Here is a 56,462-nt window from a genome sequence, read left to right as displayed (position 1 = left end):
CGACAGTAATCGAAGTGTCATGTTCCGCGCAGAGCTTGATGCTTTGCCCGTGGTTGAAGATACTGGCCTTCCCCATAGCTCTGAGGTCGATGGCGTGATGCACGCATGTGGCCACGATGCCCACACCGCGATGCTGCTCGGGGCCGCCAAAATGTTGAGTGAGCACCCAAACTTTGATGGAACGATCTACTTCGTCTTCCAGCCTGCCGAGGAGGTGTACGGCGGCGGGAAAAAGATGATCGCCGATGGGCTACTGGACCGCTTTCCCGCCGAAAAAGTCTTCTCTCAGCACAATTGGCCCGGCGTCAAGGAGGGCGCTGTCATTGCAACGCAGGGGCCGATCATGGCAGGTGTCGATGACTTTACCCTAACGTTCAAAGGCAGGGGTGCGCACGCGGCCATGCCGGAGCGTGGGGACGATCCTGTGCTTGCAGCGGCCGAGTTTCTTATGTCGGCACAACGCATTGCCAGTCGAACAGTCGATCCAAGGTCGGCCTTGGTTCTTTCCTTTACCCAAATTCACGGCGGCAGGATCAACAACATCGTCCCTGAGGAAGTGGCGGTACAGGGCACGGCGCGCTTTTTCGACCCAGCGATGTCGGAGCATGTCGAAACGCAGATTGGGCAGATCGCCGCTGGCATTTCACGCGCAAGCGGGATCGAGTTCGAACTGGACTATCGCAAAGGGTATCCTGCGGTGATTAACTCCATTGAGGGTGCAGCCATCGTGAAACAAGCCGCCAACAGCTTCTTGCCAAGCGAGGCCGTCGTCACAGATGAACCTCCATCCCTTGGCTGCGAGGATTTCTCATATCTTCTGAATGCTGTGGGAAGTGGGGCCTATATTTGGCTTGGGGCCGGTGAAGTCGGCCCGAGAGCCGGGCTCCACGGCAGCCGTTTTGTGTTCAACGAAAAGCTGCTCCCCGTTGGTCTCCGCATGTGGCTGGCGCTGGCCGAGACGACATTGCCAAAAGGCGTACGGTGATGGAGAAGAAAGGGGCTGCCGAAAGGGATCGGTGGGCCAGAGCCGCAATCTGTCCCGAAATGATGCGCGCTACAAACCGGCAGGAGTTCGCAAATTGATTGCCTACATCACAATTGGCGTTAATGATATCAAACGCGCAGAACACTTCTATTCCGCTTTTCTGCCAGCTCTAGGATACCAGCTAGAGATTTATCACGGGGATCTCAGCTACGCGCTGCCTGAACAGCCAGGACAGTTGCCAGGTCTGCCGGAGTTCTATGTCAAAACTCCATTTGATGGAGGGCCCGCTTCGGCTGGAAACGGGACGATGGTCGCTTTCAAAGCGTGTAATCAACAGCAGGTCCGTGATCTTCACGCGGCAGCACTTGCGGTGGGTGGCTCAAATGAAGGTGCGCCCGGCTTCCGGGACTCGTATGGCGCTAACTTCTTTGTTGGCTACCTTCGTGATCCTCAGGGCAACAAGATTGCGTTGTTCTCCAATGATCCGAACGAACCGGACCGAGACGGATAGAATGAGGTCGGGGATGGTGGAGCTGCCCAAGGATGGCCTTGGCTCCTCTCGCGCAGTTCGTCATAGGATAGCCAAGGTCGGCAGACATCGAAGCGTCGCTGCTCCCCCGGGAGAGCCAAACCTGCCAAGTCATATTAACAGCATTGCATCTACTCAAACCGATGAGAGCGCCGCATCATTGAGCCAGCGACCAATGGTGATCCACCGGCGATTTATGTGGAAAAGCCATGCCGAAAACGCCCCTTCAGCTGCGCGCCGACGACCTCACCGTGTTCGTGCGCGCCCTTTCCAAACAGTTGGGCGACGCAAGCCCTTCGCATCTGACCCTTATGACTATGGCGGCCAGAGCGGCGGGTTATCAGAACGTCCGACATATGCGTTCCAGGCACGCGGCCGCGACAAGGCTCGTGCGGGCTGCTGTTGACACGCAGGTCGATGCACGGACTTGTCGAGCGCGCATTACATCAGTTTGATGGCATGGTGTGCCTGAAGCAATGGCCGTCGTCGCGCAGTGTTCAGCCCCTCGCGCTCTGGGCACTTTAGGCGACGTTATTGAAGCGCTTGGATGCTCCGGTTGAAGGGTGTTCCTGATCGTGCCTGTTCTTGCGCGATCAACGCATTGAGGATGGCCATGGCTCGGGTCGATTGATTTTGAATCTGCCCTCCAATCTGGTCCATCGCATCCAGTTGCTGTGGAATCTGAGACATTCTCGACTGACGCATTGCAGGATCATCAACACGTGCCAAAAGTGCCCGACCAATACGTTCCATGACTATATCTTTGGCAGTTTGGCGTGCCAAAGCCGGATCACCGGCCATGCTCCGTGCTGCTGTTGCGATAGTACCGCTAACGCCTCTGTGGGAGCAGAACGTTTGCCAACCAGCGACATCGCTAAACGCTCACGGCGGCTTTTGACTTCATCAGCGGACATATCAGCGTAGTCAGGGTACATGTTAAATCTCATCATTTTCAAAATCCCTCGCTACGCGCCGCCAGCTACAAGCGCAGCTGTGCTGAACAAACCGCCCAGAGTACGTTGTTTTTGATTGTAAGCGTCTAATTCTGCTTGGTAATTGGCCTGGGTCAGACCGGCGATGTCAGGGGTGCTAATCCTGGATTGATTGGTGCTGACGTAGTTTGGTGACTGGAGTTGAGTGCCCGAAGCGATGGCCAAAATCTCGTTGATTGGCTGTTGGCGCTCTGTGATTGCCTCTTGGACAGCCTGCTGACGGCCCTGCAGGAAGAGCTGGTTATACGCAGAGGTTTCCGGCTTTTGCGTCCGCCGCCACCCAGTGCTTGCAAGTGTCCATCCAAGGCTGCATCAACCAGTTCTGCGCGATCACCAGCCTTCTGATGATGATATTTGGAAGCATCGACTACATCCCCGCCAGTCACCGTATTTCGGCTATTGGTGGCCATTGTTTGCAAAAACCTGGTCTAGAATGAAGTCGTTTGGTGATGATTTTCGGGCCGCGGGCTCGCCTAAGAGTCGGGCAGTGTAGATTTGTGAAACGAGACGCCACCGCTCCGCAGTTGAGAGATCTATACCGCGTTGTGCTGCTCTCTTCTCAAGCGCGATTCCGATGCTTCGAATACACGATGCCGAAGATAATTGAAAAGGCCCGTGGCCTGGTTGAAGCGACAAAGCGGGCGGTAGAAATCGCCACCAAAGACAGTGAGGCTGCTGCGCTGGCCTATCTCGACAGGTAGGGGGCTGCGTGATGCCGGGACTTGGTGACAACCTGAAACGCCAGTGCGATCAAGCCGAAGTCGATTGGTTCAGTCAGTTCATTAGCCATTCATGATCTTTTGTATTGAGCCGCAGTGGTCCTGCAGGCTTTTGAAGATGTTATACTTTTTGTCGTGGAACGGTCGCGCCTCAGATCGCGGGGCGAGTGCTTGACCGCCCTGTGACATCCCCTGCATCGCCTTCAGCGTTGTCGAAAACGCACCCGATGCGCGGGCGGCAAGCATCGCGGCGCCCAAGAGGACGGGTTCAGGTTGCTGCGGGATGACAACCTTGCACCCGGTGACGTCCGCCAGAGATTGGCAATAAATCCGGTTTCTCGCCATCTTGCCGCTCATGACGATTTGCGTGGTGAGAATGGATTCGCCGTCCAATTGCTCAATGATCTGCCGCGTACCGTAAGCCAGCGATTGCACGCCCGCGAGGTACTCAATCGCCAGATCCTCCATATCGGTCGCGGTGCCCTGCCCGACGGCCATGCCAAACCGCGTCGGGTCCGCCAGCGGCGACCTGCTCGCCTTGAAGTCGGGCACGATGTGGCGATGGCGGGCCTGTTGATCGTAGGGGCCCTGCCCGGCGCGGCCAAGCAACACAGTTTCGAGGTAGTCATGTGGGGTGACTTTTGCTTGCGAGGCGATGAACCGCAACTCAAACCCTGCGGCATGGCGGTTGATGATTGTGTCGAGGGCCGCCCCAGCCATGGACTGGGCCGCTTCATTGACCCACAGACCGGGCAGAACTGCGCCAAGATAAGGGCCCTCGACACCATGAACATACGCAGGCGCGCCCGAGAGGGTGATATGACAGGCAGATGTCCCGGCAATCAGGGCCATGGTCGCGCCCTCCCCCGCCGATCCGAATGTGCCCAAGGCACCGGCGTGCGCGTCGGTCAGGCCCATGGCCACGCGGGTCTTTCGCGCCAAGCCAAGGTCTTGGGCCGCATCCTCTGTCAGACCGCCGATCGGCTCTCCCGGCGCGACCATCTCCTGGCCGATGCGCCGATAGGTTTCGGTCACCAGATCGCCCAAGCCCACCTGTCGAAAGAAGGAACTGTCCCAGCCTTGGCCGCCCTGCCCCTGTTCCGATCGGTAGCTCCATCTGCACACCACCGTGCAGAGCGAACGCTTGAAGGATCCACTGGCTTTCCAGGCCAACCAGTCCGACAGGTCGAAGAAATGCGCAGCGTCATTCCAGGTGAACGGCAGATTTTCCTTCAGCCACACCAGTTTCGGGATCTGCATCTCGGGCGAGGCGATGCCACCTGTGACGCTCAGCCGTTCGTGCCCCGTCGCGTCGATCCGCTTCGCGACATCCGCTGCCCGGTGATCAGACCGGAGAATGACATCCTGCTCCGGTGCTGCATCGGGCGAAACGGAGACCGGAACGCCCTTGGGCCCCGCCACCACAAGCGACGAGGTCGCGGCAAAGCCGATGCCCGACACCAGTCGAACGTCTGTCCCGGTGCGGCGGATGACATCGTGCACGCAGTGGCAGGTCGCCGACCAGATATCCGCCGTGGACTGTTGCGCAAAGCCGGGCTGGGGATGCCAGGTGCGTATTTCATGCGCGCAGGCCCCCAGCATGTTGCCATGGATGTCGAACAGGCCTGCGCGGGCACTTGCCGTGCCCACATCCACTCCAATGAAATAGGTCATGCGGGCTAATCTATCTGCTCCAAATCGTCTTCGAGGTCCGTCATATCCTCACCCCCTGCCATGAGGTTCAGCACGTCTTCGCGGCTTTTCTCATCGCGTTTGAACCGGGCCGCCACCTCACCCTGAATGAGCACGCAGAAATCATCTCCCACGCTCATGGCGTGGCGCGCGTTGTGCGTTATGAAGACGATGCCCGCCCCGTTCTGACGCGCGATCCGCATCATCTTGAGCACGATGGACGCCTCCTTGACGCCCAAGGCCGAGGTGGGCTCATCCAGGATCAGCATCTTTGCCCCGAAATACATCGCCCGCCCGATGGCCAGCACCTGACGCTCCCCGCCTGACATGGTGCCCACCAGCTGATCGCCATCAGTCACTCGGGTGAGGCCAAACTTCTGCATCTGCTCAACCGCAATGGCGTTGGCTTTCTGCGTATCGATGCTGCGGAACGGCCAGCGGCCCCTGACCGGTTCAGCCCCCAGAAAGAAGTTGCGCCCCACACTCATCAACGGGATAGAGCCCACGTTCTGGTGTACCGTCGCAATCCCTCTCTGCCGCGCTTCCCGCGGGCCTGAGAACCGGATCTCCTGGCCTTCAAACAGGATCTGGCCGCCGGTGGGCTGGTGATAACCCGACAGCACCTTGATCAGGGTCGACTTGCCAGCGCCATTGTCGCCCAGCAGACACAGGATCTTGCCAGGCTGCACCGCCATCGACACATCCTTGAGCGCCTTGGTCGAGCCAAAGAACTTGTCGACATTGCGCAGTTCCATCAGCGGGGGGGACATGTCGTTCATATCCTAATGCGCGCTCAGCGCGAGGCGCCGGACGTAGTTGTTGGCCAGGACAGCAAGGGCGAGCAACAGACCCAGGAACAGTTGAATCCAGTCCGTGTTCCAGCCTGTGTAGAAGATGCCGCTGGAAATCACGCCAAAGAGTGCTGTGCCAAAGACGATCCCCAGAACCGAGCCATAGCCGCCGGTCAGCAGCATCCCTCCGATCACCACGACAATCGGCGCCTGAAAGACGTAGCCCATGCCATAAGTCGAATTGCCTGAGTTCCACTGAATGCCCTGAAGAACACCGACCAAGGCTGCGCAGACGCCGGTGGCGACGAAGAGGACGATCTTGACCCGCTCCACCGGCACGCCTGCGGCGCGGGCGGCGTCTTCATTGCCGCCCGTGGCGTAAATCCAGTTGCCAAAACTGCTTTTGGCGAGGATCCGGTAACCGATATAGGCCACAAGCACCCACCACAGGATCGAGATATTGGCCTGCCCGAACCGCGCCGCAAAGGCCAGTTTTGCGCTGTCTGAGGCAAAGATCGACGACGACGTAACATTCGCAATCAGGCGCGACAGACCCATGGTGGCGCCGATCACGATGAAGTTGGTCGCCAGGGTGACAATGAAGCTGGGCAGCTTGGTCTTTACAACAGCCAGCCCGTTGGCCAGCCCAATCACCGCCCCGGCCAGCAGCGCCAGCCCGATCATCGGCCAGGTCGGCGCGCTAAACTGATTTGTCCCAAGCGCGAGGATCATGGAGGCCGCGCCAACGGTCGAGCCAATCGAGAGATCAAACTCCCCCGAAATCATCAAGAGGCCGACGGGGATGGCGACAATGCCCAGCTCTGCCGCCAGGTTCAACCAACCGGCGGTGCCGTTGAGCGAGACAAACCCCGTCCCCGGCGTTGCCAGCGCAAAGAAGAGATAGGTCAGGAAGAAGGCCGCGAAGGCCCCTGTTTCCGGACGTCGCAAAAGATGTGTCAAATCGAGCCTCTTTGACGGTTCAGCAGGGTCTGGGGGCGGCGCTTAGGACGCGCCGCGCACGCCTGCATGTTTGCGGTTCACGTCAAGCGTCGCATCCACATTGGATTGGTCGATCACCAGCGGCCCGGTTTTCACGTGCCCGATGGGCTGCAGCCCGTAGTTCAGATACTGAAACGCCACCTGCATCGACATGAAGCCCTGCAGATAGGGTTGCTGATCCATCGCAAAGGCCAGATCACCGGACTGGATCGCCAGCAGCGCCTCGTTTGACAGATCTGCGGTGCCGACCATCACGTTGCCCTTGCGCCCGACCTCGTCAACAGCGCGCAACGCCGACATCGCAGGCACCGCGTTCAGCGTGTAAATCCCGTCGATGCCGGGATTGGCCTGCAACGTGCCCTTGATGGCCTGCGTCATCGCCTGCGGGTTGGTGGCATCGCCTGTGCCAATGGTCTGATAGATGGTCTCAACGCCAGCCTCCTCCATCGCTGCGACGTAGCCATTGCACCGCTCCTCCACGGTCGGGTTGCCAGGCACCTGGTTGAAGCAGAGCCCGAGTGTCACGCCAGCCTCGGCCTGAATTTCACCGGCTTTGAAGCCCATCTGAAAAGGGTCCTCGCCGATAAACCCGATGGAGCCGTTCTGCTTCCACAGCGTCTGCCCGGAGTTATGGATGAGCACGGGAATGCCGGACGCGGTGGCCTCTTTGATCAGCGGGTCCATACCGTCAGGGAAGAACTCGCCCACCAGCAACATGCGCGGGTTGCGGCTGATCGCCTGTTGCAGCAGGCGGGGGTAGTCACTTGTCATGTTCGATGTGTCGGTCACGGCGATAAATTGGTAGTCGAGCCCGAAGGTCTCAGCCCCGTCATCAAAGCCCTGCTTCACGGCTGCAAAGAACGGCCAGGACAGCGGGCCGCTGATCACGAGGATCGGGCCCTCATCATCGGCCAGCACGGACGATACGCCACCAAACCCCAGCACAACTGCTGCGATGGCGGCTTTGATCTTTCCGATAAGTTTCATCTGTTCCTCCCCTGTTTTCGCCCGTCGTCCTGCGGCCAATTCACGTGGGTCAGGACGCGGCTTACATCATAAGCAGCCTGAATTCAGATATGATGTCAATAATAATAATTCAGAATGAATGATTATTGACGGATTGCCCCCAGCACCCTAGCCTCAAACCAGAAGCGCTCTGGCGCCAAAAAAGAAAACCATTTTAATTGAGTGCCTTATATAGGCTCGGAGTGATCGATGAGGACAGTGCTCTGCTACGGAGACTCGAACACTTACGGGCAAACAACAGCAAGTCTACCCGACGACAGATACCCGCATGACGTCCGTTGGCCGGGCGTGCTCAGACGTGAATTGGGCGAGGAGTGGATGGTGATCGAAGAGGGTTTGAGCGGGCGCACCACCGTCAGCGACGACCCCATCGAAGGGGCCGAGAAGAACGGGCGCACCTATCTGCGCCCCTGTATCATGAGCCACAAGCCGCTGGATCTTGTGATCCTCATGCTGGGCACAAATGACCTCAAGATCCGCTTTAACAAGACGCCGGGCGAGATTGCTATGGGGATCGGCGCTCTGATTTCCGACATCAAATCCATGCCAGCGGGCCTCAATGGCCGGGTGCCCGAGATGCTCGTCGTCGCCCCGCCGCCAACGGCCATGGATCTGAAGGACTGGTCCGGTGTCTTTCAGGACGCGCAGGAGAAGTCGCGCGCCTTGGCGGCCGAATACGAGCGCATCGCGGACATGCACGAGGTGCATTTTTTTGACGCCGCCCTGGTGGTGCGCTCCAGCGACGATGATGGGTTTCACCTCGATGTCGCGGCGCATCTCGCGCTGGGGCAGGCCATCGCGGAAGAGGTCGCGGCCATTGGCTGGCTGCCGCAGGCGCAGCCCGGTGCATAACACGCAGATAAGCATCGGAGACTGACCATGCCCGACATGAGATTTGCCCCCCCACCCGCCGTGCGCGTCTCAAGCACCGCCAGCGGCATGAATCAGGTGCTGGCGCGCACGCTGAACGAACGGTTGATCACCTCGCTTTTGCTACGCAACGACGGCATGACCCGGCTGCAGCTCGGGCAAGAAAGCGGTCTCTCAGCGCAAACGATATCGGTCATTGTCCGCGCGCTTGAGGCGGATAATCTGATCGTGAAAGGCGAGGCCGTGCGCGGGCGCGTCGGCCCGCCGACCGTCCCGATCATTCTGAACCCGGACGGAGCGTTTTCGCTGGGCATCAACGTCGGGCCGGATCAGTTGAGCGGCGCCATTGTCAATTTCACCGGGCAGATCGTGCAGACGCAACAGGCCCCCCTGCCTGATCATGCCCCCCTTGGTACGGCACTGACCGACATGGTGGATCAGCTGATGGACAGCTGCGCGCCCAAGACGCGCAAGCTGATCGCGGGTGTAGGCGTGACGCTATCAGATGATTTCGACGATCAGGAAGACGTAGTGCGGGATATCGAGGCGCTGTTGGAATGCCACACGCAGTTGGAGACCTTCATTCAGAACGATGTCACAGCGCTGGCCAGTGCAGAGACACTGTTTGGCGCCACGCGGCGGACGGGGGATTTCCTCTATTGCTATCTCGACACCTGCCTGCACCCGCGGCTTTGCCTGAGCGGGCGGATTCATTCTGGTCAGACCCCGCCGCCCTTTCACATCACCCCACCAAGCCCCGATCATCCCGATGCCGACTGGATCACCGCCGCCTCACAAGCGGTGGTGGGGATGATCAGCGCCGCCTCCTTTCTGGCGCGCATTCCCACGGTTGTGCTGGCCTCCCATGTGCCGGAGCAGCACATCTCCGCTCTAATTGAGGCAACCAGCGAGGCTCTTTCGCCAGACGTTACGCTGCTCCCAAGCTGCTTTGGCCAGGATGCCCTCGCGGCCGGGGCGGCCGCCTTGCCCCTGCACCCTAAATTCATGTCGCAGTCGGACACCGCGATGTAACCCCGCAAAGCCATCTGCAGAAAAAAGCGGCCCCGCATCGGGAGGCCGCTCTTGCCTTTGGGGCGACCGAAGCCGCCCCAAATCTGAACCACAAGCTTAAATGTTGTCGAAGTTCAGCGTATAGGTCTCATTGCCGATCTTCGCCTGCACACAGAAGCTCTGCGTCTCACATCCCGGAAGGGTTTTTGAGACAATCACGCTCTGCGGTTTCAGCGCGTCCTTGGGGTCTGGATGATCCAGCGCGCCTTGGAAGAGGAACGCCCGCGTGTCTTCGCTGACAGGCTCCGGCGGCTCAAACCGCAGCAGACGGCGCACGTCGGTTCCGCGCTTGCGGTTGACCTGCGTGATCGTGTCCTCGTTCACGAACCGGCGGAAGTACGGATCATCGGCCATGAAGGACGGCGGCCCGAATTTCAGCTCCACATTGCCCGCCAGCGACGCCGCACTCATGCGCCCTTTTGCTTCGGCCTGCACATTGCCGCCCCGGAAGAGAATCATGCAACGCGGGGTGAAATCCACCGTGTTCACACCCGAGTATGTGACATCCACATGGTGACTTGTCCCGCCGTTGCGCGGCAGCGCGCAGGTCTGCACGTTGTCATACGGCGTGTACCAGAACTGCTGGATCTGCGAGGTTTTGCGCGGCCCGGTATCGCCATTCACATGTCGCGTCCGGAAATCATCGACAATGATGAAGTTGCCGTTGGGAAGCGCGACCTTGTAGCGGATCGCCTTGTCCATCCAGCCGCCCTCGATGCTCTTGCCATAGACTTCAGACGCATCGAAGTAGACACCCTGCAGGCCGGTGGCCCCTTCCAGCGTGCTGATCTCAAAGGTGTCGCCCGTGGCGTGCTTACCAAAGATCTGGCCCATATGGGTCTGTCCGGGGCGCGCGAACCAATTGTCGGTGAACTGCGCATCCGGCACGATCAGCGAATTCGCCCCAACCGCAAAACCATCGTAGTAGTTCTGCACGATCCGGTCCTCGGCGACATCCCGATAGAAGCTGACAACCGGGCCGGTGGCCTTGATGTTGGTGCCAATCTCCAGCCACCCGTCGGTGCCATTGGCCCCGTTGCCCGACCGCTCTTCAACAAAGAGACGGTGCCTGCTGTACTGCAGCGCATCCCCTTCGACGGAAGCCGTCCGGTCATCGCCGTACCACAGCAGGTCGCCGCCACCCCTTTGCGTGAAGCGGATCTCGTCAATGCCAAAGCTCGCCTCCCGGAAGAGATGCAGCCCGCTACCCTGCAGGAAAGTGATCGAACCCACACCCTTGCCGCCGTTCACAACGCGGTTCCAGTGATGCGGCTTGATATCACCAAAGGCTGTCAGCGGGATCTTGATGTGATGCCAACCGTTTGCATCGGGTGTGGTGTTTTTCATCCACGCCCCAATGGACATGCGCTGGGTCTTCCCGGCGACGTTCAGCACAATGAAGGCCTTGTCCATATTGACGTTTTTCACCGGCTTGGCAAAGAACTCCAACGTGTCTGCGGCGCTGGTCAGCGGCACATGCCCCTTGGACCCTCTCACCTGATAGTAGTTGTACCCTTTGGTGAAATCGCCATAGCCCGTGTCATCGATGAAGCGGCTGCCATGCACCGACCATTTGACATCAAAGCAATCCAGCTCCCGATGCGGGAAATTGTTGGGCACACAGCTCATCGCCATCATGCTCTGGTTCGACTGCCGCACATGTGGCGTCGGGTTTTCACCACCCGCAGCCCAGGTTTGGCGGCCCGTGTCCACCCGGAACACGGATTCGTTGAAGGGGAAATCCGCCGCATAGCTATCAGCCAGCAGACCATCGCCGCAGGCTTCCACGTCGGAATACCAATCCCGCGCCAGATGCGCCCCCATCAACATCGGGGTCGACAGGCCATCGTCAAAATAGTGGTTGGCAAAGAACCGCGCCGCGACGCATTGCTGCGCTGTCGTCAACTCGGTCGTACCGGGCGCATCAAGGCCGATCATTTCCCGCCAGAGCATCAGATCAAGCGGAATGGCGTTGCGAATGCCCTGACTTTTCCAGGCATCGCCAAAGTTCACCGTGTGCCCGTCGGGCGCGGTGGCATTCACATACCATTCCGCCGTGTCCGACCCGATGCCCCATTTCATGGCATGCATCGGCTCGCCAATCGTGCGCATGTAGAAGTGGTTGATCGCACCGGTCGAGGCATAGTCGGTCGCCATATACCCTCCGCCCTCCTGATACATGCCCTCATCCATGTAGATCCGGCGGTGATTCCACGAAAACTTCAGAACATTCCCCAAAAGCTCTTTGGCCATCTGCTCATAGCCCGGCTCGTCATAAACCAGTGTGGCAAAGCGCAGCGCGGATTCGCCTAAGATAGAATTCCAGTTGTTCTGGAGCGAGACCGTCCAATGGATCTTGTTCGCCGGATCAGACTGATCAAGATACATCTTGGCGTAGCTTGTCATGAAATCGAGCACTTCGGCCTTGTCGTCGGGCGTGGCCCAGAACTGGTTTTCATCCCAGTAGTAGTCCATGATCGCGGTCCACGGCCGGAACATGCGGATGACACCGAGGTCGAAGTAACACCCGTTGCCACCGTGATGCCACGCGTAGGGGCGCGGCACCGACTTGCCGTCAATCGCCGGGCAATTGTTCCGCGAATACGCCGGCGTGAGCTGGCGTTGGAAGTCACGGAATTCATAGCGGATGAACTTGCGTTTCAGCGCCCAGAGCTCACCTTCCACATGCATCGGCGTGTCGCTGTTGGCCTGTGAGAAGCGGCAGTTCGGATCGAACTGCAGACACCCATCAATCATGCGGATTAGGTGCAAGACCTGCATCGCACGGGTGCCGTTGCCCTTGGGCAGATCCTTGTCGCTCGCGTTCAGATTGACATCCAGATAGAAGCGCGCGGCGGGAATGTTGCGCAGCGTGTGCGGATAGGCCCAGCCCGCTTTCTTCATCCCGTAAGTGCGGTGATTGTAGATCGAGAAGACATTCTTGGTCGTCGCATAGCTGTAGTTTTCGCCGCGATAATCCGCTGCATTCACTGTCTCAAAGGGGTGGAAGTACGACCAATACTGCGCCTCATCCCCGTGCAGACGCGGGTGCGCGCGCGGCAGGTTTTCCTCGAACCGGTTCAACACCTGCGCGTTCAACTCAGTAATGCGGGCCTGAAAGGCCGGGTCAGCTTCGCCTTTCGGGAAATCGGCGTCCTGCAAGGGAAAGAAGTGCCGCGTGTCGACCTCGGGCCGATCTTCAGAGCCATAGACTTCGATCTCGCGGATTTTCGAGGCACCCCAGCGTTCAAGGCTTTCAAACCGGATGAACCGGGCTTTGACCGGCTGAGCGAGCGAGATCTCCTGCTTGATATGGGAATATTCAAGACCCCGACGCGTCGCGCCGAGGACATTCAGAAAGGTCTCGCCATCCTCCGAATACCACACCCGGAATTTGCGAATCGCCTGCGCGCGGTAGGCGCTGCCGGTGTGGATGCCAAGGCGGGTCACATAGGCCTCGCGGCCCAGATCAATGGTCACGGTCCGGTCCGTCGTTGCCTGATTGTCAAAGACAAAGGGGGCGTCATTGCTCATGTCGCCGTCGGTGATGCTGGCGAGCGTGCCAACAGTGGCTGCAACGTCGCTTGTCACAGGTTTTTGTGCCGACAGCAGCGTCTCCGCGGACAGGCCGCTGAGGGAGCTGCCACAGAATAGCGCGGCCATAGCCGTTAAAACGGTCTTGCGCATAGGGGTCTCCAGATTTTGATTTTGATGAGGGAGGGGGGTATCTTGAAAAGGTATTTTGACGTGAGAGTACGTCATCGATATCAGCGTGACCGCGCGCCGAAGCCGCAGACACGAGGTGTGTCGCTGACATGCCATAAGGCAACCGTCATGCCGCTTGGGGTACAAGCGCATAGATCACGTCAGCACTGGGCAAAATCTCCCCAGACTATTGGGGAAAACAAACTCCGGCCGGAATATTTCCGTGCCATGATGCCGAAGCTTGGCATTTGGTCAAACGCCATCCTCTGGCCCATGACCGCAGTCTTTCCCAAAATCCGACCCCGCGCCGGGCGCAGTCAAACCTCGGTTCTGTCAGCGTATCGACCATCTCAGCGAAATTCAACCAAAAGTTGAATTCCTGATCCATCAAAGCATATCTATTTTGACGGATCACAAAGCAACGCTGTGAGCACAGACTGCCCGGAGTCAAACCGGTCTGGCAACCCGGAAGCGCGCTGAAAATAAAGAAGATTTCATTAAAAATCAGATCTTTACTCTCGCGCGTCTGATCTGATACCCCCAATGATCTGCGACAGTTGCTGAGGCGCGGCCACCGCGCGAAACACCGGATCAGACGCGCGCTGTGCCATGCTGACAAAGCCATTTGCCTCGGCACAGCGGCGCAAGTCCGCAAGCGGCTGCGCGTCCGATATCGCCGCTGTCAGCTCTGGCGACATCTCCAACAGCTCCGCCAGAACCGTCCGCCCGGCCTGCCCCGTGTCCGCGCAAACCTCGCACCCCACCCCGCGACAGGCCGCACATGTCGTGGCCACCAACCGCTGCGACAGCACACCGCGCAATGTGGCGCTCAACAGATAGGAGGGCACGCCCAGATCGATCAGACGAGAGACGGCGGACGGCGCATCATTTGTGTGGATCGTCGACAACACCATCCGCCCAACCAGCGCGGCCCGCACGGCGATCTCGGCTGTCTCCGCATCCCGGATCTCCCCGACCATCACCACATCCGGGTCCTGCCGCAGAATGGCCCGCAGCGCGCGGGCAAATGTCATGTCAATCGCACTGTCGACCGGCACTTGCACCACACCCTTCAGCGCATATTCGATCGGATCCTCCACGCTGACAATCTTGCGGCTGCCGTCGTGAATATCCGTGAGCGCGGTATAGAGCGTCGTGGTTTTCCCGCTGCCCGTTGGACCGGCCACGAGGAACAGGCCGTTGGGTTGCCGCAGGATCGCCCGCAGCTGATCCACCATGCCCGCGTCATAGCCCAGCTGCGCCCAGTCCAGCTGCACCCGCGACCGGTCGAGAATCCGCAAGACGATGCTTTCGCCGAACTGACTCGGCAAGGTCGAGATCCGCAGGTCAATTGCACGACCCCGCACCGAGACCTGCGCCCGGCCGTCCTGCGGGCGACGCCGTTCGGAGATGTTCAGCCCGCCCATGATCTTGAGCCGCGAGACCGCCGCCGCGCGGCTGGCCTGCGGAATGGTGCCGCCGTCGCGCAACACCCCGTCGATGCGAAAGCGAATCGCAAAAGCACTCTCGCCTTCCTCGAAATGGATGTCCGACGCCCCGGCCCCCACCGCACGGCTGATGATGTCATTGACCAGCCGGATCACCGGCCCGCCATTCGCCAGCGCATTGAGCTTTTCGACATCCATGTCCGACGCGCTCATCGCAGCCTGATCGACCTCCGGCCACGTGAGGCCGTCTATCGCCGCCGCCAGAACCGCCGGAGGCACCAACGTCATCCGCACCTCCGCCTTGTGCCGAAAGGCCAGCGCCGCCAGCGCATCCTGCGCCCGTGGGTTCGCGCTGGCTACCTCCAGCACGCCGTCTTTCAGCTGCAGCGGCACCAGATCCGCCGACTTCAGAAACTCCCGACCAAGATCCAACTGCATCGCCAGATCAGCCTCCGGCGCAATGGTTGTTGAAAACGGCACGTCAATCTGTGTCGCGATGTCGCGGAACAGCAGCTCCTCTTCGATCAGCCCGAACTCCAGCAGGCTGCGCTCGACCGGAAGCCCAGTTTCGCGGCTCGCCGACAGGCACCGCTCGGCATCAGCCTCTGTCAGAGCATCCTTTGATATCAGCGATGCCACCAACGCGGCATCATCCATGGCCACAAGTGGGGTCAAGACGGGGTTCCGTAAAGGGGTTCCGTAAACATGTGAGAAGAATCAGCTTTGCGCTTTGAAAAGCATGGCCTAAAGTGGGGCCAATCACCAAGTATATTCCAATACTTCGAGCCACTTTTCCATGTCAAATCGTGAACCGTCCCGCTTTTTGCGGTGGTATCTCTCCGCTATGGGGAGCGTGCTGCCGCAATGGGTCAAAGCCGTCTTCCTGGGCCACCCAATGGCCCGCACTTGCAGTTTTACAGATGGCCGGGGTGATACCCCTGCGGGCAGTTTGCCCCTCGCCCTCCTGACCGGAGAGGCAGCCCCAGCGCGCGCGCCAACCCGCCGCGTGACGGATGCGGTTGTGCCGGGCCATCTGGTCCTGACCCGCCGCGTCAGCCTGCCCCGAAAGGCCGCAAGGCGCATGCACCAGATCGGCGCGCTGGACCTTCTGCAGAAAACACCGTTTCAAATGCATGAAATTCGTTGGGCCATCGGGCCGGTGCGGCGCGACAAAGAGCAGATCCACGTGACGCAGGTGATTGCGCTGCAGTCGGATCTGACCACGTGGCGCGCACGGATGCAGACCGCAAATCACCCCCTGAGGCGGCTCTATGCAACCGTCGACGGGCAGGACGTCCTGATCGCGGATTACAGCAAAGAGCTGCGCGGGTCTGGGCGCTTTTGGCCCGCGCTCAACGCGGCAGGCGCATTTGTCGCCGGCCTCTGCGCGCTCTATCTCTGGGCCTTAGCCGGTCTGCAGGCAAACGAAAAACTGGCAACTCTCACCCTCGAAATCACCCGACTGCAAGCCGAAGCTCTGAGGCTGCGGGAGGAGGTGGACCGCCTGCAAGCCGATCAGGACCAGCAGCAGGGTCTGCTGACCGGCATCACAACCGCGCCCCGATTGCTGGATGCTCTTACGGCTGCCACAGCCGCGCTGCCGGATCAGGTCTGGGTGTCGCAATATGTCTTCGACCCGGGTGGCACGCGCATGTTCGTGCAGGTGGACGGGTCTGCCGTTGACCTGCTCTATACCCTCGCGGATCAGGGGCATCTGCCAAACGCGCTGATGCAGGGCGAGGTTGACCGCACCCCGTCCGGTGCCGAAGAATTCTGGCTGCGGCATGATCCGGTCCCGCGCCCATGATCCAAGCCGCGCCCCGATATCTGGCCCCGGCCCTGACGGTTGCTCTGATCGCCCTTGTCTGGGCCGCATTGGCCACGCCTGCGCTGGAGTGGAAACGGCAAACCCTGCGCGACGCCACCCGTTCGGAGGCGACCTATCTGCGCCTGATCAGCGGGATCCGGGCGTTGCAGCAGGACCGCGCCGCGATCCAATCTGCTCCGGTCGAGGGGGCGATTTGGCGCCCAACCGACGGGCGCGCGGTCACGCTGGAGATGCAAGCCGCACTTGGAGAGTTGGCGCAGGAGGCCGGGCTGGCCTTCTCGGCCATCTCCCCAGCGCACTCCGACCTCACACTCGGGGCTGAGACCGTAACCCTCACCGTCGAGCTGCGCGCGCCTCTCGACGCGGTGCTCAGCTTCGTCAGTGCCGTCGAAACGCACATGCCGCCGTTGATCATCGACGCCGCAACCCTGAAACGGGCGCAGAGCGCGGGCGTCGAGACGGACCAGCCCGTGCTGCAGGCCGCTTTCCGCATCGTGGCCGCAACCGTGCAGGCCCCCGATGAGGCCCCAGAATGATGTCGCGCGGTCTCCCTCTGCTGGGCAGCCTCACCATCTGGGCACTGGCTGCCGCACTTGGTTGGCAGGTGTTGCAAGCCCGCCAAAGCCCGCTGCCCGACCCGCTGCGCCCTGCCCCAACAGCGCAACGCTCACCTGCGGGCACAGACCTGCAAGCCCCCGCACCAGCCCAAACACGGGATCTGTCAGAGCTGCTCGCCCGCCCGCTCTTCGCCCCGAACCGACGCCCATTGGCCACAGAACCGATGATTGAATCGACGCAGGAATTTCAACCTATTGCAGAAAATTCCACGTCTGATACGCTGCCCGCAGTTATAGTCTACGGTGTTGCCCTGAACGGTCAGCACAATAAAGCATTGTTATCAATCAATGACTCCGTGCCGGATTGGTACAGAGAAAAAGATATTATTGCAGGTTGGACGCTCTCCAAAATCGAAAATAACGGCGTCCTGTTGCAGTCCGACACATCGGAACTGCGGATCGAGCTTTATTGACGAAAGCGACGGACACTCATGGACATCGCATCCCGCAGGCTTGCTGCGGCAGTCACCCTTGTTGTGCTGAGCGCCTGCGCGCCCACCGACACAGGCACCCCATCGGCCAAGGCCCCGCTGCTGGCCAACGGATCCGGAACGCCGGGCGCGCGCGCAAATCGTGGCCCCCGACTGCCCTGGTTCGGACGCCGAAACGCAGACCGCCGCGTTATCGGCTCTGACACCTTCGTCAGCGACGCCGCACGCGGATCACAACCGCTGGTCGACGTGCAGGCCACCGGCGAGATTGTCCTGAACCTTGTCGATGTGCCCATCCCGCAGGCCGCCAAAGCGGTGCTGGCAGACGCTTTGGGCAAGAACTATTCGATTGACCCGGCCGTATCCGGCACGGTCACGCTGCAAACCACCCGGCCCCTGACCCGACGCGCCTTGCTCGACACGTTCCAGACCGTGCTCGAACTCAACGGCGCCACACTGCAAACAGCTGGTGACCTGATCACCATCGTGCCCGCTGAAGGGGCCACGCGCCGGATCTCCAGCGCCTCGGCGATTTCGGGCGCGGGCTCGCGCATCGTGGCGGTGCCGCTGCGCTACATCGGCACCGAAGAGATGATCCGCCTGCTGACCCCCATTGCCGGGCGACAGGTGCAATTGCAGTCTATCCCCAAGCGCAATGTCGTGCTGATCTCCGGCACCCGGGGCGACATCAACGCCGCCATCGAGGCCGTGAACCTCTTCGATGTGGATGTGCTCAAAGGCAAATCGGTTGGGCTCTTCACCGTAAAATCCACAACGCCCGAAGCCATGGTCGAAGAGTTGAACCTGATCTTCGAGACCGGCGAAGGCGGCAGCCTCGAAAATGTCGTCTCCTTTCTGCCGTCACAGCAGTTGGGCGCGGTGATCGTCGTCTCGACCCGCTCCAAGTACCTCGCGCAGGCCGAACGCTGGATCCGCGACCTTGACCGTGCCGCCGAAGGCGCGCAGCGGCAACCGTCGGTTTTCCCTCTGCAACACCGCAACGCCGAGGAACTGGCGCCCATTCTCATCGAGATGATGGCCCAGGCCTCCGGCGGTGAGGACAGTGAGACCGAAGCCGCCGCCCGCATCGTGGCCGACACCGGCCGCAATGCCCTGCTGGTGATGGGCACAAGGTCCGAACAGGAGGCGGTCGCGCGGCTGATCCAGACGCTTGATACAACACCCGTGCAGGTGCTGCTGGAGGCCACAATTGCCGAGGTCACCCTGAACGACGAACTGGATTTCGGCCTGCGCTGGTTCTTCCAGCAGGGCGATTTTTCCGCCACCTTCTCCAATCTGGAAAACGGCGCTGTGACGGGCAGTTTCCCCGGTCTCTCGGTGCTGTTTGAGGGTGGCACGTCCACGAAGGTGGCGCTCTCCGCCATCAGCGCCGTGACGGATGTGGAGGTTGTCTCCTCCCCCAGCCTGCTGGTCCTCGACAATCAGGAAGCGCGGCTGCAGATCGGCGATCAGGTGCCCATCGCCACCCGCGAGGTGCGCGACACCGATGACCCGGATGGGCCGGTGATCAACTCGATTTCCCTGCGCGATACCGGGGTCATCCTGTCGGTCAAACCCCGGACTTCGAACAGCGGTCTCGTCACGCTTGAGATCGAGCAGGAGGTCTCGGGTGTGTCCACCACCTCTTCCTCGGGGATCGATTCTCCCACCATTTCCACCCGTCAGCTGCAAACCTCCGTAGTGGTCGGCGATGGGGAGACCATCGCCATGGGCGGGCTCATTCAGGAAGACCGCGAGGTCGGGCGCACCAAAGTGCCGGGCGCGGGTGATCTACCGATCATCGGCACGCTGTTCCGCAGCAAGTCGGACAAGGTGCGCAAGACCGAGCTGCTGATCCTGATCACACCCCGGATCGTGAACAATGGCCATGACGCCCGCAGCGTGACCAATGAGCTGCGCAGGCGCATCCGGGGCGCGGAAAACCTTGTGCAAACCGGCATCCGCACCCCAAAGGTCGGGCACCGGATTGTCGAGTGATGCCGCGGTTTTCATACGAGGCATTTGACGCCTCCGGCCAAATCTCCAAAGGCGATCTGGAGGCCGCCTCCGAGGCCGCAGCCCTCTCGGCCCTTGCAAGCCGGGGGGTCACCCCCATTAGCCTGAAAAGCGGCGCGGCACAAGAACCGTGGTGGGCGCGCGAAATCTCCCTGACGGGCACCGCGCACACTCACAAAAGCGCCGAGGTGGAGCGTTTCTTCGCCAGTTTCGCCGCGCTGATGGCAGCCAAACTGCCGCTGGTGGACAGCCTGAGGTTCTGCGCCAAGCAATCGGGTGACCTACGCATGCGGCGCAGCCTGACCCGCGTTGCGCAATCGGTTGAAAACGGTGCCACATTGCGGACCGCGCTGCAGGACGAAAACGGCTTGTTCGCCGACCGTCTCGTCACGCTTGTGGACATTGGCGAGGCCTCCAACACCCTGCCCGACATCGCGCAGCGCATCGCCGAACTGCTGCAGGCCGAGGCCGTGTTCTATCGCGAGATCCGCGGCGTCATGGTCTACCCGGTGATCCTATTGATCACCGCGGCGGTGGTGATGGGGGTACTGGTCTTCTATCTGGTGCCCACACTTGCGCCGGTCTTCGCCAGTGCGGGGGCGACGCTCCCCCTACCCCTAAAGATGATGCTCGCCATCCGATCAGCGCTGCTGGACCACTGGCTGATCACTCTGGCCATCCCGATCATGGCGGGTGCGGTGCTGCTTCTCTGCCGCAAGGCGCTTGTCGCCGGTCTGGCCCCCCTGTTGAGGCGCCTGCCCTTTGTGGGCCCGATGATGGTGCAGCACACAACGCTCGAGGTCTGCCGCAACCTGCACCTGATGCTAAGCAGCGGGGCCACCCTGACCACCGCCATCGCCACCACGCGGGACGCCGCCCACGCCCCCCGCACCGCCGAGATGATGCGCCGCGCGCTGCAGGATGTGCAATCCGGCGCGTCTTTGTCGGATCACCTGAGCGCCGCGCAGGAGTTTGACCCCATCGCCGCCGCGATGATCCGCGCAGGCGAGCAGTCCGATCAGCTCAGCGCGGTTTTGGGTCGGATCTCCACCGATCTGACCCAGCGCGCGACACGCCTGCTGAAACAGGTGGTGCAGCTGATCACGCCGGTGATGACCCTGCTGATCGGCGGTGGCATCGGCATGGTCGTGCTGTCGACCATCTCCGCCATCATGGATCTCAATGACCTCGCCTTCTGACGCCCGCCTCGGCCTGTCGCTGCTGGAGGTGCTGGTCGTGCTGGCCATCACGGGCCTGATCATCGGCATCGCGGCTCCAGCGATGCGCGCGCCCCCACGCCATCTGGCCCTGCAAGAGCAGATCGCCCTGCTGGAGCAAGAGGCGCTTGCCATCCGTCTGGCAGCCATTCGCAACGGACAAGCGGAGCCTTGGCATCCGGATGGTCCGACATGCTCCGGCGCGCCCACCCTCGCCATCCTCTACCTGCCGGATGGGTCAGCCCTGGGCGCGCCCTTCTGCCTACGCCGAGACGACCAGGATTTTTGGCTGACCGTGGCCCCTCTGACCGGGCGCGTGCGGCCAGCGGAGGCTGAGCCGCAATGAGACGGGGCAGACGCGGGTTTAGCCTGCTCGAAGTGCTCTTGGCCTTTGTGATAATGGCGCTGGTCTTTGCCGTGCTCTTGCCCGGGCAAGGCGACCTTCTGGCGCGCGCGCAACGCTCCAACGATCAGTTGCTGGCGGCGGACCTTCTCAGCTCCCTGACGGCCCTTGAGCGCGTCGAGGGCATGGCAGATACATCGCTTGCACTGCCACCGGGCTGGGAGACCCAACGCACAGCCCAACCGACCATCCTCCACGGGGTGTCTGGAACCACGGTGAGCTTCCGTGTCTATGGCCCCTATGGCCGACTTTTGGCAGACCGCACGCTTTGGAGGCCCGCGCGATGATGCGACGGCGTCTCGGCCTCACACTGCTTGAGCTGCTGATCTCCCTTCTGCTCCTGGCGATGATCTCGACCGCTATGGCCTCCGTCACCGGCTATGCCGTCCGTCTCTTTGACCGCAGCGAGGGCCTCCGCGACCGGTCCGAACAGATGCACCATCGGACCCTGCTGCGCGGCTGGATTGTCCGGGCGGCAGCCTCCGAGTTCACAGGCACGCCCGATGCGCTGACCTTCCGCACACGCAGCGACACCGCACTAGCCTGGACGACGGGCCTGCTGCATGTCCGACTGATACCCACCGAAGCTGGTGCAGAGTTGCTGGTTGGCGATGTCCCCGACACAGCCCAACACCGCTTGCATCTGTCCGACACCAACCTGCGCCTCAGCTACTTTGGAAAGAAGGAAGGCGAGACAGGCTGGCATGAGACATGGACCGGGCAAGACACCCTGCCGCTCCTTATCCGCATCTCGGGCACAGACCCCGCGCTGCGGGCGGGTTTCATCGCCATGCCGCGCCTCTCGGCCGAGTGATCAATTCGGCAAATCCGCGTCTTCGCCGCTGCCACCGGCCACGCCGTCCCGCCCCAGACTGGTGATCTGGAAATCTCGCGCGTCTGACGGCGCCTCATAGATGTAGTCCCGCCCCCAGGGGTCGATCAACGCCGTGATCGTCTCCAAATACGGGCCGTTCCACCGGCTGAGGCCTGCAGGCGCCTGAAACAGCACCGACAGCCCTTCGGCACCAGAAGGGTAGCGGCCTGCGTCGATGTAGAACAGCTGCACGGCGTTGCGCAGCTGATCGATCTGCAGCGCTGCAGTTTCAGTCTTCGCCTGCCCAAGATACCCGATCAACCGCGGCCCAACGACAGCCGCGATCATCGCGATAATGGACAGGACAATAAGCACCTCAAGTATGGTCGCGCCAGCACGACGACCCCATCGGCGCCGATAAACGGTCCGGGTCACATGTCACCTGTAATCTTGTGGAATATCTATGGGTTGATCCTTGCGCAAAGCGCGTGGCGGATCAAGCGAAATCAGGCAATTGGGTTGAGGATCTGTTTATCCCGACCCCCTCAAGGCGCCCAGAGCCAGGCGCCACTCCGATCATCGGCGAGCCGGACCTCACCGGCAAGCCATCGCATCCCATCGCGGGTGATCCAGACTTGCCGGAGCGTGCGTCGCGGCTGGCTGACAAAGCCTGCAGGAACGTGACCGTCTGCCCCCTCTGCGATCAAGTCCAAGACCGCGCGGGGGGCATGCCGCGGCGAAACCCCGGGGCGGCCCGACCGCAGCGTTGCAATCTGTGACAGCAGGGCCAGCTGATCCGGTGTGCCCCCGATCGCGCGCAGGACGGCGGACAGATCCCCCTCTCCCCCGGGGTCTCGCTGCCAGTTCCGGAACCGCCGTTCCTGATCGGCGGTCAAATCCAAACGCTCCATCACCTTTGCTGACAGAGCCGACCGCGCGGTTTTGAGGTCGATCAGCCCGCCCAGATCCACCAGCTCGACCCAAACGCCCTCCTGTCCCGGCAGGAGTATCCGCGCGGGCGTCTGCGCGCCAAGCGCCAGATCCAGCACGTGATCTACCGCATCGATGGACAGCGCCTGACGCGCTTGCAGCTCAAGTGTCGCACGGCTGTTCTGATGTTCTGCAAGCAGCGTTTTGCTGCTAAAGGACGCAAGAAATGCCAGAATCATCAACGCCCCCAGAACAACAATCAGGGCATAGCCGTGCCGGCGCGCATGCGGCGCGCGCGCAAGTGATCCACGCACAGCTTGTTGCATCAGGTCATCGCCCCCTTTCCGTTGCCTGCGCCAGTCTTGTCCTGCATGTCCTGGTCTATGCAAGCGGTTTGGCTCTGCTCGGGCCGTGGCCGGGCCTCTGGCTGATCTGGGGCATTGGCGCCCTGCTGGTCTGGGCCAGCTGTGTCGACGTCCAACGCTTCGAGATTCCGGATTGGGCCACCGTGGGCCTCACCGGTGCTGCGCTCTACTGGATCGCCACCGATCCGGGCATTTTGTGGCTGGAGCATGCGATTGGGGCAATCTTCTGGGCTGGCAGCTTCGAGATCATCCGCCGTGTCTTTATCTGGCGGAGCGGATTCGATGGGCTCGGTTTTGGGGACGTGAAACTCATGGCGCCACTTGCCCTGCTCTGCGGACCCGTTGGCTCAGCGCAAATGGTGTTTCTGGCGGCGACCGCAGCGGTCGCCGTTATGCTCAGTGTTGCAGTTCTGCGGCGGCAAGCCGTAGCAAACATCGCCCTGCCCTTCGGGCCGTTCTTATGTTTCGCCACATGGATCGTTTGGATTTCAGGGCTGTGACCCTGACGCGGCCCTGTTTCACAAGGCATGTGAGGGATTCATCCGGTAAATCCAGCTTGTTGGCTGGAATGCGTGACCAGACCCACCCCTCCGACCTACAGGACGAGGAATTGACCAGCCTAAAATGACGCGCTCAGAGGAGATGTCTACAGCGACATCTTACTCGCGCAGATCGAGCTCTTGGCTCCCGATGTCCACAGCCGCCCAGATCGCAGGCCCATAACCTTGCATCGCGTTGAGAACACGCCAAAACAACATACTTTCGGATCCGATCCAGTGAGTTCGGGTGACAATAGCCGAGAATTATTGTGCGTGCCCGCTTGAAGACCCAGCATTGGACCTAGCCCCGTGTCAAAATACATTACCATTCCGGTTAGACTTGGTATCAAAGGATATGGATGGTTGCCTGAGCAGCCGGACAAAAAACGCCGATCCCGAGAAGCCGATAATTGTGTGCGGCAACAGTCAGTCAAATAGGCGACCAACAATAAACCCAGCATGGTTTGCGACCCACACCAAGAGCTTCCACGGTCACGGGCTTACGCACAAGATCTGCGACCTTCGCACGCTTCACCACGGAACATCAGCTCTTCGAAAGGACAAGTTTGCCTGCGTCGTAAATCTTTGCTTCAAGCTCTCCGCTGCTCGCCGCGTTCAGCATTTCGCCCAAGTTTTCTGCGCTCGCGCCGCTCGCGGGCAGGATTAGAGGCCAAGCGCTTTGCACGTCGAAACGCTCGGCGGTCGCTGGCGATGTGATGAGCAAAAGGGCGGCTGAAACGAATTTGAAGTTGACTGCCATTGGTTTGATCTCCCCTTGAAATGTCGCAACGCGTCTGGTTTTTCGCCACGTTCCGGCATCTCCAAAGAGGTTCAACAATGCGTGCTCCGGAATCATGCGATACCTGCCAATCTGGCGGATCGACTGGCGTGGCTCATGCTCACATTTGAGACGGCAGAAAAAGCGCGATGACAGGGAACAAGAGCAGTAACGCCACGCGAATGACATCTATTCCGACAAAGGGCAGCAGACCGTAGAAAATGGTGTTGAGTTTGACATCCTTGGCCACGCTGCGCAGCACAAAGGCGTTCATTCCGACCGGCGGCGTGATGTAGCTGATCTCCGTTGCCAGCACGACGAATATGCCAAACCAGATCAGATCAAAGCCTTGTGCGGCAACGATCGGGTAGAAGATCGGAACGGTCAGCATCATCATTGACAGCCCTTCGAGCATGCACCCCAGCACAAGATAAATGAGGAAGATGACAAGGATCACGCCGTATGGGCTATCACCAAAGAACCCAAGGGCGGCCTGCAGATCCTGGGTCATGCCGGACAGGTTCACATAATTGGTGAAGGTCAAGGCGCCGAACAGGATGAAGAACATCATCGTCGTCGTCTTGGCCGTGTCGTATAAGGTATCCGAAAGCATCTTCGGGTTCATCTTTCCCATGCCCAGCGTCAGAAGAAACGCGCCCGCAGCGCCCACGCCAGCGCTTTCGGTGGGTGTAAAGACACCTGTGTAAATCCCGCCCATGACCAGAACGACAAGGATCAAAGCGCCCGCCGTGCGCTTTAGCGATCTGATCCGGTCTCGCAGCGGAAGCTTGGGTTCAACGGGCATGTCCATATTCTGGAATCGTATCGAAAACCGCACTGCAAGGATGTACCCGGCAATGCCGATCAGCCCCGGAACGACACCCGCCAGAAACAGCTGGCCGATATCCTGCCGGGTCAGGATTCCATAAAAGACAAGAATGACAGACGGCGGGATCAGGATGCCAATCGTACCGCCTGCAGCGATGGAGGCCGTGGACAGGCTGTCGGGATACCCGAACTTGCGCATCGACGGCAGCGCCAGCTTTGACATCGTGGCCGCCGTTGCCAATGACGATCCGCAAACCGAAGAGAAACCGCCGCAGGCGATTACCGTGGCGATCGCCAGACCGCCCTTGCGGTGCCTGACCCAGGCATAAGCGGTATCGTAGAGGTCCCGCGCGATCCCGGACTGAACCACAAGGTTACCCATCAGCAGGAACAAGGGGAGGATCGACAGGGAATAGGCGCGACCATTGTCAAAGAACACCTGTCCCACAAGGGAAAGCGCCGGGGTGACCCCGATAATCGAGAGCGTTCCAATCGTTCCGACCAAGGCAAGGCTGATCGAAATCGGCACCCCGGTAACCAGCAAGACGAACAGGACGGCAGCGCCGACAGGCCACTCACTCATCGACTTGCCCCTTTCTTAGCGCGTCGGCGGCGACCCCTGCCATGACCAGAGCGCCGACAAGGGTCGTTGCCGCACAAAGGTAGGCAACAGGAGCAATCGGCACGTCCAGGGTACTTGTCTTGCCGCCATAGGACGCAAATTGCTGTCCATAGACCAGAAGCCGCCAAGCGATCACGCCAAGCACAACAGCGGAAATCGACCCGGCCAGAGCCGCGCGGAGCGGCTGCCATCTTATCGGCACCATCCCCGTAAACAGGTCGACAACAACATGGTCCTTGTCCAAGCAAACTGCTGGCAAACAAACGAAAATAAGACACACCAGCAGCAGTTCGGTGACTTCCGTCGCGCCGCGCAAGGGGGCGTTCATTGCATAACGACCGATGACATCGACAACTGTAATGCCCATCATGAGGAGAAGAATGGCACCGCAAATCAGGGTCGTCACCCGGCGCAGGTTCTCTGCCGCCCGGTCTGTGTTTGGGCGCTGAACGAAAGTCACCTGTTCCATGCTATTGCGCCGCGATTTCGGCTTTGAGCATGTCAAGCGCCGCGCTGGCGTCCACGCCTGCAGCTTCGATCTCGCTCATACGCTCTGCAACAACGGGCGCGACCGCCGCTTCAATGGACGCGAGCTGCTGTGTCGACGCGGCTGAGATCGTGACAGCCCCTTTCATCGCGGTCTTGCCGGCAGCGTCGGCCCGGTCCCACATTTGACCGGCCATGCGCGCAAAGACTTCGCCAGAGATGGAGTCAATTGCGGCTTGGTCCTCGGTCGAGAGCCCTTCCCATTTCGCCTTGTTCATCACGACAAAGAACGACGTGTTGTAAAGACCGCCGGGCACTTCGAACCCGGACTGCATGAGGCCCGAGAGATTGAAGAAAGCAATGGATTCAAAGGGAAACATGATCCCATCCGCAACGCCTTGCGACAGCATCTCGTAGGCTTGTGACGACGGCCCTTCGATTGGAACTGCGCCGAGGCTTGTTGCAACGTCATGGGCAATGCCACCGCCAACACGCAACTTTGCACCGGCGATGTCGCCAGCGGCTTCGAGGGTACGATCAGCGACAAAGATCTGGCCCGGTCCATGCGTGAACACGGACAAGACCTTCACCTGATCATACTCACCGGCATCTCTGAGAAAGGCATCGAATGTCCGCCAATAGGCAACGGAAATTGCTTCTGCGGTGTCTCCCAGAAGCGGCAATTCAGCCAGGTTGGAGGTCGCGAAACGGCCGGGCGTGTAGGCCTGAACCCCAAAGGTAATATCGGCCACGCCACTTACGGCAAAGTCATAATGCGCGGGAGGCGGCCCCAGTGGTGCAGGCATCACATTGACCGTCACACGGCCTTCCGTCGCTTCCGATATCTGTTCGGCATAGGGGATCATGACCTCTGCCACCAGCGGGTGCGATGGCGGCAGCCAGTTGGCCATGTTCAGCCGGGTTTCGGCGAAGGCGACGCCACTGCATACCATTGAGATCGCCACGGCAACTGTCGAGAACCTGATCATTTTTCTGTCTCCTGTTGGTTCATTTTTTAGGTAAGTTGCTGAATTTTAGTCGAATCCTTCATCGCATTCCGCTAAAAGGAATGAAGAACGCCGAAGGACACCGAAGATGACTGATGCCGCACCCAGCGAGATGCCCCGCAGCGAGTTTCACATGCGCGAATGGCCGTTCTATTGGATCATCCGGGTCAACTCGCGTTACTTTCAGGCGATGGAAAAGGCGCTGAAACCCTTGGGTCTGGATTTGCCAAACTGGCGCGTCGTGATGGCGCTGTACGAAGGCAAGCATCTCAGTGTCTCGGAAATCGCAGATCTTTGCGTCATCCGTCTGAACACGACGACGAAGATCATACAGCGCATGAGGACAGATGGATTGGTGACAACCCGGCCCCGCAAGAGTGACGGGCGGGTGACGGAGGTCACCCTGACGGCAAACGGCGAACAGTTGCGCCACAAAGGGTGGGCCGTTGCCGAAAAGATGCTGGAACGTGCCTTTGGCGGTATTCCGCAGTCGGAACGTCAGGCACTCAACGCCACACTTGAGAAAGTGTTTGATCGGCTGGCCGATTGACGCTCGGGTCATCCTGTGGCCTGAAGATTGTGATAACTCCGATCAAACCAGATCAGGGTTTCGGCAGGCGCATCGCGCACCAGGACCTCGGCCACACGCGCATAGAACACCGAATGACTGCCCATGGAGCGGCGTTCGAGGATACGGCAGTCAAAGGCGACGACCGCATCTGCGAGCACCGGAGCCCCAGTCGCCAGCGAGGTCCAGTTGCCGGTCCCGAAACGGTCCTTTCCGCCGCGTTGAGCGAAGATCGCTGACAGCTCCTCATGCTGCCCCCCCAAAACATTCACGCAGAGATTGCCGTTGCCGTTGAAGACGCCGTGAGAGTGGTTTTCCTGATGCACGCAGACCAGCAGTGTCGGCGGGCTGTCGGTGATCGAGCAGACGGCAGAGGCGGTCATGCCGTGCTTTCCCTCTGGCCCGTCAGAAGTGATGATATTGACCGCCGCCCCAAGGCGGCTCATCCCTTCGCGGAATTTCAGTGCGGCGTCGTCCATGGTGATCTCCCTCAGATATCCAGCACCAGACGCGCGGATTTTGCGCGCGAGCAGCAGGTGGTCATTTCGGTGTTCTCGGCTTTCTCGTCGTCGGTGAGGAAATGGTCGCGGTGATCGGGCGTGCCTTCCAGCACATCCAGAATGCAGGTGCCGCAGACGCCTTCCTCGCATCTCACTTCGACCTCAATCCCTTCGCGGGCGAGCGCTGCGACAATGGTCTCTTCCGGGCCGACGGTCACCGTCACACCGGATGCCCGGGCCTCCACCTCGAAGCTGTCGCCTGTCACATCGACGTCGGCGTTGAAATATTCCCGGTGAATGTGGTCTTCGGCATGGCCCTGCGCCCTTGCGCCTTCGATGATCCATTCCATGAAACCCGTCGGCCCGCAGACATAGATGCGCACGCCGTCATCAGGCTTTGGCAGGGTGGTGAGATCATATTGCGTGCCGTCGTCATCATGATGCAGCGTGATCGCCTCGCGAAACGGCAGATCGGCCAGAATGTCGAGGAAGGCGGTCAAGCCTTTGGACCGAGTGCAGTAATGCAGTTCAAAACGACGGCCAAGATGGTGCAACCGGTGGGCCATAGCGAGGATCGGGGTAATGCCAATCCCTCCCCCCAGCAGGACGGAATGGTTGGCAGTCTCATCCAGCGGGAAGTGGTTGCGCGGGGAGGAGATGCGCAGTTCCGCCCCCTGCTGTGCGACCTCGTGCAAGGCCACTGATCCACCGCGGCTGTTTTGATCCTTCAGGATTCCAAGCTGGTAGGCGCCGTGCTCTGACGGATCACCGCACAGGGAATACTGGCGCCAAAGGTCGGTGCCATTGTGCGCAACCTGAATGTCCAGATGTGCACCGGCCTCGAACGGCGGCAGGGGAGTGTCTTCCTTCCCGACGAGTTTTAACCGTAAGATGTTGCCGCGATCTTCCAAGCGCTCTGCCACTTTCACTTCCAGAAGGTTTTCCATTGTTTCCGCCTCCTAGCGCATCCACAGACCGCCGTTGAAATCCCAACAGGCCCCGGTCACATAACCTGCGTCAGGACCGGCCAACCGGGCGACCATCTCGGCCACGAAATCCGGGTCACCGATGTGACCAACCGGGATATTGCTCAAAAGGCCCGGCATTTTTTCTTCCGGGATCAGCGCGTGCACCATGGGCGTGTCCATGGGCCCGGGTGCGATGGTGTTCACGGTCACACCCCGCGGCGCCAATTCACGCGCAAAGATCTTGGTCAGCGTACCGATCGCGCCTTTCGAGGCCGCATAATGGGCCCCGGTCGCCGTACCGCCGTTCTGCCCGGCGAGCGAGCCCATGTTGATGATCCGGCCATAGCCGCGTTCCGCGAAATGACGGCCAAAGATTTGGCACCCGGCAAAAGTGCCTCCGGCGTTTGCGGTCAGTACAGTGTTGAAATCCTCCGGACTGATCTCCATCACCGGCGCTGCCTGCGTAACTGCCGCGTTGTTCACCAGCACCTCAACCGATCCCCAGCGGGCGACGGTTTTGTCGAGCACGCGCTTGAAATCTTCGGGCTTGGTGATGTCGAGCTCTGCCGTCACGGCTGTTTCGGATGCCAGATCCAATTCTTCCGCCAGCGGATTTGCCGCCGCCTCGTCGATATCGCTCAAGATCACACGAAACCCGGCCTTGTGCAGCGCGCGCGAGACGACTGCGCCAAAGCCCGAGGCGGCCCCGGTCACCACTGCCGTTTGGATTTGATCTGGCAACGGCACCCCCATCAGAACAGATAGCTGATCGAGGTCAGCACGCCGTCTGAATTGACCAGACGCACGATCTTGTCGCGGATTTTTAAGCCGCTTTCCGTTCGCACGAGGCGATGTTCGACATTGGCGGCGAACGTACGTTGGCGTCCGAACTTGTCTTCGGTCAGATGCATGGCGGACCGCACCAGCGCGTGCCCCTCTGCCTGCTCCAGCAGGACGAAACGCGCATTCAACCGGACCGTCTTTGCGGCCGGGGCCGCCGAGATCGCGAAACCACCCGCCAACCGCCCAACCCGCATCTTGCGCATCCCGGCATCGTCATAGGCGATGTTGAGATCGTTGGGGTAGTCATCAGAGTCCGGGTTGATCGGAATGACATAAAGGCCATCACCGGTCCATAAATCCAGCCAGGCGTCATAGTCACCTCGGTCCAGAATATCCGCTTCATGCCATATGAAAGTGGCAGCGTCCTGCAGCGTGATCTCTGCGGTCATCTTTGCAACCTTGTTCATTGGGCCATCATCCTTTTCCACATCTGGTAGGCGGATCGCATGCCGGTTTCGGCGCTGACATCGCCGACGGGCAGACCGTTTTCGCTGGTTTTTTCCAGCCCGTCGCCACGGTTCACCATGATGTCGAGGTCTGGGCCGCCGTCGGCACCGCGCTGCACCCGTTCCCACACTTCGGCGTCATCAGGGCTGCCAAAGCCCATGGGACCCTGGAAATGCTCATGCATCCGCAGGCGCATCTGGTTGCCCGCAACCGGACCGCCATCCATGGCAAGCGCGATGTGGCGAATGGCGGTTTCGGTCACGCTGACCGGGCGCAGAATCCGGAAGAAAGAGATTGAACATGCCGCATTTGGAAAGAGGTTCAGGTTGAAACCCGTTCCGCCCACAGCCCGCACGATCCGGCGCACCTGATCTTCGTCGTAGTCCTTGCGCAGCGTCTCGGCGAGCGCTGCAAACCGTTCAGGGATATCGCGATCCAGATCGTCTTCCAGATCCACCAGTTCGGGCATCATCACCATGACGGAATGGCCGTTGCCCAGATCCTCGACATAGCCGTCACCCTCCAGGAAATCGAACTGCTCTGCCCCTTCGGCATCCAGCGACTGCAGGAACGGCTTGTGAACGACAGGGAAGTGGTAGGCGTCGGTTGTATTCTCCAACTGGATTTTCCAATTGCCGGGGAACTTGAACTGATGCTCGCCTGCAGTTTTGACAGGAAAGCCCCCACCCTGCTTCATGAAGAGATCGATCCAGACCTTGGCGTTGCCCAGAAAATCCTCCAGGGGCTCCACATCCGTATCGAAACTGGCAAAGATCATGCCGTTGTAGACATCCACCTTCAGCTTTTTCAATCCCATCTGGCTTTTGTCGAAATCGGCTGAATAGCCCTCGGTATACGGCACGCCGCGTAGTGACCCGTCCAAGGCATAGCCCCAGCCGTGGTAGGGGCACTGGAAGGAACTGGTCTTGCCCTTGGCAATCTCGCAGACCGTGGCGGACCGGTGGCGGCAACGATTCACCAGCACGTGCAGCACGCCCTTGCGGTCGCGCGAGATGATAACGGGCTGCAGTCCGACCCATGAGGTCTTGAACGATCCTTTGTCGGGCACCTCGGAGGTATGGCCGACCCAGACCCAGGTCTTGCCAAAGATCTTTTCCATCTCGGCGTCAAATATGGCGGGATCCTTGTACATCGACGTACGCACCCGGTCATCATCGACCAAAGCCGCCCAATCGCGATCCGTTGCAGGGGTGTCGAGTGTCATGGTGAGCCTCTCATGTCGTGGCGCTTGGCGCGGGAACCTGGGCGTTCTGAGCCCAGTCGCCGACGGCGCGCGTGTAAAGGTTGGTTGTCTCAAAGACGGAGATGCGCCAGGCGTCGTCCTCATGTGCGAATGTGACGTGCAGTTCCGCCGCCATCAGCAGGCTTTGGCCGTCGTGAAACGTGGGCGTTTGCAGCATCAGCCAGCGGCCCCGTGCGGTCTTGTCGTCCGCCACGTCGATCCGTTCAGACGACAGGAAATGCGCGTTCATCGCAAAATGCGGTGGGTCGGTGCAAAAGGTACCAAGCCAATCCACGATGGCCTTGCGCCCCTTGCGTTCGCCGAAATCCCTTGCATATCGATCACCCCGCCCGCGCCAGACGGCGTCTTTGGTGAAGAGCGCGCCAAGGGCGGCGAGGTCCGTGTCCCAGTCGAGGCGATCACAGATATACATATACTCCGAGAGTGCCGCGCGGATCTGGCGTTCGGCTTCCAGCCGCGCCACACGCGTCGAAAGGGATTTTCCAGCGTCAGACATCAGATATCCGCCGGAACTTCCAGGGAGCGGCCCATGCGTGCCTCAACCGTGCAGTATTTCCACAGGCGATAATCCGTCTCCCCGATGGGGATCGTGCGGAACAGATTGCAGGCGGCCTGCACGGTCTCGCGGTCAGGCACATCGGCCATGATATAGGCGGTATAGGGGCTACCGGTACTCACCGCGCCAACCATGGTTTCGTCGTCGTCCAGCATGCCAAGGATGGTCACACCGGGTAGTTCGTCGATCCCCTTCATCATTGCACCAAAAGCTTTCCAGACCGGGCCGATCTCGGCGAACGGCAGATCAAAGAAGGTCTGCTGGACATTGATGCAGAACAGAACGCGCATGGGTTTCTTGTCGGACATAGTCTTCTCCACTGTCGGGTTTTTAGGGGTAGCCGGGGGCCGTTGGCTGATCGAGCATCGCAGCCCCGCCAGCGGTCCAGGTGCCCTCGCCCAGGAAGGCGTGTTGGGCGACAGCAGAGGCATCAATCATGCAGCGGGATAACAGGTGCCCGGTGCGGATCGCACTTGTACCGCCCATGAAGTACGCCATGCGGGCCGCTTCTGCGCCCTTGTAGGCCGCATTGGTGGCGCAGAGGCGCAGGCGAATATGCATATCGCGCGAGACCTCGCCATTCTTGACAACCTGCGCGTAACCTTCGTTGATCGTGTCGTAAAAGAACGACCGCGCACCGCGCAGTTCGGCTTCGGCCTTGGCCAGCTCAGATTGGATGTGCGGGCGGGCACCGATGGAGGGCGCTCCGGTGATGGACGGCTTTTCGAGCGCTTCACGATGCAGCCAATCGAGCGCCTCGCGCGCGGTACCAAGCGCCACGACAGCCAGCACCTGGGCGGCCAGTGCAAGCGATGGATAGCGAAAGACAGCATCTTCATGCTGGGTCTTTGCGCCGCGCACAAAGGTCCAGTCCTCCGGCACGACCACATCCTTGACCTCTATGTCGTGGCTGCCCGTAGCCCTCAAGCCCACGGTGTCCCATGTGTGCTTGATCGATACAGCGTCGCGCGGCATGACCGCCATGCGCGGCAGACCAGAAGTCGTGCCGCCTTCGACCTTGATGCCGGCGCCGATCAAGGACGCGCCCATGCAGCCAGAGCAATAGGGCCAGCGGCCATTCACCTCGAAACCGCCATCAACAATTTGTGCCGTTTGGGGCGGAAAGATCGCTCCCGCGAAAACGGTATTCGGGTCCTCGCCATAGATCTTGGTGAAGGTTTCAGGCGGCAAGGCGGATAGATACGTCGTCGAAACGCCAAAACTCGCCACCCATCCGGTGGACGCATCTGCAGCCGAGATCTTCTCGATCAGTTCGAGAAACTCCGTCGGTGTCTTTGCATCACCGCCCAAGTCCTTGGGCACAAAGGCGCGGTAGACGCCGATGGATTTCATTTGGTCGACCATGTCCATCGGCACGTAAGTCAGCCGTTCAAATTCATCGCGGCGGGCGCGGATCTCCGTGAGCATGCCATCCAGCGTGACTGCCTCAATTTTGGTCGCCTTGTTCATGGTCTCTTCTCCTGAATCTGGTGAAGCTGGGCCGCAAACCACTCGGCCACGGCGCAGAGCTGCGCATCGTTTCCCCTGGCTGCGACGATTTGAAGACCAGCGGGCAGGCCACCGGCGGTGAGAATTGGGAGCGTGATGGCCGGGTGGCCGGACAGGTTGAACGGTCGGACGAAGCGTGTCAGTGGGACGACCGCCTGCATATTCCGTGCCTCTTCCAGGGTCGGTGGGACGGCAGGCAAAGTGGGCAGGATCAGCACATCGACGTCTTCAAGAACCGCGTCCAGATCAGCCGTGAACGCCCGCCTTACCGTTTCAGCCCGTGCGACCTCTTCAGCAGTGACGCGGCCTGCGTCCAGAATGCGGGCCCGAACAGCGCCGTCTATTGCATCAGTCTCCGCGGCAAGCGCGCCAAATGCTGCGAAATGTTCCGCGTTGATGATCGTCAAGGCGGCATCATAGGCGGCGTCGAACAACGGGAGTGTCGTGGTGTCATGCTCAATGTCGGAAAAACAATCGTCACATGCTGTCAGAACCTCATCACGCGCGTCGACCATCAGGCGGCGAATGCGCGGCGCGTTGGTTTGACTGACCGCTTGGAAAGCAGGCGCAATAACCCCCATTGCCTGCGTGATCATTCTGGCGCTCCGGGCGAGAGGCCCGATGCAATCAAGACTGCTTTGCGCTGGCGTCGCTCCTTGACGGCTCACCAGACCAAAGGTCGGCTTCATCCCAAAAAGCCCGCAACAGGCGGCGGGCATCCGCACCGACCCGCCCGTATCCGTGCCAAGCGCAAAATCGCAGTCCCCGCGCGACCAGCACGGCGGAGCCGGACGATGACCCACCGGGGATGCGGTCTGGCCAATTCGGATTGACGGGGGTGCCCAGGTAAACGTTGATCCCGGTTACGCCAAAAGCAAGCTCGTGCATGTTTGCGGTGCCGATGATCCTGCAGTCTGCGTCAAGCAGACGAGTGACTACCTGCGCATGTTTTTCGACGGGAGGCATATCTGCCAATGCCGCCGAGCCGCAGCGTGTCGTAAGGCCAGCGATGTCCAGACATTCCTTCACCGCGACCGACAGCCCACCGCTTCCCAGCGCCAAGGTGCGGGTCATGGCCGGATCCGATTTTGGGACGTATATCGCGGTCATTCAGACACACCTTCAAATTACATGAATGTTACCGTATTTATGGCGATGAAGATGCGCCCTGACCATGATTGAAAGAGTATTGGCTCATACCCAGCGCGCACTGACAGGTTAGTTTTGCGGTTGTTCCAGCCCAAGAATCGCCCGCGCTTGCTGCCACGTCGCGACTGGACGATCATGCTCTGCGCAGATCGCAACTGTTCTTTCCACAAGGGCCGCGTTTGACGGGGCAAGCACATCCCTGTTCAGACGCACATTGTCTTCCAACCCGGTACGCGTATGCCCGCCCTTGGCGATCGCCCATTCGTTGACGACGATCTGCTCTTTCCCGATCCCTGCGGCACACCACTGCGCATCGGGAGCGAAGCGCTTCAACGTTTCAATATAGAAATCAAGAACGCGCTCATCTGCCGGCATTGCGTTCTGCACGCCCATCACGAACTGGACATACAACGGCGCCCTCAGCCGCTTGTCATCTGCCATCTTGCAGGCCTGGACCACATGGGACAGATCAAACGCTTCGATCTCGGGCTTCACCCGGTGGATCTTCATCTGCGACGCCAGCCAGTCAACGAGGTGCGGCGCATTTTCGTAGACTCGGGTTGGGAAGTTGTTCGAGCCGACGGAAAGCGATGCCATATCCGGTGAGAGAGGCAGCATCCCGCCCCGCTCGCGACCTGCCCCGGATCGGCCGCCGGTCGAAAACTGCACGATCATGCCACGGCAATGGGTCCGCAGCCCTTCCATCAGCTGAGCGAACCGTTCGGGATCTGAGGTGGGTTGCCCAGCATCGTCACGTACATGGCAATGCGCAATGCTCGCACCGGCTTCAAAGGCCTGCTGCGTACTCTCGATTTGTTCTGCGATGCTGATCGGAACCGCCGGATTGTTCGCTTTGGTCGGGAGAGATCCCGTAATCGCGACACAAATGATGCAAGGAGATTTCATTGAGGCATCCGATCCAAGGCATCCACAAAGAAGGGTCGGAAACCATCAGGATGCTCGCTCATCGGGAAGTGACCCAGTTCATCCATCACCGTAAGGGTTGCCCCATCTATCGCATCTGCTGTGCGCTTTGCGTCTTCCGGTGTGCAGGTCAGATCATAGGCCCCCACGATCAGATGCACCGGCGTCTTCTGCGTGTCGATGTCCCCCAACCGCCCAATGAGGCTGTCGTCGCGTGTATAGAAGCTGAGATCGCCGCGAAATACACCGGGGCCAGACTGCATGAACATCCATAGCGTATTCCAGCGTTCGGCATGGGGCGCGTGGGGTGAGATATTGGCCGAAACCAGCGCCGCCCCCATTTCGCCACCATGGGCATCGGGCCGGTCGAACCAGTCGATATCATACCACGCGGGTTGAAAATCGGATGCCTCAATGGCGACGAAGCCGCTAAAGTGGTCCGCATGCAGTGCGGCGAGTTGCAATGCAATCCGCCCGCCCATCGAACAGCCCGCCAGAACAGGGCGCTCCAATTCAAGAGCCGTGCACACTGCGAGGACCGTTTCGATATAGGCCTCTGTGGTAAGCAGGTACTCTTCGGTCTCGAACCCTTCGGGCGGCAAGGACTTGCCATGGCGCGGCATGTCAAAGGCGATCAGACGGTTCGCAGCGGTGATCCCGGCATCGTTCATCAAGTGACGCCACTGCCGTGTATCGGCTCCGGCCGTGTGCAGGCAGAGGACAGGGCGCCCCTGCCCCGCCTCCTCAAAATAGATACGGTGCGCGACCCCATTCAGATCCACTGTCACATAGCGGCCGACAATCGGTTCAATCGCGCTCATGTGGTTTGCTCCATCTGCCGGGCGAGCGCCATGAACTCCTTGAAGAAGCGCAAATTCTTGACCAGCAAGAGGATATCTCCCTCGACGGTGGCGCGTCCGATTTTGACCAGGCCAAAGATGTCGTGAAATCCGGGCGCGGGATGCGGCTCCCAGAACTTCTGGAGCGCGTTTGCGTCGAGGGTCAGCGAGAACTGCCAAGGCGTCTTGCGGCTCGGTCCCTCAAAAAGCGAAGTGAGCTGGCCTTTCTCAAAGGTCAGATAGAACTCCGCGTCATCAATCTTCAAAAGCACGGTACAGGAAAAGAGCCGACCCAGTCTGTTCAGATGCGGCAAACCATTCACGCGCGCCTGCATTTCCCGCAGTGTTTCGAGCATTTTTTACCCCCGTTTCGTATTGGTCTTTGAGCTTACTTGCGGTCTACCAATACGCCTCAGCAATGGCTGTGGAGGTATCTATTGATACCAATGCCGCGGAGGTACGCCTCTTATTGGCGTCCCGAGTATCGCGCGATACCGTAGCAAGCATTGGACCGGGCAGACGCATCAGAAATGATCGGCGCAAGTTTGCGACAGATTAGGGAGATCGAGAATATGAGCAAAGTCACAATCGACAATATCACCGACACGGTTATCGCATCGCTTGGCCAGAACGGCGACGTCACCGAGCGGCAACGGGACATCATGACGGCGCTGCTGAAGCACTTGCACGGGTTCTGCAAAGACGTGAACCTGCAGCACAATGAGTTCATCGACGCCTGCATGTTTCTCGCCCGTGCCGGTGCTGTTTGTGACGACAAGCGTCAGGAATTCATCCTTCTTGGCGATATTCTGGGCGTCGAAGTCCTCGTCGACATGCTGTCGAATCCCATTGAGGGCACGGAAAGCGAATCTACTGTTCTGGGCCCGTTTTATCGTGAGAATCCACCCGTGCTGCCCAAAGGCGCGTCGACGGTTCAGACCCATTTCGACAACGAGGAATCCGTCCACTTCGAAGGGCACGTCCGCGATGCATCTGGCGCGCCGATCTCCGGTGTGACCATCGACGTCTGGGAGGATGCACCGAACGGGCTCTATGAGAATCATGACAACGACCAGGCCGACTACAACCTGCGCGGGCGTTTCGAAACCGATGAGAATGGGCACTATGCCTTCCGTGCCGTGCGTCCGGTCCCTTACCCGATCCCGGATAACGAAACGGCCGGCGAATTGCTGCGATTCATGGGGCACCACCCCAATCGCCCCGGCCATATGCACTTCATCCTGTCCAAGGACGGCTACCGCACGCTGGTCAGCCAGATCTACGACGCTGATAGCGCCTATCTCGACAACGACAGCGTGTTCGCGGTGAAAGAAAGCCTCGTTGCCAAATTCAACAAAGCGCCGGACGGCATTGATACTGACCTTCATGTCGATTTCGACTTTGTGTTGAAGGCGCAGGCGGCGGATCAATCTATCGCGGCGGAATAGCGGCTCTCCCAAAACAAATAACTCCCGCTTCGGCGGGGGTTTTTTTGTGGTATCAGACACGTAACGGCATCAACTGGGCACCGACGTGAACATCAAGCAACTGACCTATTTCATGGCCGTCGCGGAGGAGCTGCATTTTGGCCGCGCCGCCGAACGCCTGAACATCGCTCAGCCTCCCCTGTCGCGGCAGATCAAGCAAATAGAAGAGGCGTTGGGGGCCACCTTGTTCAACCGTGGTCGCAATGCGATCACCCTGACCCAGGCTGGCGAAAAGCTGCGGGAGCGCGGCGCGGCTGTGTTACGAGAACTTGAAGACATCAAGTTGGAGATAAAGCGGATCGGACAAGGGGCCGAAGGGCGCCTGCGCATCGGGTTTGTGGGCTCCGCCACCTTCGGGATAATGCCGAATATCATCAAGTCTTTCCGGGCCAACTACAAGGATGTGAACCTCAGCCTCATCCCGATGAACAACGCACAATTGCACCGTGCCTTGGTGTCGCGCCAGATTGACGCGGCCTTTGCACGGCCCGCCTTGAAAGACAGCGAATTCGTGACGCGCTCGCTTGGCTCAGAACCACTTGTCCTTGCGGCGCCGGACACACTGCTGGCAACGGGCAACGCAAGCGTTCGGCTGGCAGATGTCGAACATCAGAATTTCATCCTCTATCCGGAATTTCCCCGCCCAAGCTTTGCGGATTTCGTGCTCAAGAGTTGTGAGGCACAGGGGGTCTCGATCAGCAACCGCGTTTTCACAATGGACCTGCAAACCGCGCTGAGCCTTGTCGCAATTGGCGAAGGTGTGTGCGTGGTGCCGGCGTCTGTCGGCTCCGCGCAGCGCAACGGCGTGCGCTTTCACAGAATTGCACCGGAGCTTGCCCAGACTGAGCTGTCCGTGAACTACCGGATTGATGAGCAGGGCATCCATGTGCGCAACCTTGTCACCCTGGCGCAATCGGTAGCGCGCAAGACGATCTGATCTGCGTGAGCTTTGGGTATTACGTCAGACCGCCGGCATCATCGACACACGTCCGTACAAAAGGCATCTGTCGGACAGTTCCTATTAATAACAAGGTGAAGTCGTGCCGAAGATTGACCGTGTCGAAACGTTCCTGATTGATATTCCCACGATACGGGGACACGTGCTGTCCATGACGACGATGACCGTACAATCCATCGTGCTTGTCCGCCTTCGATTTGAGGATGGATCAGACGGTTGGGGCGAAGGAACGACCATCGGCGGCATGCGCTACTGCGCGGAGAGCCCCGAAAGCATCAGACTTGCCATCGACAGCTACATCGCGCCCGCGATTTCGGGACTTGAGGGCGACAACATCAACGCGGCTTTGGCCGTGATCGAGACGACCGTGCGCGGCAACCCCATCGCGCGGGCGGCCGTTGAAATGGCTCTGTGGGACGGCTTGGCGCGGCGACTGGATCAACCGATTGCGCAGCTTTTCGGGGGTGCCCTGCACGACAGCCTGCCTGTGGCATGGACCTTGGCCAGCGGCAACTCGCAGACCGATATCACTGAAGCACAGCAGATGATTGAGACCGGCCGCCACAACATCTTCAAACTCAAGATCGGCAAGCGACCGGTGCGTGATGACGTGGCCCATGTGGCGGCAATCAAGGCATCTCTCGGTGACAAGGCCAGCGTTCGTGTGGACGTGAACCAGTCGTGGTCCTTGTCCGACGCCAGGTGGGGCCTTGCGGGGCTGCAGGACGTTGGCTGCGATCTTGTGGAACAGCCGATCCCAGCAGATCAGATTTCCAACCTGAAAGCGCTGACCGACAGTATCAATATTGCCGTTATGGCAGATGAGGCGCTGCAGGGACCCAAAGACGCGCTGCGTCTGGCCGCGGACCGGTCGGCAGATGTCTTCGCGGTGAAGATCGCACAGTCGGGCGGCCTGAAGCGTGCAGCCGAGGTTGTGGCCATCGCCCGCTCGGCCGATATTGGCCTTTACGCCGGGACGATGCTGGAGTCCGGCGTCAGTACAGCCACCGCGCTCCAGCTCTTTGCGACGGTTCGGCATTTGGCGTGGGGAACGGAGCTGTTTGGCCCGCTTCTGTTCAGAGATGAAATTCTTCAGACCCCCCTCACCTACCAAAACTTCAGCGTCACGATACCCGAAGGACCGGGCAGCGGCGTAGAGGTTGACATCAGCAAGATTGAATTCTACCGCCGAGACCGGACAGCCAGCCTGCACGCGGTCCAAATCTGACTTCTACAAAACAGTAAGAGGGAGCCAACCCGATCAGCTTGGCTCCCTCTTCGCATTTGGTGCCCTAGCTGGTCTTGATCACATCTGCCGCTTTCTCGGCGATCATGATCGTTGGCGCATTGGTATTCCCGGTTGTCACACGCGGCATGATCGAGGCGTCAACGACCCGAAGCCCGGCAATGCCGTGCAGCTTCAACTCGTGATCAACAACGGCCATCTCATCATGGCCCATTTTGCAGGTCCCGACCTGGTGATGATAAGAGAACATCGTGTTGCGCGCGTAGTCGGCCAGCTCTCCGTCTGTCTGCACATCCGGTCCCGGATAGATCTCCCGCTTGGTAATCGCAGCCAGTGACGGCTGCTCCACAATTTTGCGGTTGATCTTCATGCTTTCGACGATGATGTCGACGTCATACTGGGTTTCCAGCAAATGCGGGTCGATCATCAGCGGATCATCGACACTCGACCCGGTGATACGCAACTCGCCCCGGCTGGTCGGGTTCACGCCTGCGGCGTTCAGCGTGTAGGCATTTGGCGTCACAGGTTCCTGATTTGGTGCGTAGGTCGGTACGTGGAAGAACAGGGGCTGCATATCGGGGGCGAGCAGATCCGGGTGGGACCGGATAAAGGCCTGCCCATGCAGCGGCTGCAATGTCGGATCAGAGGGCGGCGGCAAATCGACCGAGCCTTCATAAATCATTGGCACCAGCGTGTGGTCATGCAGGTTTTTGCCCACGCCGGGCAGATCGTGGATAACCGCGATGCCGTGTTCTTCAAGCTGCGCGGCTTCCCCGATGCCGGACAACATCAGGATACGCGGGGATTCCAGCGTACCACCGCTCAGGATCACCTCTTTCGCGGCGGTGACAGTCATTTCCTGACCGTCCTGAATGTAGGTCACGCCCGTGGCCGTGGTGCCGTCCATGACGACGTTTTTGACGCGGGCATTGGTGATCAGGTTCAGATTGCTCCGCTCCAGCGCCGGGCGCAGGAAGGCGACAGCGGTCGAATGACGCTTGCCATCCTTGGTGTTCAACTGGGTGAACCCGGCGCCTTCACTGTCGGCACCATTGTTGTCTTCATTGAATGGAATGCCAGCCTCGACGGCGGCATCGACAATCGCCTTGGTTGTCGGGTGCGGTTCATATTGCGTGGTCACACGCAGCAGACCACCGGCACCGTGATACTTGTCTGCGCCCCGGTCAAAATCCTCGGATTTCTTGAAGTACGGCAGGACATTCTTGTAATCCCAGCCCGGATTGCCCTGATAGGCCCAGCTGTCATAATCCGACGCGTGACCGCGCACGTAGATCATGCCATTCAGAGAGCTTGATCCGCCCAGCGTCTTTCCGCGCGGCCAGTAGACCTGATTGCCGTTCAGATGCTTCTGCGGGGCTGTCAGGTACCCCCAGTCGAACTCCGACTGCCACAGCTCGATCAGGCGCAACGGCGTGGAGATGGCTTCGGAGTTATCCGGCCCGCCCGCTTCGATCAACAGGACGCTCGCGCCGTCCTCGGTCAGGCGATTTGCCAATACGCAACCGGCAGATCCGGCGCCACAGACAACATAGTCAAAAGTCCCTGTCTGCGCCGCTACGGTGTTCACGGACGCCCCCCAAAGACCACCGCCAAGGGTCAGCACACCGGAAGCCACGCCGCCTGATTTCAAAAAACCCCGGCGGTCCATTCTGTCTTGTTTCTTTGTCATATCTGTCTCCCTCGTGCCGCGCTCTGACACCGCGACCAGCTTTCTGAAGCGAGATTCTACAACTTGATTGCCGTCTGTCTTTGCATGAGACGTCAAATCTCACTGCAGGAGGCGACCGGCATGTTTTTTCGGGGATGTGCCGTAGCGGCTTTTGAATGAACGGTAAAACGTGGAGAGATCACCAAAGCCGCTCGAAAATGCAATTGTCGAAATACTGGCCGCACCCTGCCCAATCGGAGTCCGCATGATCGCCCTATGCGCATGTTCGATCCGGATTCTCTGCAACCGAATGTGCGGCGTTTCATCAATTGTGTGAAATGCCCGCTGCAAGCGGCGCAATGAAATCCCAAGCAGGTCTGCAAGTACCGCAGTGGTGAATGCCGGGTCCCGAAAGTGTTCGGACATCAATGAGATCGCGCGAGAAATGATCAATCTATTGGGGTTTATCGGTCTTTCGCCAAGGTGTCGTTCTGTAAGAAATGCGCCCAGCACACCAAAGAAGGCTTCGCGCACGTGCTGTTCCGCCTTGTCAGGGTCTGCCATCAGCTTCGCGAGAATGGAGCGCATCGCGACACCCAGCATATCCTCTTTGGGAATCTGTATGCCGCCACTGATCCGACGCCCGAACCGCTGGTCCATCTCTGCTCGGGGCAGATGCACTGAGATTTGTCCCGAGTATCCGCCATCAAAGCAGAAACGCGATGGCCTCGCGGCATCGACAATCGCCATGTCCCCAGGGTCCAGCCAGCATTCCTGATCGTTCTGAGAAATGCCGACACGGCCCTCGTGCTGCACAATCATGAAGTAGTAGTCGCCCGCGTCTTCCCGGATTTCTTTCTGGGTCCGCTGAACCTCTGCTACGTCGTGTCCGATGCATGCAATGTCCAGAGCCGCAAATTCACGTATCGACACATGGCTCAGAACTTGCGATGCGTTTTGGTGTGATTTGATCGAGAAGGCCCCACAAACATCTCGAATTGCGGCTTCAAATTCTTCAAGCTGGGCATAGCGCGCTTCGGGCAGAGGGAAATCCATACCGGAAAAATACATGATCTTTCATGTATCTGTCGACACTTGGAGAGAGGTATCGCTCGATACCTTTGACTCGTGAGAAATGGCGCCCCATTGCTGGCAGCCTGAAGTGAGATGTCGCCTTTCGGTCACCCAGCTATAGCGCATCGACGTTGGGCGGTTCGCTCACAGCCACCGAGCCACCATGTTCGCGACGGCTCCAATTAGATTTGCAGCCATCGCAATACGCTCCCAGCTCCCTATCATCCGGGCTATCGAGGCAAACGGCTTCGTCTACATCATGCTCTGCTGTCTTGCTCAGCGCGCATCCAGCAAGTTGAACGCACTCCGCCAGCTGGCACGTTTCTCGCGTTCAGGAAAGGCAAAGGCTATGTGGGATGACTCGGTGGGATTTTTTGGGGCAATGCCGTCTAGGCTTTCCCGCATCTTCGGGCCCCGATGGCAGCGGCATTCATCAAATGACAAGAAAGCGGCCTTGTCACATGGAGCATCGCGGGCGCATGTCGCGCTCGTATCCCGATACTGAACTGGCGGCGGGTTTCTCGGGACAGCCGCTTCAGGCCTTCTGCCGGTTCGTACCCCATTTGCTCATCTCAACCAGAATAGGATAGAGCGTTTCGCCGTCATGAGTGAGCGAATATTCGACCCTTACAGGCACTTCGGCGAAGACCTCGCGGTTCACAAGGCCCGCTTCTTCCAACTCGCGCAACGACCGGGTCAGCATGCGATCTGATGCCCGCGGTACGAGCCTTTGCAGCTCAGAATACCGCTTCGCCCCCATCATCAGATGAAACAGCAGCACCGGCTTCCATTTGCCGCCAATCATCGAGACGGCGACTTCGACCGGGCAGTCATCGACGCTGGTGTCGAGGTCAAATTCAAAGGGCATGTCCATCGCTTTCCATTATCTCACTTACATAGATGTAAGTAACACACAAAGCTGCATGTAGAACGCAGGTTGACTGATTGCTACCTGTCACCCTGACACATCGAGATGAGTCGCTCAACCAGCGGCCCGAACGGGGCGCAGCGCAGTGTAGAAAGGGGTCCCATGCTGGACACAAACGAGATCGACCGGGTTCGCGAGAACCTCAGCACCTGGCTGGCAGCATTCAACGCCAAAGACATCGATGCGCTCTTTGCGCTCTACGATCCCGAGAGCATCTACGCCAATGCCAGCGCCCCCCTGATGCGCGGCGTCGACCAGATCAAGCCGTGGTACATGCAGGCCTTCGAGGCCATTGATGGCACGCTGCACCACAAGGAAGAGGCGGCGTTCATCGAAGGCAACATGGCCGTGCTTCTGGGAGCATACTACTTCGAGCCACCCCAGGGCGTCGCACCGCCCAAGGATGCCCACCTGACCGGTCGCGTCCTGCTGGCCTATCGGCGTAACGCGGCAGGCGATTGGAAACTGCTCTTCGACATCGACAACACGCCACCCGACGTGACGCCCGCGCTCTTTGCCTGACCCCCGAAACACCGACCCAAGGACCAAACACATGACCGTAACAGCCAAACGCAAAATCGCCGAGCGCCCGCACCAGATTGTCGAGCGCGTGGCAGAATTCATCAGAGAGGGCGATCTGGAGGGTGTCGTCTCGATGTTCCATCCGGAGTGCCGGGTGGCGATGGACCCTGACGGACAGCCAATGGAGGGCCATGCCGGTGTGAGGGACATCTTCCGCGATTTCGTCACCAACCGCGTCCATTTGAAAGGCACCGTCTCCGGCGAAATGATCAATGGCGACACTGCGATCCTGCAAGGTGAATGGACTGTAGAGGACCGTGATGGCAATGCTTTGGGCGGCGGCGTCTCGACCGAGGTCGTCAAACAGATGGATCATGGCGGCTGGACCTATTTCATCGATTGTCCGATCCGCGTGCCCGCCCCGGCGCGCTAAACAACGCCCCAAAAATCACACCGGTCGCACCCGGGTCAGCAGTTTTTCGTGCTGACCCGGACGGGTCGGCTTTGCCGCAATGAAATTCACGTCAGGAGCCATGAGCATGAAAGCCGTCATCTACCGGGAAACAGGACCCGCATCCGAAGTGCTGGAGATCGTCGACATCGACAAACCACAGCCCAAACCCGGTGAGGTCTTGGTCAGGATACGGGCCTCGGGGATCAATCCAACGGACACAAAAACCCGGGCCGGCATTTTTCCGATCCAGGGGGAGTGGTCACACATCCTGCCGCATCACGATGGTGCGGGCGTCATCGAAGCGGTCGGAGAAGGCGTGTCTCAGAGCCGGATCGGGCAGCGCGTGTGGCTGTATGCCACGCAATGGGGTGGCACTGACGGCACCGCAGCCGAATACGCGGTGATCGCTGAAACACAGGCCGTTCCGCTGCCGGATAGTGTTTCATTTGAAGAGGCGGCGACCTTCGGCGTGCCTCTACTGACGGCCTACCACGCGGTTACGATAGATGGTGCTGTCGAGGGCAAGACAATCCTTGTGCAGGGCGGCGCGGGCGCTGTCGGCGCCTACGCGATCCAGATTGCCCGAGCCAAGGGGGCCACGGTGATCGCAACGGTCAGTTCGGACGACAAGGCGCGCGCGGCCGCCGAAAGCGGGGCGCACCACGTCATCAACTACAAGCGTGAGGATGTCATCGCCCGCGTGCACGACATCACCGACGACACCGGCGTCGATCACATCATAGAGGTCAATCTCGGAGCGAACGCGACCTCGCTGCCACGCCTGCTGCGCAACGGCGGGTTCGTGGCGGCCTATGGCTCGGAGGCTTTCACGGGCGACTTCCCCATGGTCGAAGCGGTGGTCCAGCAAATGCGCATGGCGTTTTTCATCGTGTTCATGCTGCCCCGCGATGTTCTGGACCGTGCCATTGCGGACCTCACCACGATGCTCACCGCGGGCACCATTCACGCACGGATCCATGCCTGCTATTCTCTGGATCAAGTCGCCCAGGCACACGATGCCGTCGACTGCAAATCTACCATCGGCAATATTGTCATCAAGATTTAGAAAGCGCTGCCTAAGCTCGTATAGCCAGCACGCGCCTTGCGATAACAGCCATTCGTTCACAGCGCCGCATCGGGTAAATGGGCCTGACTACGTGTTTGCGGCGTTGCGGCATAAAAACCGGTTGTTTAGGGCGTCGGATGCTGCAAACGCAGCCCGCTTTACCGACGTTCGCCGCGCGTGCGACGTATACTACCGGTTCGAACTTGCCCGGACAGCCCTAAGAGTAGCTTTCGTAGACGCATTTTTAGGAAAGCCAGAACATCCTGATGGAGACTAAGTCCAGATACCGGTGGATGCGTGCACTCGACACGGTATCTGTTGCACGAGCGAGATGCCCAACGCCGCGCCCTGTTGCGCGGAAGATTGGAAATGCTTGGGCATCACATGAAGTCATTGACTTCTATTCGGCCTACTGAGACTAAAAGTTTTAATTTAGCAGTATTGTAACGCTTTTAGTGTCTGTCTTCGTGGTTCGAGGTGACGGTCAATCGACGCCTTGCGGTCCATTGTGAGGTAGATATGAAGTTATTCGGTCAAAAAAATCAGATCGGTTTCAATGAGGCTCAGGTACGTGACGCAGTGGCGGTCGTGTCCGCGCTCGACAGGGTTCAAGCGATCATCTGGTTTGATCTGAATGGTCACATCCTAGACGCGAACGAGAATTTCCTTGCAACGATGGGCTACGCTCTGGAGGAGATCAAGGGGCGGCATCACAAGATCTTTGTGACCGAGGGGTATGCCAACAGCGCCGACTACAAAGCTTTCTGGGACAAGCTTGGACAGGGCAAATTTCACAGCGGCGACTTCGCGCGCGTGGCCAAAGATGGAAGCACCGTCTGGATCGAAGCCTCCTACAACCCGGTGTTCGACGAGGCTGGCAAGCCGATCAAGGTCGTCAAGTTTGCCATCGACGTGACAGAAGCAAAAAAGCGGGCGGCTGACTTTGCCGGGCAACTCGACGCAATCTCGACATCTCAAGCCGTGATCGAATTCAACCTGGACGGCACGATCCTCACCGCGAATGAGAATTTTTGCAAAACACTTGGATATTCACTCGATGAAATAGCTGGTCGCCATCACAGAATGTTCGTCACCCCGGACTATGCAGACAGCGCCGAGTATCGCACATTCTGGGAGACGCTTGGCGCCGGTAAGTTCCACGCTGGCGAGTTCATGCGTATTGCCAAGGATGGCCAGGAAATATGGATCCAGGCGACCTACAACCCTATTCTCGATCCTTCCGGTGAACCGGTGAAGATCGTGAAATTTGCCAGCGATATCACCGAATCCAAAATGATGACGACCGATGCTGCGGGACAACTTGCGGCGATATCCAAGTCGCAGGCCGTGATCGAATTCGACCTTAGCGGACACATCCTGCATGCCAACGAGAATTTCCTCAAGACGCTCGGATACAGTCTTGAGGAGGTAAAGGGAAAGCACCACCGAATTTTTGTCGATCCGGTCGATGCCAAAAGTGAGGAATATCGTGAGTTTTGGGAAACGTTGCGCAGGGGTCAATTCGTTGCGGACGAGTATCGACGCATTGCAAAAGACGGGGGGGAGGTTTGGATACAGGCGACGTACAACCCCATCCTCGATCCGGGTGGCAAGCCCTACAAGGTTGTCAAATATGCGGCCGAACTCACGGATCGCAAACATGCGATGGACGCTTTTTCAAACGGCTTGATGGCCCTTTCCGAAGGGGATCTGGCGGTTCGGTTGCCTGACACGCTCACTGGCGACTTTGCCGTTCTGAAAACGGCGTTCAACGACACCATGGTCCGGCTGGAAGAGCTGGTCGTGGGCATTCTCGGGGCGTCTGAGGACATCGCGGAGGAGACAAAGGCAATCGCATCAAGCTCCGCCGATCTGTCCGCGCGGGGCGAAAGACAGGCGGCCAGTCTGGAACAGACCTCCGCCGCGATGGAAGAGATATCGGCGGCCGTCAAAAGCACGGCCAGCAACGCTCAAACGGCCAATGAAGCGGCAGACAGCGCATCTCGACACGCGGAGAAAGGGGGTGCGGTTGTTACAGACGCCATCGCAGCAATGCAGCGAATTGAAGCAAGCACCGCCGAAATCGGCAAGATTGTCGAGGTGATCGACGGCATTGCGTTTCAGACGAATTTGCTGGCCTTGAACGCGGGCGTGGAGGCGGCACGTGCCGGGGATGCAGGACGCGGTTTCGCGGTGGTCGCATCCGAAGTACGGGCGCTTGCGCAACGCTCCTCGGACTCCGCACGCGACATCAATGAGCTTATCTCGACCAGCAACCGTCAGGTCACCGAGGGTGCCGATCTGGTCAATCGCAGCGGCGAGTCCCTGTCCACGATCGTCGAGGGTGTCCGGGAGGTCGTGACCAGCATTGGTGACATCCTGACTGCGTCCGAGGAACAGGCCACCGGGATCACCGAAGTGACGCAGGCGGTGTCAGATATTGATCGCACGACACAGCAGACCGCGGCTCGGGCTGAGGAAAGCGCGGCTTCGGCGACGCAACTCGCCGAACGTGCATCTCAGCTCCGCGAACTGGTGAGTTTCTTCCGGATCGACGAGGCGAAGCCGACGTCCAATGTCCACCAAATGAAGGATAGCAGGACCGCTCAACAGGTGTCCGCGCCACCGCGTGCAACGTCCACCACGGTAAAGCAGGCAGTGGGGGCGGAATCGGCACAGGTTACCGAACACGCGTCAGGACAGGACGACGGGTGGGATGAGTTTTGACGGTCTTTTTTGCAAAACCCCCTCCGATTTGCGAACCCTCCGATGGGACTCGAAAGGCATCCTACAGAAACGGGTGATGCTCGCGCCATCATAGTGAAAGCAGGCGGGTCCGACTGGTCAAGCGAGGGAAATCCCGGGCGCAAACGCGCTTTCTTCCTTAAGTTAGTGCTGGGCACATAGGAGATCTGGCGTCTTGGTGTGGCTTCGCCAAGCGGCGGAAAACTTCTTTTGCCAATCAAGACCGGCCTTCTCGGCGGGTTTTCCCGCATTGCAATAGCCCTCGCTCCGCTACGCCGAGGCAAAATGGCGCGCACAATTCGAGTATGTCGCCCTGTTTTGGCCCACGTTGACGGACCTGCTGATTTTCAGGCTCTCGCTTTCAACGAGCTTTCTGTTTGCGCTGCCTCTGATCCTATTGGGAACCGCCATCGCATCACTCGAAAAGAAAGACGTAAAACGGGCATCGGGTTGGTCTCCGGCGAAGTGATGACGGACGGCTGTCGTTGGCGCAATTGCGGTCGTGGCCGTGAGTTCGCTCGTCGATTGCTCAACCAAGGGATCCTCTTGAAGAAAGCCGGGTTGCACTTCTTATCGCCGTGGGAACCAACAGGCAAAGCCTGCATCGAGGTATTCCACAACCGCCTGCGTCAGGAATATCTCAGCGTGTCATGTTTCCCATCCATGGGAGACGCCGACACGCAGATCAACGACTGAACCACCAACGATACCGAAATCTCGCTGCCCTCCCCGCTCGAACACTCATTTTCTGACGAAGCCCATCGCATAGTTGGTAGCAGCTACGCGATGGGTAGTGTGACAAGCATGTCCGCTCAGAACGTGAACTCTGCGCTCAGCACGAATGAACGCCCCGGTTCATTGAGCGGTGTGACATTGCTGAACTCCTGCCCGTAGGTTGCACGGCTGGCGTAGGTTTCGTCAAAAACGTTGTTGATTTCCGCGCGCAGGGTGAGGTTCTCCCGTGCCTTGGGCCTGTACTCCACAAAGGCATTGAGCACCTCGTAGGAGGGCAGCGCAGGGCCGGCCAAGCCGGTATCGGGGTTGAAGGTATCGGTTTCTTCCAGCACGATTTGCGCGTCGGCACCGATACGGATGCCATGATTGTCAAAGCTCTGCACCACAGCGATGCTCAGGATTTCGCCAATTGGTGTTGTCAGGTAGCGCCCGGTATCTGAATCGGATGTGGTGCCATTGATGCTGGTATCGATGTTGGCATAGCCCACACGTAGAAAACCGCTCTGCCAGCGATAGCCCACGCCCAGTTCAAACCCTTCTGAGCGTAGATTGGTGGTCAGTGCCGCACTGCCCCGATTGTCTGGGATCCGCGCGTTGTTGAGGTCTGTGCGGAAAATTTTGCCATCCAGGTTCCAAGGTCCAAACGCGGCATCCACGGCCGCAAAGATGTTGTTGGAGGTCACCGGGGTGATGCCTTCCGCTGGATAGGTCCATGTCGGATTGATGATAAAGTTCTCAGCCAAGGCCACCCCGCCCCAGATATGAGAAGCACCGGCGCTGACGGTGATCTGGTTGGTGAGATCATACTCCCCGGAGATGTTTCCCGAGAGACCGGAGCGGCTTGTGCGGGAACCATCAACGCCTTCAAACTCGTTCAGGTCGGCCCGCGCCCCAAAGGATAGCCGGGTCAGATCCGTAGGTTCCAGACGCGCCTGCACAAAGACGCCGATGTTATCCGCTTTTTCTCTGCCCGCTTCATTATTGGCGGGCGTCGCAAACTCCTGATAGTCCAGCTCAGCCGTGTCGGAAAAGAAATCCACCCCGGCGGTCACCGACCCTGTCCGCACCGGAAACCGGTTCTGGATGACGGCGTTGATGCTTTCTGTCGTGCCCAATGTCCGCTGATCCGGCTCGACGATATCAAGGTCGGTCACACTGTACCCAAGCGAGATTTTCGGGTCCCACCACCCGGTCGGCGTCTCGTCGGTATAGGTGAAGACAAGGTTCTGGCGATCCAAATCGTAGTTGCGTGTCAACGGAACCGGTCTGCCACCGAAAACCTGACCGATGTTGGCGCGGTAGGGCCGCAGTTCATCATCAATGACGCGCTCGTAGGACAGCTCGAACCGGTCACCGGTTTCGCCCTGATAAGCGATCTTGCCCAGACCGCTAACAAGACCGGTGCCGGACCCAATGATGTCCTGATTGTCCCCGTCTTCGCGCGTGCCACCGTCGGCATATTTGAAAAACCCAAGGTATTCGAAGGCGCCGGAGCGTCCGTAGAGCGATGTGCTGGTCGTAAAGACATCACCGTTGGAGTCGTATTCCTGCTTCACGGAGCCACCGAAATTCAGGTCAGTCGCCAACAGATCATCGACGTCCTTGGTTTCATAGGCGATGGACCCGGCGAGCGCGCCCGGTCCGGCATCTGCCGAGGCGACGCCCGGCTCAATCCGAACCGCCTTGAGCAGCGCCGGATCAATCAGCGTCGTGGCATTGTGGTGGAAAATCTTGTTGTTCTGGCGATTGCCGTCAATCGTCACCGACAGATTGGTTTCCTCCACGCCGTTGACATAGAGCTTTTGCGACGCGGGGATCGAGCTGCCAACCGAGATTGTCGGCTCGCTCTTGAACAGATCCTGAAGGTCCGACGGGTTTTGTTGCGCCAGCGTTTCGCTGTCTATGGCGATGGTGTTGCCGCCGTCGCCGGTTGTGTCCTGGGCTTCCACCGAGATCGGGTCAAGCTCAATCAGGCCCCCGTCCTGCGCCATGACGCCCGTGGCCCCCAGACCTGTTGAGACGAGAAAAACTGTTATTGATCGCGACATGCCGCACCACCCCTGTTTGATTCCGTTGGTGGTCGCTTTGATCGGGCTTGATCTGGCTGCCGCGCGGCACGCAAATCATAATTTAGTGATTTACTCAAGATTAAAAAATTACGGCGCCGTCTCCTATTTCACTCGGTGTCTGACCACGCCATTGTCTCAAACCCCTCCCGAAAGGCAAAACGCTGCAGATGGCTGTCGACGACCTGTTTCACGGTGGCGGCATCGGTGCCATCCTTGATATCGACATCGACCGTCAGCACGTCACCGGAAGCCGCAAAGGCCACATCACCAAAAGGCAGCGTGACCGATCCGGTGTCGTCATCCCATTTTGCCGGTCCCTTGTGTGACCAGTGTTTGCAGAGCTGGATCATGTATTTCGTGGCATGCGGTGTGGCAAAGGTTCCGGTCAGATGTGGCATCTCTATTTCCCGATTGTTTTCGTCAGATTATTTGCTGGACCCCCTCGCTGCAACTCGATATTCCCGCAGGGCAAGTTCATCAGCCAGCAAATGCCAGCCGACAAACCCTGCCCACCCGGAGGTTTCGTATGGCGTTTTTCAAACCCCTTCCCCTGATTTTTGCGAGTCTTCTTGGCGCCACCTCGACCGCTGCTGAGGTCACGGTTGAGACCGCTACCGGAGAGATGACCGTGGCCGCGCCGCCGGAGCGTATTGTCGCGCTGGATATTGCGGCCATCGATACGCTTGACGCGCTCGACGTGCCCGTGGCGGGTGTCCCTGCCCCTGTTTATGTGGGATATCTGCAAGATGCCGCGGCGCAGGCAACACAGGTTGGATCGCTCTTTGAGCCCGACTTCGAGGCGATCGCCAATCTGGCCCCGGATCTGATCATTGCGGGCGGGCGCTCCTCCACGCAGGTCGCACCACTCTCAGAGATTGCCCCCACCCTCGATATGACCATTTGGGGGGATGACCATATCGCACAGGCGCTGGCCCGTCTTGAGGCCTATGGGGAACTGACCGGCACGGAAGAAAAGGCCGCCAAACTCGCCGACGCCTTTGCCGACAAACTGGAGAAGACCCGGACCAGCATCACAGGCCGGGGCGACGCGCTGATCGTTATGACCAATGGCCCCAAGATCTCCGCCTACGGGGCGGGATCACGGTTCGGTTGGTTGCACCGGGGGTTGGATTTGCCGGAAGCGGCCCCCGGTGTCGATGCCCAGACCCACGGCGAGGCGATCTCCTTTGAGTTCATCGCGCAGGCCGACCCCGACTGGCTGATCGTGATCGACCGTGCCAGCGCCCTCGGCCAGACAAGTGCTGCAGCCTCCGCCACGCTGGACAATGCATTGGTCGCGGGCACAACGGCATGGCGGTCAGGGCAGGTCATCCATCTCAACGCCGCCAATGTGTATATTGCGGGCGGCGGCATTCAGTCCATGATGGAAACGCTGGATCGCATGCGCGCCGGGTTCGAGACAGGTGGCTGACGGGCGGGTCAGGCACTGGCGGGCTGCGCATCCCTATATTGCGACCGGTGTCGGCTTGATCCTCTTGGCAGGGCTGAGCCTTTTCATCGGTGTGGGACAGCTTTCCTTTGCTGCGCTGCGCGATGATCCGCAAGCACTGCAGCTCCTGATCATCAGTCGCATGCCGCGCACGCTGGCCGCCCTGCTGACCGGCGCAAGCATGGCGGTGGCCGGACTCATCTTGCAACTGCTGGTCCGCAATCGCTTTGTCGAACCAGCCACGACCGGTACATCTGAGGCGGCGATGCTTGGGCTGCTGGCCGTTACGATTTGGGCACCCTCCTGGCCGATCCTTGGTAAGATGGGCATTGCAGCGGGCGCCGCGCTTATGGGCACGGTCGGATTTCTCGCACTGACCCGCCGACTGCCGCCAGAACAACCGCTGCTGATCCCGCTGGTCGGGTTGATCTACGGCGGCATTCTGGGTGCAGCGGCAACATTTATCGCGTTTCAGGCGGACCTGATCCAGTATCTCGCCATCTGGATGAACGGCGAATTCTCCGGCGTTCTGGCCGGGCGGTATGAACTGCTCTGGCTGGCGGGCGGACTGACGCTGCTGGCCTATCTGGCCGCGGATCAATTCACCGTTGCAGGTCTGGGGCGCGCGACAAGCCTGACCCTGGGGCTGCGATACGGTCAGGTGCTGGCCCTGGGGGTTGTCACGGTTGCCCTTGTCTCTGCGCTGGTCATCGTCACGGTCGGCATGCTGCCCTTCATCGGGTTGGTCGTGCCCAATATCGTCTCGCGGATCATGGGCGACAACCTGCGCGAAAGCCTCCCTGTCGTGGCAGGTCTGGGCGCAGGCCTCGTGCTGCTGTCTGACATGATCGGACGGATCGTGCGCTATCCCTACGAGGTCCCGGCGGGCACGATTTTTGGTATTTTCGGCGCCGTGCTGTTCCTGCGGATGCTGCTGGGCCGGCGGTCACATGCCTGACAAACGGCTGATCTGGATTGCGGGGGCGCTGCTGGCGGCCATGGCCCTGTTCCTGATCTGGGGGCTGCAGGGCAAGGTCTGGTTCATCCTTGAACTGCGCGCCACCAAACTGGCCGCACTGGTATGCGTCGGCCTCGCTATTGGCACCGCAACGGTGCTGTTCCAGACCCTCAGCAACAACCGTATCCTCACCCCCTCCATCATGGGGTTCGATGCGCTGTTCATTCTGCTGCAAACCGGCCTTGTCTTTGCGCTTGGCGGTTTTGGCTATGCCCAGCTGTCACCGCTCCGCAGCTTTGCGCTGGAAACCATCGTGATGATGGGCGCGGCGGTCTTCCTGTTTGCGGCCATCCTGCACCGCACCCGCCAAGATGTGCAGTTGATGATCCTCGTCGGCGTGGTCATGGGGCTGATGTTTCGCTCGATCACCGCATTCGTTCAACGGCTGATGGACCCGTCCGAGTTCACCATGGTCCAGGGCGCGATGTTTGCCCGGTTCGGCGCCGTTGACAGCGGCGCGCTGGTGGCGTCGGTTGTGCTGCTGGCGGGGATCGGGCTCTGGCTCTGGCGGCACCATGCAATTCTGGATGTCATGGCGCTTGGCCGTGCGCAGGCACGGGGGTTGGGCCTCGCCTATGATCGCCTGCAGTTCCAGATGCTCTGTGCCATTGCCGCGCTCGTCTCCGTGTCGACGGCGCTCGTCGGGCCGCTCACCTTTCTGGGACTGCTGGTCGCGAGCCTCGCCCACAGCCTGATGCAAAGCCACCGGCACCAGCTTCTGCTGCCCGCCGCCGCCCTGATCGCCGCCCTGATCCTCGTGACCGGGCAAATTGTCTTTGAACGGATCCTGCAATTGCAATCCACGCTGGCGGTGGTGATCGAATTCAGCGGCGGGCTGTTGTTTCTCATCCTTCTCGCACGGGGGCGCATCAGATGATCAAAGTATCAGAGCTGACCTACAGCATCGCGGGGACACCCATTCTGCATGATATCAACGTCACCCTGCCCGCAGGGCGCATCACGGCGTTGATCGGCCCCAATGGCGCGGGCAAGTCGACGCTGTTACACCTGATCTCTCAGCAGATACCCTTTGATCGCGGGCGCATCACGATGGGCGGGTTGGACCTCGCCAAAACCACTGCCCCTGCGCGCGCGCTCAAAATGGCCGTTGTGGGCCAGCAGCTTGGCGTGGCCAGCCGCATTCGCATCCGCGACCTGGTTGGGTTCGGGCGCTGGCCATACAACCATGGCCGTCCGACACCAAAAGATCAGGAGAAGATTTCCGAAGCGCTGTCCCATTTTGACCTGATCGGGTTACAGGATCGGTTTCTCGATGAAGTCTCCGGCGGCCAGCGGCAGCGTGCGTTCATCGCCATGGCCAGCGCGCAGGATACTGACTGGCTGCTGCTGGACGAGCCTTTAAACAACCTGGATTTGCACCATGCGCGCTGCCTGATGACGCAGTTGCGCGAGAAGGTGGATCGGGAGGGAAAGAGCGTGGTGATCGTGCTGCACGATCTCAACTACGCCATCAGCTGGGCCGATCATGTCGTGGCGCTGGACAAGGGCAGCATCGCTTTCGAAGGCCCGCTGACAGAGGTGGCGACAACCGACAGCCTCAGCGCGCTGTACCGGACACCGGTGGTTTTTGGCGATCTCGCGGGCAAACCTTTTGTGCAATATCATCGGTGACTGATCCCGCCGAGGAGGCAGAGACGGCCACGCATGATCGGTCTTTGCGAAAAACAGCCGACCGGACCAGATATACCTTGAGTTGTGCGACAACGCCCCATACATAAACATCCAACGCCCGGTCATGCGCCCGA

The 56,462-nt window shown here is 59.7% G+C and carries 56 protein-coding genes and 1 pseudogene (1 of these 57 running past the window's edge); 26 read left to right on the top strand and 31 right to left on the bottom strand.

Translation table 11 applies throughout. The features are described from left to right. A protein-coding gene (locus ISX84_RS02395; RefSeq protein ID WP_195818718.1) for a M20 metallopeptidase family protein crosses the window boundary here: on the top strand, positions 1 to 985 show its 3' portion. Its footprint begins 194 nt before the window's first position; the window shows 985 of its 1,179 coding nt (coding positions 195–1,179); its start codon lies off the left edge, out of view; the stop codon is at positions 983 to 985. 94 nt (positions 986 to 1,079) lie between these two features. Beyond that, positions 1,080 to 1,496: a VOC family protein gene (locus ISX84_RS02390; RefSeq protein WP_195818717.1), complete on the top strand. Its 417-nt coding sequence runs from the start codon at positions 1,080 to 1,082 to the stop codon at positions 1,494 to 1,496. A 549-nt stretch (positions 1,497 to 2,045) separates the two neighbouring features. On the opposite strand, the gene ISX84_RS02385 is transcribed toward ISX84_RS02390, so the two are convergent. The 5 genes from ISX84_RS02385 to ISX84_RS02365 form a co-directional block, all read right to left on the bottom strand. Then, positions 2,046 to 2,315, bottom strand: coding sequence for a hypothetical protein (locus ISX84_RS02385; protein WP_195818716.1), 270 nt, complete (start codon positions 2,313 to 2,315; stop codon positions 2,046 to 2,048). A gap of 973 nt (positions 2,316 to 3,288) precedes the next feature. Then, positions 3,289 to 4,899, bottom strand: coding sequence for an FGGY-family carbohydrate kinase (locus ISX84_RS02380; protein ID WP_195818715.1), 1,611 nt, complete (start codon positions 4,897 to 4,899; stop codon positions 3,289 to 3,291). A gap of 5 nt (positions 4,900 to 4,904) precedes the next feature. Then, on the bottom strand, positions 4,905 to 5,687 hold the full coding sequence (locus ISX84_RS02375) for an ATP-binding cassette domain-containing protein (RefSeq protein WP_326838689.1): 783 nt from the start codon (positions 5,685 to 5,687) through the stop codon (positions 4,905 to 4,907). A 12-nt stretch (positions 5,688 to 5,699) separates the two neighbouring features. Beyond that, on the bottom strand, positions 5,700 to 6,668 hold the full coding sequence (locus ISX84_RS02370; RefSeq protein ID WP_195818713.1) for an ABC transporter permease: 969 nt from the start codon (positions 6,666 to 6,668) through the stop codon (positions 5,700 to 5,702). A gap of 42 nt (positions 6,669 to 6,710) precedes the next feature. Further along, positions 6,711 to 7,694 carry a sugar ABC transporter substrate-binding protein gene (locus ISX84_RS02365; protein WP_195818712.1) on the bottom strand — a complete coding sequence of 328 codons (984 nt, stop codon included), beginning with the start codon at positions 7,692 to 7,694 and terminating at the stop codon, positions 6,711 to 6,713. 228 nt (positions 7,695 to 7,922) lie between these two features. Here ISX84_RS02365 and ISX84_RS02360 point away from each other — a divergent pair, with 228 nt between their 5' ends. Next, positions 7,923 to 8,585 (top strand): SGNH/GDSL hydrolase family protein, encoded by a 663-nt coding sequence (locus ISX84_RS02360; protein ID WP_195818711.1) that lies wholly within the window; start codon positions 7,923 to 7,925, stop codon positions 8,583 to 8,585. A gap of 27 nt (positions 8,586 to 8,612) precedes the next feature. Continuing rightward, positions 8,613 to 9,635, top strand: coding sequence for an ROK family transcriptional regulator (locus tag ISX84_RS02355; RefSeq protein WP_195818710.1), 1,023 nt, complete (start codon positions 8,613 to 8,615; stop codon positions 9,633 to 9,635). Between the two features lie 96 nt (positions 9,636 to 9,731). Here the strand turns inward: ISX84_RS02355 and ISX84_RS02350 are convergent, their stop codons facing one another. Together ISX84_RS02350 and ISX84_RS02345 are read right to left on the bottom strand one after the other, a co-directional pair. After that, entirely contained in the window at positions 9,732 to 13,361 is a 3,630-nt protein-coding gene (locus ISX84_RS02350; RefSeq protein ID WP_195818709.1) for a discoidin domain-containing protein, read from the bottom strand. A 530-nt stretch (positions 13,362 to 13,891) separates the two neighbouring features. Further along, the gene (locus ISX84_RS02345) at positions 13,892 to 15,502 is read right to left on the bottom strand and encodes a GspE/PulE family protein (RefSeq protein WP_195818708.1); all 1,611 of its coding nucleotides are present in this window, start codon (positions 15,500 to 15,502) and stop codon (positions 13,892 to 13,894) included. 220 nt (positions 15,503 to 15,722) lie between these two features. Here ISX84_RS02345 and ISX84_RS02340 point away from each other — a divergent pair, with 220 nt between their 5' ends. Genes ISX84_RS02340 through ISX84_RS02305 form a run of 8 tightly spaced genes read left to right on the top strand, consistent with a single transcriptional unit; the run spans position 15,723 to position 22,153 of the window. Then, on the top strand, positions 15,723 to 16,634 hold the full coding sequence (locus ISX84_RS02340; protein ID WP_195818707.1) for a hypothetical protein: 912 nt from the start codon (positions 15,723 to 15,725) through the stop codon (positions 16,632 to 16,634). Then, positions 16,631 to 17,191, top strand: coding sequence for a GspMb/PilO family protein (locus tag ISX84_RS02335; RefSeq protein WP_195818706.1), 561 nt, complete (start codon positions 16,631 to 16,633; stop codon positions 17,189 to 17,191). The genes ISX84_RS02340 and ISX84_RS02335 overlap by 4 nt, the downstream gene beginning before the upstream one ends. After that, a complete protein-coding gene (locus ISX84_RS02330; RefSeq protein WP_195818705.1) occupies positions 17,188 to 17,685 on the top strand; it encodes a hypothetical protein in 498 nt (165 codons plus the stop codon). Before ISX84_RS02335 ends, ISX84_RS02330 begins: the two co-directional genes overlap by 4 nt. A gap of 18 nt (positions 17,686 to 17,703) precedes the next feature. Then, entirely contained in the window at positions 17,704 to 19,701 is a 1,998-nt protein-coding gene (gene gspD / locus ISX84_RS02325) for a type II secretion system secretin GspD (protein ID WP_195818704.1), read from the top strand. Continuing rightward, positions 19,701 to 20,918, top strand: a complete 1,218-nt coding sequence (locus tag ISX84_RS02320; RefSeq protein ID WP_195818703.1) for a type II secretion system F family protein — start codon at positions 19,701 to 19,703, stop codon at positions 20,916 to 20,918. The genes gspD and ISX84_RS02320 overlap by 1 nt, the downstream gene beginning before the upstream one ends. Beyond that, positions 20,902 to 21,282 carry a prepilin-type N-terminal cleavage/methylation domain-containing protein gene (locus ISX84_RS02315; RefSeq protein WP_195818702.1) on the top strand — a complete coding sequence of 127 codons (381 nt, stop codon included), beginning with the start codon at positions 20,902 to 20,904 and terminating at the stop codon, positions 21,280 to 21,282. The genes ISX84_RS02320 and ISX84_RS02315 overlap by 17 nt, the downstream gene beginning before the upstream one ends. Next, the gene (locus ISX84_RS02310) at positions 21,279 to 21,626 is read left to right on the top strand and encodes a type II secretion system protein (protein WP_195818701.1); all 348 of its coding nucleotides are present in this window, start codon (positions 21,279 to 21,281) and stop codon (positions 21,624 to 21,626) included. Before ISX84_RS02315 ends, ISX84_RS02310 begins: the two co-directional genes overlap by 4 nt. Continuing rightward, complete coding sequence (locus ISX84_RS02305; protein ID WP_195818700.1) at positions 21,623 to 22,153, top strand: prepilin-type N-terminal cleavage/methylation domain-containing protein; 531 nt, start codon at positions 21,623 to 21,625, stop codon at positions 22,151 to 22,153. Before ISX84_RS02310 ends, ISX84_RS02305 begins: the two co-directional genes overlap by 4 nt. On the opposite strand, the gene gspG is transcribed toward ISX84_RS02305, so the two are convergent. Beyond that, entirely contained in the window at positions 22,154 to 22,588 is a 435-nt protein-coding gene (gene gspG, locus ISX84_RS02300) for a type II secretion system major pseudopilin GspG (RefSeq protein WP_326838688.1), read from the bottom strand. It lies immediately after the preceding gene. Between the two features lie 110 nt (positions 22,589 to 22,698). Beyond that, positions 22,699 to 23,322, bottom strand: coding sequence for a hypothetical protein (locus ISX84_RS02295; protein ID WP_195818699.1), 624 nt, complete (start codon positions 23,320 to 23,322; stop codon positions 22,699 to 22,701). Between ISX84_RS02295 and ISX84_RS02290 the strand changes: the two genes are divergently transcribed. Beyond that, positions 23,310 to 23,948, top strand: coding sequence for a prepilin peptidase (locus ISX84_RS02290; RefSeq protein WP_195818698.1), 639 nt, complete (start codon positions 23,310 to 23,312; stop codon positions 23,946 to 23,948). The genes ISX84_RS02295 and ISX84_RS02290 overlap by 13 nt on opposite strands. Before the next feature lie 583 nt (positions 23,949 to 24,531). Here ISX84_RS02290 and ISX84_RS02285 read toward each other — a convergent pair. The 4 genes from ISX84_RS02285 to ISX84_RS02270 all read right to left on the bottom strand — a co-directional run bounded on the left by ISX84_RS02285 (position 24,532) and on the right by ISX84_RS02270 (position 27,690). Further along, positions 24,532 to 24,747 (bottom strand): hypothetical protein, encoded by a 216-nt coding sequence (locus ISX84_RS02285; protein WP_195818697.1) that lies wholly within the window; start codon positions 24,745 to 24,747, stop codon positions 24,532 to 24,534. Positions 24,748 to 24,886: 139 nt separating this feature from the next. Continuing rightward, on the bottom strand, positions 24,887 to 26,176 hold the full coding sequence (locus ISX84_RS02280) for a TRAP transporter large permease (RefSeq protein WP_195818696.1): 1,290 nt from the start codon (positions 26,174 to 26,176) through the stop codon (positions 24,887 to 24,889). Beyond that, on the bottom strand, positions 26,169 to 26,684 hold the full coding sequence (locus ISX84_RS02275; RefSeq protein ID WP_195818695.1) for a TRAP transporter small permease: 516 nt from the start codon (positions 26,682 to 26,684) through the stop codon (positions 26,169 to 26,171). Before ISX84_RS02275 ends, ISX84_RS02280 begins: the two co-directional genes overlap by 8 nt. Position 26,685: 1 nt before the next feature. Then, positions 26,686 to 27,690, bottom strand: coding sequence for a TRAP transporter substrate-binding protein (locus ISX84_RS02270; RefSeq protein WP_195818694.1), 1,005 nt, complete (start codon positions 27,688 to 27,690; stop codon positions 26,686 to 26,688). A 106-nt stretch (positions 27,691 to 27,796) separates the two neighbouring features. Here ISX84_RS02270 and ISX84_RS02265 point away from each other — a divergent pair, with 106 nt between their 5' ends. Beyond that, positions 27,797 to 28,258 carry a MarR family winged helix-turn-helix transcriptional regulator gene (locus ISX84_RS02265; RefSeq protein ID WP_229884042.1) on the top strand — a complete coding sequence of 154 codons (462 nt, stop codon included), beginning with the start codon at positions 27,797 to 27,799 and terminating at the stop codon, positions 28,256 to 28,258. A gap of 8 nt (positions 28,259 to 28,266) precedes the next feature. Here ISX84_RS02265 and ISX84_RS02260 read toward each other — a convergent pair whose 3' ends face one another. From ISX84_RS02260 to ISX84_RS02205, 13 genes and pseudogenes are all read right to left on the bottom strand, one after another. Next, positions 28,267 to 28,755 carry a flavin reductase gene (locus tag ISX84_RS02260; RefSeq protein WP_195818693.1) on the bottom strand — a complete coding sequence of 163 codons (489 nt, stop codon included), beginning with the start codon at positions 28,753 to 28,755 and terminating at the stop codon, positions 28,267 to 28,269. A gap of 11 nt (positions 28,756 to 28,766) precedes the next feature. Continuing rightward, positions 28,767 to 29,723 (bottom strand): PDR/VanB family oxidoreductase, encoded by a 957-nt coding sequence (locus ISX84_RS02255; RefSeq protein ID WP_195818692.1) that lies wholly within the window; start codon positions 29,721 to 29,723, stop codon positions 28,767 to 28,769. Positions 29,724 to 29,735: 12 nt separating this feature from the next. Further along, positions 29,736 to 30,491, bottom strand: coding sequence for an SDR family NAD(P)-dependent oxidoreductase (locus ISX84_RS02250; protein ID WP_326838687.1), 756 nt, complete (start codon positions 30,489 to 30,491; stop codon positions 29,736 to 29,738). A gap of 5 nt (positions 30,492 to 30,496) precedes the next feature. Continuing rightward, on the bottom strand, positions 30,497 to 30,994 hold the full coding sequence (locus ISX84_RS02245) for an aromatic-ring-hydroxylating dioxygenase subunit beta (RefSeq protein ID WP_195818690.1): 498 nt from the start codon (positions 30,992 to 30,994) through the stop codon (positions 30,497 to 30,499). Continuing rightward, positions 30,991 to 32,259: an aromatic ring-hydroxylating oxygenase subunit alpha gene (locus ISX84_RS02240; protein ID WP_195818689.1), complete on the bottom strand. Its 1,269-nt coding sequence runs from the start codon at positions 32,257 to 32,259 to the stop codon at positions 30,991 to 30,993. Before ISX84_RS02240 ends, ISX84_RS02245 begins: the two co-directional genes overlap by 4 nt. A 10-nt stretch (positions 32,260 to 32,269) precedes the next feature. Then, positions 32,270 to 32,794, bottom strand: coding sequence for a nuclear transport factor 2 family protein (locus tag ISX84_RS02235; protein ID WP_195818688.1), 525 nt, complete (start codon positions 32,792 to 32,794; stop codon positions 32,270 to 32,272). Further along, positions 32,794 to 33,162 carry a hypothetical protein gene (locus ISX84_RS02230; RefSeq protein WP_195818687.1) on the bottom strand — a complete coding sequence of 123 codons (369 nt, stop codon included), beginning with the start codon at positions 33,160 to 33,162 and terminating at the stop codon, positions 32,794 to 32,796. The genes ISX84_RS02235 and ISX84_RS02230 overlap by 1 nt, the downstream gene beginning before the upstream one ends. Before the next feature lie 22 nt (positions 33,163 to 33,184). Beyond that, positions 33,185 to 34,324: an acyl-CoA dehydrogenase family protein gene (locus tag ISX84_RS02225; RefSeq protein ID WP_195818686.1), complete on the bottom strand. Its 1,140-nt coding sequence runs from the start codon at positions 34,322 to 34,324 to the stop codon at positions 33,185 to 33,187. Next, entirely contained in the window at positions 34,321 to 34,959 is a 639-nt protein-coding gene (locus ISX84_RS23120) for an amidase family protein (RefSeq protein WP_229884114.1), read from the bottom strand. Before ISX84_RS23120 ends, ISX84_RS02225 begins: the two co-directional genes overlap by 4 nt. A gap of 6 nt (positions 34,960 to 34,965) precedes the next feature. After that, positions 34,966 to 35,437 (bottom strand): annotated as a pseudogene (locus tag ISX84_RS23115) (amidase); the annotation flags it as partial. A 144-nt stretch (positions 35,438 to 35,581) separates the two neighbouring features. After that, a complete protein-coding gene (locus ISX84_RS02215) occupies positions 35,582 to 36,418 on the bottom strand; it encodes a 3-keto-5-aminohexanoate cleavage protein (RefSeq protein WP_195818685.1) in 837 nt (278 codons plus the stop codon). Further along, positions 36,415 to 37,257: an alpha/beta fold hydrolase gene (locus ISX84_RS02210; RefSeq protein ID WP_195818684.1), complete on the bottom strand. Its 843-nt coding sequence runs from the start codon at positions 37,255 to 37,257 to the stop codon at positions 36,415 to 36,417. The genes ISX84_RS02215 and ISX84_RS02210 overlap by 4 nt, the downstream gene beginning before the upstream one ends. Further along, positions 37,254 to 37,631 carry a hypothetical protein gene (locus ISX84_RS02205; RefSeq protein ID WP_195818683.1) on the bottom strand — a complete coding sequence of 126 codons (378 nt, stop codon included), beginning with the start codon at positions 37,629 to 37,631 and terminating at the stop codon, positions 37,254 to 37,256. The genes ISX84_RS02210 and ISX84_RS02205 overlap by 4 nt, the downstream gene beginning before the upstream one ends. 216 nt (positions 37,632 to 37,847) lie before the next feature. Here ISX84_RS02205 and ISX84_RS02200 point away from each other — a divergent pair, with 216 nt between their 5' ends. The 3 genes from ISX84_RS02200 (at position 37,848) to ISX84_RS02190 (ending at position 40,948) form a co-directional block, all read left to right on the top strand. Continuing rightward, positions 37,848 to 38,723, top strand: a complete 876-nt coding sequence (locus tag ISX84_RS02200) for a dioxygenase family protein (protein ID WP_195818682.1) — start codon at positions 37,848 to 37,850, stop codon at positions 38,721 to 38,723. A gap of 85 nt (positions 38,724 to 38,808) precedes the next feature. Next, positions 38,809 to 39,699 (top strand): LysR substrate-binding domain-containing protein, encoded by an 891-nt coding sequence (locus ISX84_RS02195; protein WP_195818681.1) that lies wholly within the window; start codon positions 38,809 to 38,811, stop codon positions 39,697 to 39,699. Positions 39,700 to 39,802: 103 nt separating this feature from the next. Further along, complete coding sequence (locus ISX84_RS02190) at positions 39,803 to 40,948, top strand: muconate/chloromuconate family cycloisomerase (RefSeq protein WP_195818680.1); 1,146 nt, start codon at positions 39,803 to 39,805, stop codon at positions 40,946 to 40,948. Positions 40,949 to 41,012: 64 nt separating this feature from the next. Here the strand turns inward: ISX84_RS02190 and ISX84_RS02185 are convergent, their stop codons facing one another. The 3 genes from ISX84_RS02185 to ISX84_RS02175 all read right to left on the bottom strand — a co-directional run bounded on the left by ISX84_RS02185 (position 41,013) and on the right by ISX84_RS02175 (position 44,577). After that, positions 41,013 to 42,656, bottom strand: coding sequence for a GMC family oxidoreductase (locus ISX84_RS02185; protein WP_229884040.1), 1,644 nt, complete (start codon positions 42,654 to 42,656; stop codon positions 41,013 to 41,015). Positions 42,657 to 42,755: 99 nt separating this feature from the next. Continuing rightward, a complete protein-coding gene (locus ISX84_RS02180) occupies positions 42,756 to 43,706 on the bottom strand; it encodes a helix-turn-helix domain-containing protein (protein ID WP_195818679.1) in 951 nt (316 codons plus the stop codon). 538 nt (positions 43,707 to 44,244) lie between these two features. Next, positions 44,245 to 44,577 (bottom strand): winged helix-turn-helix transcriptional regulator, encoded by a 333-nt coding sequence (locus ISX84_RS02175; RefSeq protein ID WP_195818678.1) that lies wholly within the window; start codon positions 44,575 to 44,577, stop codon positions 44,245 to 44,247. A gap of 162 nt (positions 44,578 to 44,739) precedes the next feature. On the opposite strand from ISX84_RS02175, the gene ISX84_RS02170 reads away from it, so the two are divergent. From ISX84_RS02170 to ISX84_RS02150, 5 genes are all read left to right on the top strand, one after another. Beyond that, the gene (locus ISX84_RS02170) at positions 44,740 to 45,159 is read left to right on the top strand and encodes a YybH family protein (RefSeq protein ID WP_195818677.1); all 420 of its coding nucleotides are present in this window, start codon (positions 44,740 to 44,742) and stop codon (positions 45,157 to 45,159) included. Between the two features lie 31 nt (positions 45,160 to 45,190). Next, positions 45,191 to 45,592 carry a YybH family protein gene (locus tag ISX84_RS02165; protein ID WP_195818676.1) on the top strand — a complete coding sequence of 134 codons (402 nt, stop codon included), beginning with the start codon at positions 45,191 to 45,193 and terminating at the stop codon, positions 45,590 to 45,592. Positions 45,593 to 45,698: 106 nt separating this feature from the next. Further along, a complete protein-coding gene (locus ISX84_RS02160; protein ID WP_195818675.1) occupies positions 45,699 to 46,679 on the top strand; it encodes an NADPH:quinone reductase in 981 nt (326 codons plus the stop codon). 519 nt (positions 46,680 to 47,198) lie between these two features. Beyond that, entirely contained in the window at positions 47,199 to 49,406 is a 2,208-nt protein-coding gene (locus tag ISX84_RS02155; protein WP_195818674.1) for a methyl-accepting chemotaxis protein, read from the top strand. Between the two features lie 198 nt (positions 49,407 to 49,604). Continuing rightward, positions 49,605 to 50,120, top strand: coding sequence for a hypothetical protein (locus ISX84_RS02150; RefSeq protein ID WP_195818673.1), 516 nt, complete (start codon positions 49,605 to 49,607; stop codon positions 50,118 to 50,120). A gap of 116 nt (positions 50,121 to 50,236) precedes the next feature. Here ISX84_RS02150 and ISX84_RS02145 read toward each other — a convergent pair whose 3' ends face one another. Both ISX84_RS02145 and ISX84_RS02140 read right to left on the bottom strand, forming a co-directional pair. Beyond that, positions 50,237 to 52,207 (bottom strand): TonB-dependent receptor domain-containing protein, encoded by a 1,971-nt coding sequence (locus ISX84_RS02145; RefSeq protein ID WP_195818672.1) that lies wholly within the window; start codon positions 52,205 to 52,207, stop codon positions 50,237 to 50,239. A gap of 128 nt (positions 52,208 to 52,335) precedes the next feature. After that, a complete protein-coding gene (locus ISX84_RS02140) occupies positions 52,336 to 52,626 on the bottom strand; it encodes a DUF2218 domain-containing protein (protein WP_195818671.1) in 291 nt (96 codons plus the stop codon). A gap of 128 nt (positions 52,627 to 52,754) precedes the next feature. On the opposite strand from ISX84_RS02140, the gene ISX84_RS02135 reads away from it, so the two are divergent. The 4 genes from ISX84_RS02135 to ISX84_RS02120 are packed head-to-tail and all read left to right on the top strand — an operon-like array spanning position 52,755 to position 56,328. Beyond that, on the top strand, positions 52,755 to 53,660 hold the full coding sequence (locus ISX84_RS02135) for a siderophore ABC transporter substrate-binding protein (protein WP_195818670.1): 906 nt from the start codon (positions 52,755 to 52,757) through the stop codon (positions 53,658 to 53,660). 37 nt (positions 53,661 to 53,697) lie between these two features. Further along, the gene (locus tag ISX84_RS02130; RefSeq protein ID WP_195819341.1) at positions 53,698 to 54,636 is read left to right on the top strand and encodes an ABC transporter permease; all 939 of its coding nucleotides are present in this window, start codon (positions 53,698 to 53,700) and stop codon (positions 54,634 to 54,636) included. After that, on the top strand, positions 54,629 to 55,573 hold the full coding sequence (locus tag ISX84_RS02125; protein ID WP_195818669.1) for an iron chelate uptake ABC transporter family permease subunit: 945 nt from the start codon (positions 54,629 to 54,631) through the stop codon (positions 55,571 to 55,573). Before ISX84_RS02130 ends, ISX84_RS02125 begins: the two co-directional genes overlap by 8 nt. Continuing rightward, positions 55,570 to 56,328, top strand: coding sequence for an iron ABC transporter ATP-binding protein (locus ISX84_RS02120; protein WP_195818668.1), 759 nt, complete (start codon positions 55,570 to 55,572; stop codon positions 56,326 to 56,328). Before ISX84_RS02125 ends, ISX84_RS02120 begins: the two co-directional genes overlap by 4 nt. The last annotated feature ends 134 nt before the right edge of the window (positions 56,329 to 56,462 follow it).

The sequence above is a fragment of the Roseobacter sp. MH60115 genome, from assembly GCF_015644665.1.
Classification (GTDB): Bacteria; Pseudomonadota; Alphaproteobacteria; order Rhodobacterales; family Rhodobacteraceae; genus Roseobacter.
Note: the sequence above shows the minus strand (reverse complement) of the source record. Positions and strands in the feature narration are given on the sequence as shown.

Bases quoted from the DNA above. Each gene is read 5' to 3' on its own strand.
- ISX84_RS02385 (WP_195818716.1), bottom strand. From the start codon at position 2,315: ATGGCCGGTGATCCGGCTTTGGCACGCCAAACTGCCAAAGATATAGTC.
- ISX84_RS02380 (WP_195818715.1), bottom strand. From the start codon at position 4,899: ATGACCTATTTCATTGGAGTGGATGTGGGCACGGCAAGTGCCCGCGCA.
- ISX84_RS02375 (WP_326838689.1), bottom strand. From the start codon at position 5,687: ATGTCCCCCCCGCTGATGGAACTGCGCAATGTCGACAAGTTCTTTGGC.
- ISX84_RS02365 (WP_195818712.1), bottom strand. From the start codon at position 7,694: ATGAAACTTATCGGAAAGATCAAAGCCGCCATCGCAGCAGTTGTGCTG.
- ISX84_RS02360 (WP_195818711.1), top strand. From the start codon at position 7,923: ATGAGGACAGTGCTCTGCTACGGAGACTCGAACACTTACGGGCAAACA.
- ISX84_RS02355 (WP_195818710.1), top strand. From the start codon at position 8,613: ATGCCCGACATGAGATTTGCCCCCCCACCCGCCGTGCGCGTCTCAAGC.
- ISX84_RS02350 (WP_195818709.1), bottom strand. From the start codon at position 13,361: ATGCGCAAGACCGTTTTAACGGCTATGGCCGCGCTATTCTGTGGCAGC.
- ISX84_RS02340 (WP_195818707.1), top strand. From the start codon at position 15,723: ATGGCCCGCACTTGCAGTTTTACAGATGGCCGGGGTGATACCCCTGCG.
- ISX84_RS02335 (WP_195818706.1), top strand. From the start codon at position 16,631: ATGATCCAAGCCGCGCCCCGATATCTGGCCCCGGCCCTGACGGTTGCT.
- ISX84_RS02330 (WP_195818705.1), top strand. From the start codon at position 17,188: ATGATGTCGCGCGGTCTCCCTCTGCTGGGCAGCCTCACCATCTGGGCA.
- gspD (WP_195818704.1), top strand. From the start codon at position 17,704: ATGGACATCGCATCCCGCAGGCTTGCTGCGGCAGTCACCCTTGTTGTG.
- ISX84_RS02320 (WP_195818703.1), top strand. From the start codon at position 19,701: ATGCCGCGGTTTTCATACGAGGCATTTGACGCCTCCGGCCAAATCTCC.
- ISX84_RS02315 (WP_195818702.1), top strand. From the start codon at position 20,902: ATGACCTCGCCTTCTGACGCCCGCCTCGGCCTGTCGCTGCTGGAGGTG.
- ISX84_RS02310 (WP_195818701.1), top strand. From the start codon at position 21,279: ATGAGACGGGGCAGACGCGGGTTTAGCCTGCTCGAAGTGCTCTTGGCC.
- ISX84_RS02305 (WP_195818700.1), top strand. From the start codon at position 21,623: ATGATGCGACGGCGTCTCGGCCTCACACTGCTTGAGCTGCTGATCTCC.
- ISX84_RS02290 (WP_195818698.1), top strand. From the start codon at position 23,310: ATGCCAGAATCATCAACGCCCCCAGAACAACAATCAGGGCATAGCCGT.
- ISX84_RS02295 (WP_195818699.1), bottom strand. From the start codon at position 23,322: ATGATTCTGGCATTTCTTGCGTCCTTTAGCAGCAAAACGCTGCTTGCA.
- ISX84_RS02285 (WP_195818697.1), bottom strand. From the start codon at position 24,747: ATGGCAGTCAACTTCAAATTCGTTTCAGCCGCCCTTTTGCTCATCACA.
- ISX84_RS02280 (WP_195818696.1), bottom strand. From the start codon at position 26,176: ATGAGTGAGTGGCCTGTCGGCGCTGCCGTCCTGTTCGTCTTGCTGGTT.
- ISX84_RS02275 (WP_195818695.1), bottom strand. From the start codon at position 26,684: ATGGAACAGGTGACTTTCGTTCAGCGCCCAAACACAGACCGGGCGGCA.
- ISX84_RS02270 (WP_195818694.1), bottom strand. From the start codon at position 27,690: ATGATCAGGTTCTCGACAGTTGCCGTGGCGATCTCAATGGTATGCAGT.
- ISX84_RS02265 (WP_229884042.1), top strand. From the start codon at position 27,797: ATGACTGATGCCGCACCCAGCGAGATGCCCCGCAGCGAGTTTCACATG.
- ISX84_RS02260 (WP_195818693.1), bottom strand. From the start codon at position 28,755: ATGGACGACGCCGCACTGAAATTCCGCGAAGGGATGAGCCGCCTTGGG.
- ISX84_RS02255 (WP_195818692.1), bottom strand. From the start codon at position 29,723: ATGGAAAACCTTCTGGAAGTGAAAGTGGCAGAGCGCTTGGAAGATCGC.
- ISX84_RS02245 (WP_195818690.1), bottom strand. From the start codon at position 30,994: ATGAACAAGGTTGCAAAGATGACCGCAGAGATCACGCTGCAGGACGCT.
- ISX84_RS02240 (WP_195818689.1), bottom strand. From the start codon at position 32,259: ATGACACTCGACACCCCTGCAACGGATCGCGATTGGGCGGCTTTGGTC.
- ISX84_RS02235 (WP_195818688.1), bottom strand. From the start codon at position 32,794: ATGTCTGACGCTGGAAAATCCCTTTCGACGCGTGTGGCGCGGCTGGAA.
- ISX84_RS02230 (WP_195818687.1), bottom strand. From the start codon at position 33,162: ATGTCCGACAAGAAACCCATGCGCGTTCTGTTCTGCATCAATGTCCAG.
- ISX84_RS02225 (WP_195818686.1), bottom strand. From the start codon at position 34,324: ATGAACAAGGCGACCAAAATTGAGGCAGTCACGCTGGATGGCATGCTC.
- ISX84_RS23120 (WP_229884114.1), bottom strand. From the start codon at position 34,959: ATGATCACGCAGGCAATGGGGGTTATTGCGCCTGCTTTCCAAGCGGTC.
- ISX84_RS02215 (WP_195818685.1), bottom strand. From the start codon at position 36,418: ATGAAATCTCCTTGCATCATTTGTGTCGCGATTACGGGATCTCTCCCG.
- ISX84_RS02210 (WP_195818684.1), bottom strand. From the start codon at position 37,257: ATGAGCGCGATTGAACCGATTGTCGGCCGCTATGTGACAGTGGATCTG.
- ISX84_RS02205 (WP_195818683.1), bottom strand. From the start codon at position 37,631: ATGCTCGAAACACTGCGGGAAATGCAGGCGCGCGTGAATGGTTTGCCG.
- ISX84_RS02200 (WP_195818682.1), top strand. From the start codon at position 37,848: ATGAGCAAAGTCACAATCGACAATATCACCGACACGGTTATCGCATCG.
- ISX84_RS02185 (WP_229884040.1), bottom strand. From the start codon at position 42,656: ATGACAAAGAAACAAGACAGAATGGACCGCCGGGGTTTTTTGAAATCA.
- ISX84_RS02180 (WP_195818679.1), bottom strand. From the start codon at position 43,706: ATGTATTTTTCCGGTATGGATTTCCCTCTGCCCGAAGCGCGCTATGCC.
- ISX84_RS02175 (WP_195818678.1), bottom strand. From the start codon at position 44,577: ATGCCCTTTGAATTTGACCTCGACACCAGCGTCGATGACTGCCCGGTC.
- ISX84_RS02170 (WP_195818677.1), top strand. From the start codon at position 44,740: ATGCTGGACACAAACGAGATCGACCGGGTTCGCGAGAACCTCAGCACC.
- ISX84_RS02165 (WP_195818676.1), top strand. From the start codon at position 45,191: ATGACCGTAACAGCCAAACGCAAAATCGCCGAGCGCCCGCACCAGATT.
- ISX84_RS02160 (WP_195818675.1), top strand. From the start codon at position 45,699: ATGAAAGCCGTCATCTACCGGGAAACAGGACCCGCATCCGAAGTGCTG.
- ISX84_RS02155 (WP_195818674.1), top strand. From the start codon at position 47,199: ATGAAGTTATTCGGTCAAAAAAATCAGATCGGTTTCAATGAGGCTCAG.
- ISX84_RS02145 (WP_195818672.1), bottom strand. From the start codon at position 52,207: ATGTCGCGATCAATAACAGTTTTTCTCGTCTCAACAGGTCTGGGGGCC.
- ISX84_RS02140 (WP_195818671.1), bottom strand. From the start codon at position 52,626: ATGCCACATCTGACCGGAACCTTTGCCACACCGCATGCCACGAAATAC.
- ISX84_RS02135 (WP_195818670.1), top strand. From the start codon at position 52,755: ATGGCGTTTTTCAAACCCCTTCCCCTGATTTTTGCGAGTCTTCTTGGC.
- ISX84_RS02125 (WP_195818669.1), top strand. From the start codon at position 54,629: ATGCCTGACAAACGGCTGATCTGGATTGCGGGGGCGCTGCTGGCGGCC.
- ISX84_RS02120 (WP_195818668.1), top strand. From the start codon at position 55,570: ATGATCAAAGTATCAGAGCTGACCTACAGCATCGCGGGGACACCCATT.